At 35.5% G+C, this 57,671-nt stretch carries 54 protein-coding genes and 1 tRNA gene; 17 read left to right on the top strand and 38 right to left on the bottom strand.

The features are described from left to right. Window positions 1-200 precede the first annotated feature (200 nt). The 4 genes from F6K06_RS00265 to F6K06_RS00250 form a co-directional block, all read right to left on the bottom strand. The gene (locus tag F6K06_RS00265; RefSeq protein WP_287239361.1) at window positions 201-1,676 is read right to left on the bottom strand and encodes a family 10 glycosylhydrolase; all 1,476 of its coding nucleotides are present in this window, start codon (window positions 1,674-1,676) and stop codon (window positions 201-203) included. Between the two features lie 565 nt (window positions 1,677-2,241). Then, entirely contained in the window at window positions 2,242-2,844 is a 603-nt protein-coding gene (locus F6K06_RS00260) for a glutathione S-transferase family protein (RefSeq protein WP_124145467.1), read from the bottom strand. A gap of 360 nt (window positions 2,845-3,204) precedes the next feature. Next, window positions 3,205-3,870, bottom strand: coding sequence for a dTMP kinase (tmk, locus tag F6K06_RS00255; protein WP_124145466.1), 666 nt, complete (start codon window positions 3,868-3,870; stop codon window positions 3,205-3,207). Window positions 3,871-4,575: 705 nt separating this feature from the next. Then, window positions 4,576-4,737 (bottom strand): hypothetical protein, encoded by a 162-nt coding sequence (locus F6K06_RS00250; RefSeq protein WP_161565096.1) that lies wholly within the window; start codon window positions 4,735-4,737, stop codon window positions 4,576-4,578. Window positions 4,738-4,769: 32 nt separating this feature from the next. Here F6K06_RS00250 and F6K06_RS00245 point away from each other — a divergent pair, with 32 nt between their 5' ends. Further along, the gene (locus tag F6K06_RS00245; protein WP_124145465.1) at window positions 4,770-5,108 is read left to right on the top strand and encodes a hypothetical protein; all 339 of its coding nucleotides are present in this window, start codon (window positions 4,770-4,772) and stop codon (window positions 5,106-5,108) included. A 132-nt stretch (window positions 5,109-5,240) separates the two neighbouring features. On the opposite strand, the gene F6K06_RS00240 is transcribed toward F6K06_RS00245, so the two are convergent. The 7 genes from F6K06_RS00240 to F6K06_RS00210 all read right to left on the bottom strand — a co-directional run bounded on the left by F6K06_RS00240 (window position 5,241) and on the right by F6K06_RS00210 (window position 12,661). Further along, window positions 5,241-5,363, bottom strand: coding sequence for a hypothetical protein (locus tag F6K06_RS00240; protein WP_287239355.1), 123 nt, complete (start codon window positions 5,361-5,363; stop codon window positions 5,241-5,243). 328 nt (window positions 5,364-5,691) lie between these two features. After that, window positions 5,692-8,022 (bottom strand): cation-translocating P-type ATPase, encoded by a 2,331-nt coding sequence (locus tag F6K06_RS00235; protein WP_124146134.1) that lies wholly within the window; start codon window positions 8,020-8,022, stop codon window positions 5,692-5,694. Between the two features lie 245 nt (window positions 8,023-8,267). Beyond that, the gene (locus tag F6K06_RS00230; protein ID WP_287239352.1) at window positions 8,268-8,888 is read right to left on the bottom strand and encodes a Uma2 family endonuclease; all 621 of its coding nucleotides are present in this window, start codon (window positions 8,886-8,888) and stop codon (window positions 8,268-8,270) included. 741 nt (window positions 8,889-9,629) lie between these two features. Further along, window positions 9,630-10,406 carry an RDD family protein gene (locus tag F6K06_RS00225; RefSeq protein WP_287239350.1) on the bottom strand — a complete coding sequence of 259 codons (777 nt, stop codon included), beginning with the start codon at window positions 10,404-10,406 and terminating at the stop codon, window positions 9,630-9,632. Window positions 10,407-10,445: 39 nt separating this feature from the next. After that, entirely contained in the window at window positions 10,446-11,555 is a 1,110-nt protein-coding gene (locus F6K06_RS00220) for a hypothetical protein (protein WP_287239348.1), read from the bottom strand. 24 nt (window positions 11,556-11,579) lie between these two features. Next, window positions 11,580-11,801 carry a hypothetical protein gene (locus F6K06_RS00215; protein WP_287239347.1) on the bottom strand — a complete coding sequence of 74 codons (222 nt, stop codon included), beginning with the start codon at window positions 11,799-11,801 and terminating at the stop codon, window positions 11,580-11,582. Further along, window positions 11,777-12,661, bottom strand: a complete 885-nt coding sequence (locus F6K06_RS00210; RefSeq protein WP_287239345.1) for a hypothetical protein — start codon at window positions 12,659-12,661, stop codon at window positions 11,777-11,779. Before F6K06_RS00210 ends, F6K06_RS00215 begins: the two co-directional genes overlap by 25 nt. 81 nt (window positions 12,662-12,742) lie before the next feature. On the opposite strand from F6K06_RS00210, the gene F6K06_RS00205 reads away from it, so the two are divergent. After that, the gene (locus tag F6K06_RS00205; protein ID WP_124146137.1) at window positions 12,743-13,711 is read left to right on the top strand and encodes a stage II sporulation protein M; all 969 of its coding nucleotides are present in this window, start codon (window positions 12,743-12,745) and stop codon (window positions 13,709-13,711) included. 744 nt (window positions 13,712-14,455) lie between these two features. Here the strand turns inward: F6K06_RS00205 and F6K06_RS00200 are convergent. The 3 genes from F6K06_RS00200 to F6K06_RS00190 form a co-directional block, all read right to left on the bottom strand. Further along, window positions 14,456-14,725 carry a cupin domain-containing protein gene (locus F6K06_RS00200; protein ID WP_124146138.1) on the bottom strand — a complete coding sequence of 90 codons (270 nt, stop codon included), beginning with the start codon at window positions 14,723-14,725 and terminating at the stop codon, window positions 14,456-14,458. A 178-nt stretch (window positions 14,726-14,903) separates the two neighbouring features. Continuing rightward, window positions 14,904-15,524, bottom strand: coding sequence for a PAP/fibrillin family protein (locus F6K06_RS00195; RefSeq protein ID WP_124146139.1), 621 nt, complete (start codon window positions 15,522-15,524; stop codon window positions 14,904-14,906). A gap of 362 nt (window positions 15,525-15,886) precedes the next feature. Then, on the bottom strand, window positions 15,887-18,109 hold the full coding sequence (locus F6K06_RS00190) for a DHH family phosphoesterase (RefSeq protein WP_124146140.1): 2,223 nt from the start codon (window positions 18,107-18,109) through the stop codon (window positions 15,887-15,889). A gap of 879 nt (window positions 18,110-18,988) precedes the next feature. Here F6K06_RS00190 and F6K06_RS00185 point away from each other — a divergent pair. Next, window positions 18,989-19,219, top strand: a complete 231-nt coding sequence (locus F6K06_RS00185) for a hypothetical protein (RefSeq protein WP_124147420.1) — start codon at window positions 18,989-18,991, stop codon at window positions 19,217-19,219. A 161-nt stretch (window positions 19,220-19,380) separates the two neighbouring features. Here the strand turns inward: F6K06_RS00185 and F6K06_RS00180 are convergent, their stop codons facing one another. After that, window positions 19,381-19,971, bottom strand: coding sequence for a transposase family protein (locus tag F6K06_RS00180; protein ID WP_240039184.1), 591 nt, complete (start codon window positions 19,969-19,971; stop codon window positions 19,381-19,383). Then, window positions 19,881-20,276: a transposase family protein gene (locus tag F6K06_RS00175; RefSeq protein ID WP_287239336.1), complete on the bottom strand. Its 396-nt coding sequence runs from the start codon at window positions 20,274-20,276 to the stop codon at window positions 19,881-19,883. Before F6K06_RS00175 ends, F6K06_RS00180 begins: the two co-directional genes overlap by 91 nt. A gap of 61 nt (window positions 20,277-20,337) precedes the next feature. Between F6K06_RS00175 and F6K06_RS00170 the strand changes: the two genes are divergently transcribed. Together F6K06_RS00170 and F6K06_RS00165 are read left to right on the top strand one after the other, a co-directional pair. Next, the gene (locus F6K06_RS00170; protein ID WP_124147419.1) at window positions 20,338-20,730 is read left to right on the top strand and encodes a tetratricopeptide repeat protein; all 393 of its coding nucleotides are present in this window, start codon (window positions 20,338-20,340) and stop codon (window positions 20,728-20,730) included. Window positions 20,731-20,745: 15 nt separating this feature from the next. After that, window positions 20,746-21,537, top strand: a complete 792-nt coding sequence (locus tag F6K06_RS00165; protein ID WP_124147418.1) for a tetratricopeptide repeat protein — start codon at window positions 20,746-20,748, stop codon at window positions 21,535-21,537. A 178-nt stretch (window positions 21,538-21,715) separates the two neighbouring features. Here the strand turns inward: F6K06_RS00165 and cas6 are convergent, their stop codons facing one another. The 7 genes from cas6 to groES form a co-directional block, all read right to left on the bottom strand. Beyond that, a complete protein-coding gene (cas6, locus tag F6K06_RS00160; RefSeq protein ID WP_275670460.1) occupies window positions 21,716-21,847 on the bottom strand; it encodes a CRISPR system precrRNA processing endoribonuclease RAMP protein Cas6 in 132 nt (43 codons plus the stop codon). Window positions 21,848-21,910: 63 nt separating this feature from the next. After that, window positions 21,911-22,312 (bottom strand): hypothetical protein, encoded by a 402-nt coding sequence (locus tag F6K06_RS00155; RefSeq protein ID WP_240039183.1) that lies wholly within the window; start codon window positions 22,310-22,312, stop codon window positions 21,911-21,913. Window positions 22,313-22,890: 578 nt separating this feature from the next. Next, on the bottom strand, window positions 22,891-23,676 hold the full coding sequence (locus tag F6K06_RS00150) for a hypothetical protein (RefSeq protein WP_124147417.1): 786 nt from the start codon (window positions 23,674-23,676) through the stop codon (window positions 22,891-22,893). Next, a complete protein-coding gene (locus tag F6K06_RS00145) occupies window positions 23,630-23,956 on the bottom strand; it encodes a hypothetical protein (protein ID WP_124147416.1) in 327 nt (108 codons plus the stop codon). Before F6K06_RS00145 ends, F6K06_RS00150 begins: the two co-directional genes overlap by 47 nt. A gap of 165 nt (window positions 23,957-24,121) precedes the next feature. Continuing rightward, on the bottom strand, window positions 24,122-24,289 hold the full coding sequence (locus tag F6K06_RS00140) for a hypothetical protein (protein WP_161564727.1): 168 nt from the start codon (window positions 24,287-24,289) through the stop codon (window positions 24,122-24,124). Between the two features lie 270 nt (window positions 24,290-24,559). Beyond that, window positions 24,560-26,194: a chaperonin GroEL gene (gene groL, locus F6K06_RS00135; protein ID WP_124147415.1), complete on the bottom strand. Its 1,635-nt coding sequence runs from the start codon at window positions 26,192-26,194 to the stop codon at window positions 24,560-24,562. 317 nt (window positions 26,195-26,511) lie between these two features. Further along, a complete protein-coding gene (groES, locus tag F6K06_RS00130) occupies window positions 26,512-26,823 on the bottom strand; it encodes a co-chaperone GroES (RefSeq protein WP_124147414.1) in 312 nt (103 codons plus the stop codon). A gap of 495 nt (window positions 26,824-27,318) precedes the next feature. On the opposite strand from groES, the gene F6K06_RS00125 reads away from it, so the two are divergent. The 4 genes from F6K06_RS00125 to F6K06_RS00110 all read left to right on the top strand — a co-directional run bounded on the left by F6K06_RS00125 (window position 27,319) and on the right by F6K06_RS00110 (window position 32,113). Next, window positions 27,319-27,816 carry a ferredoxin gene (locus tag F6K06_RS00125; protein ID WP_124147413.1) on the top strand — a complete coding sequence of 166 codons (498 nt, stop codon included), beginning with the start codon at window positions 27,319-27,321 and terminating at the stop codon, window positions 27,814-27,816. Window positions 27,817-28,261: 445 nt separating this feature from the next. Next, complete coding sequence (locus tag F6K06_RS00120; RefSeq protein WP_124147412.1) at window positions 28,262-28,912, top strand: response regulator transcription factor; 651 nt, start codon at window positions 28,262-28,264, stop codon at window positions 28,910-28,912. A 599-nt stretch (window positions 28,913-29,511) separates the two neighbouring features. Further along, complete coding sequence (locus tag F6K06_RS00115; RefSeq protein ID WP_124147411.1) at window positions 29,512-30,027, top strand: NYN domain-containing protein; 516 nt, start codon at window positions 29,512-29,514, stop codon at window positions 30,025-30,027. Window positions 30,028-30,493: 466 nt separating this feature from the next. After that, on the top strand, window positions 30,494-32,113 hold the full coding sequence (locus F6K06_RS00110) for a 2-isopropylmalate synthase (RefSeq protein WP_287239324.1): 1,620 nt from the start codon (window positions 30,494-30,496) through the stop codon (window positions 32,111-32,113). Between the two features lie 347 nt (window positions 32,114-32,460). On the opposite strand, the gene F6K06_RS33660 is transcribed toward F6K06_RS00110, so the two are convergent. Continuing rightward, window positions 32,461-32,865: a hypothetical protein gene (locus F6K06_RS33660; protein ID WP_353734836.1), complete on the bottom strand. Its 405-nt coding sequence runs from the start codon at window positions 32,863-32,865 to the stop codon at window positions 32,461-32,463. Window positions 32,866-32,904: 39 nt separating this feature from the next. Further along, window positions 32,905-34,707, bottom strand: coding sequence for a mechanosensitive ion channel domain-containing protein (locus F6K06_RS33655; protein WP_353734835.1), 1,803 nt, complete (start codon window positions 34,705-34,707; stop codon window positions 32,905-32,907). Between the two features lie 368 nt (window positions 34,708-35,075). Here F6K06_RS33655 and F6K06_RS00100 point away from each other — a divergent pair, with 368 nt between their 5' ends. The 4 genes from F6K06_RS00100 (at window position 35,076) to F6K06_RS33650 (ending at window position 38,988) form a co-directional block, all read left to right on the top strand. Next, window positions 35,076-35,381, top strand: a complete 306-nt coding sequence (locus tag F6K06_RS00100) for a BMC domain-containing protein (protein WP_124143536.1) — start codon at window positions 35,076-35,078, stop codon at window positions 35,379-35,381. 141 nt (window positions 35,382-35,522) lie between these two features. Continuing rightward, complete coding sequence (locus tag F6K06_RS00095; RefSeq protein ID WP_124143537.1) at window positions 35,523-35,873, top strand: carbon dioxide-concentrating mechanism protein CcmK; 351 nt, start codon at window positions 35,523-35,525, stop codon at window positions 35,871-35,873. Between the two features lie 734 nt (window positions 35,874-36,607). Further along, complete coding sequence (locus tag F6K06_RS00090) at window positions 36,608-37,591, top strand: hypothetical protein (protein WP_124143538.1); 984 nt, start codon at window positions 36,608-36,610, stop codon at window positions 37,589-37,591. Between the two features lie 806 nt (window positions 37,592-38,397). Continuing rightward, the gene (locus tag F6K06_RS33650; RefSeq protein WP_205127248.1) at window positions 38,398-38,988 is read left to right on the top strand and encodes a type II CAAX prenyl endopeptidase Rce1 family protein; all 591 of its coding nucleotides are present in this window, start codon (window positions 38,398-38,400) and stop codon (window positions 38,986-38,988) included. Window positions 38,989-39,248: 260 nt separating this feature from the next. On the opposite strand, the gene F6K06_RS00080 is transcribed toward F6K06_RS33650, so the two are convergent. From F6K06_RS00080 to F6K06_RS33640, 9 genes are all read right to left on the bottom strand, one after another. Then, window positions 39,249-40,814, bottom strand: coding sequence for a mechanosensitive ion channel family protein (locus F6K06_RS00080; protein ID WP_240038791.1), 1,566 nt, complete (start codon window positions 40,812-40,814; stop codon window positions 39,249-39,251). 1,019 nt (window positions 40,815-41,833) lie between these two features. Then, window positions 41,834-42,784 carry a MoxR family ATPase gene (locus tag F6K06_RS00075; protein WP_124143539.1) on the bottom strand — a complete coding sequence of 317 codons (951 nt, stop codon included), beginning with the start codon at window positions 42,782-42,784 and terminating at the stop codon, window positions 41,834-41,836. A gap of 797 nt (window positions 42,785-43,581) precedes the next feature. Beyond that, window positions 43,582-43,728: a hypothetical protein gene (locus F6K06_RS00070; protein WP_192901048.1), complete on the bottom strand. Its 147-nt coding sequence runs from the start codon at window positions 43,726-43,728 to the stop codon at window positions 43,582-43,584. 70 nt (window positions 43,729-43,798) lie between these two features. Beyond that, a complete protein-coding gene (locus F6K06_RS00065; RefSeq protein ID WP_124143540.1) occupies window positions 43,799-44,923 on the bottom strand; it encodes a DUF4350 domain-containing protein in 1,125 nt (374 codons plus the stop codon). Continuing rightward, window positions 44,910-45,521, bottom strand: a complete 612-nt coding sequence (locus tag F6K06_RS00060; RefSeq protein ID WP_124143541.1) for a DUF4129 domain-containing protein — start codon at window positions 45,519-45,521, stop codon at window positions 44,910-44,912. Before F6K06_RS00060 ends, F6K06_RS00065 begins: the two co-directional genes overlap by 14 nt. A gap of 2 nt (window positions 45,522-45,523) precedes the next feature. Beyond that, window positions 45,524-45,790: an ATP-binding protein gene (locus F6K06_RS00055; RefSeq protein WP_287239314.1), complete on the bottom strand. Its 267-nt coding sequence runs from the start codon at window positions 45,788-45,790 to the stop codon at window positions 45,524-45,526. After that, window positions 45,759-45,926, bottom strand: a complete 168-nt coding sequence (locus F6K06_RS00050; RefSeq protein ID WP_124143543.1) for a response regulator — start codon at window positions 45,924-45,926, stop codon at window positions 45,759-45,761. The genes F6K06_RS00055 and F6K06_RS00050 overlap by 32 nt, the downstream gene beginning before the upstream one ends. A gap of 408 nt (window positions 45,927-46,334) precedes the next feature. Continuing rightward, window positions 46,335-46,817: a hypothetical protein gene (locus F6K06_RS33645; protein WP_353734937.1), complete on the bottom strand. Its 483-nt coding sequence runs from the start codon at window positions 46,815-46,817 to the stop codon at window positions 46,335-46,337. Between the two features lie 39 nt (window positions 46,818-46,856). Further along, a complete protein-coding gene (locus F6K06_RS33640; RefSeq protein WP_353734918.1) occupies window positions 46,857-47,225 on the bottom strand; it encodes a hypothetical protein in 369 nt (122 codons plus the stop codon). Between the two features lie 95 nt (window positions 47,226-47,320). Between F6K06_RS33640 and F6K06_RS00040 the strand changes: the two genes are divergently transcribed. After that, window positions 47,321-47,461, top strand: a complete 141-nt coding sequence (locus tag F6K06_RS00040; RefSeq protein WP_287286779.1) for a hypothetical protein — start codon at window positions 47,321-47,323, stop codon at window positions 47,459-47,461. A 405-nt stretch (window positions 47,462-47,866) separates the two neighbouring features. Here the strand turns inward: F6K06_RS00040 and F6K06_RS00035 are convergent, their stop codons facing one another. Then, window positions 47,867-48,751, bottom strand: coding sequence for an SDR family oxidoreductase (locus tag F6K06_RS00035; RefSeq protein ID WP_287239309.1), 885 nt, complete (start codon window positions 48,749-48,751; stop codon window positions 47,867-47,869). 781 nt (window positions 48,752-49,532) lie between these two features. Here F6K06_RS00035 and F6K06_RS00030 point away from each other — a divergent pair. Continuing rightward, a complete protein-coding gene (locus F6K06_RS00030) occupies window positions 49,533-51,431 on the top strand; it encodes a TonB family protein (RefSeq protein WP_124143545.1) in 1,899 nt (632 codons plus the stop codon). 827 nt (window positions 51,432-52,258) lie between these two features. Here F6K06_RS00030 and F6K06_RS00025 read toward each other — a convergent pair. Then, a tRNA-Arg gene (locus F6K06_RS00025) sits at window positions 52,259-52,331 on the bottom strand. Between the two features lie 225 nt (window positions 52,332-52,556). Further along, window positions 52,557-53,177, bottom strand: coding sequence for a DUF6940 family protein (locus tag F6K06_RS00020; RefSeq protein WP_124143546.1), 621 nt, complete (start codon window positions 53,175-53,177; stop codon window positions 52,557-52,559). Between the two features lie 978 nt (window positions 53,178-54,155). On the opposite strand from F6K06_RS00020, the gene F6K06_RS00015 reads away from it, so the two are divergent. Together F6K06_RS00015 and F6K06_RS00010 are read left to right on the top strand one after the other, a co-directional pair. After that, window positions 54,156-55,667 carry an FAD-dependent oxidoreductase gene (locus F6K06_RS00015; RefSeq protein WP_124143547.1) on the top strand — a complete coding sequence of 504 codons (1,512 nt, stop codon included), beginning with the start codon at window positions 54,156-54,158 and terminating at the stop codon, window positions 55,665-55,667. A 27-nt stretch (window positions 55,668-55,694) separates the two neighbouring features. Then, window positions 55,695-55,826, top strand: a complete 132-nt coding sequence (locus F6K06_RS00010; RefSeq protein ID WP_287286781.1) for a hypothetical protein — start codon at window positions 55,695-55,697, stop codon at window positions 55,824-55,826. Window positions 55,827-56,249: 423 nt separating this feature from the next. On the opposite strand, the gene F6K06_RS00005 is transcribed toward F6K06_RS00010, so the two are convergent. After that, on the bottom strand, window positions 56,250-57,338 hold the full coding sequence (locus F6K06_RS00005) for a YgcG family protein (protein ID WP_205127249.1): 1,089 nt from the start codon (window positions 57,336-57,338) through the stop codon (window positions 56,250-56,252). Between the last annotated feature and the right edge of the window lie 333 nt (window positions 57,339-57,671).

Here is a 57,671-nt window from a genome sequence, read left to right as displayed (position 1 = left end):
AGGGAACAAGGAGGAAGAGGAGAAGAAAGTTTTTCCTGAATGCTATGAAAAGGATCCAGGAGTCGTAGGGGCAATTTCCTACGGAATACTTTTCTACGGAATACTTCGTAAACGTAAACGCGTTTGCGGAGCATGACTTTAGGAAATTGTCCGTACAGGAGTCAGAATGAATATGTTGAATACCATTTTTAAAATTAAATCTAAAAAGATGATTTAACTCTGTTTGCTGTTTCTTCTGATTCTCCAGAAAGTGGGAAAACTAACACACTCTTAATATTGGAATTATTAACTAATTCGTCAAGGCGGTGTAATTGTTTATCGGTAATACCAATACCGTCATATTGTTTGGCATAATTCAATTCTTCCTGAAAGTTATCTTCATTATAAGCTTGAATAAAGACTCGATCTACTAACCATTTTTCCCAGTCTGCAGCAAAATATTTTTTCGCCCAATAAGGGTTATGATGACTAAGATCAAAACTAACTGAATTGTTGGCTTTTTTCATTTCTGTTACCATCTGTTTGGTAAAACTTGTTAATTTTGCTGTCCGGTCTACTTTTCCTGGCAATTCTGCATGATATCCGAGATAATCATCCCATTGAACGGCATCGATTTTTGGATATTTTTTGACAAATTCAACTAAAATATTAGTAAAAAAGTTAGCTACTTCTTCTACTTCTACATCTAAGACATAATGCTCAATTCCATCGTAGGTTTTATCTACTCCAGGAACTATCCATTTTTTAGCAATTGCTAAGTCAAAAATCGGACTATTTTTATCAATTTTAATGCCTTTCTCAAAGTAAGCATGAACTTCTATTCCTTGTTTATGTGCTTCATCAATTAACCAAACTAACCATTGTTCATTAAATTCATTAGGACAGCTATTTGCTCCTAGTATTTGTTGCATTACTTCACTTTTGTACATGGTACAACCATTTCCCCAAACTCCGTGAATTATGGTATTAAATCCTTGTTTTTTATAATAACGAACTCTTTCACGAATTGTTTTTTCATCCGCATTATTAGTTATATAATAACGACTTAAGTAAATTCCTCTAATTTCTTTTTTCTCCCAAGGAGTTAAAACTTTATCGTTGAGGGAATTATTATTAGGTTTAACTGGATTAACAATCTTTTTTTCGGCAGGAGTAGGTGATGGTGATTCTATTTTAGGTAAATTTGGTGAGTTTTTGACGATTTCTGATGAAGATGATTGAGATGATTCGGTTTGATTTGAGTCAATTTCTTTTGATTTTAAAACAGTTTCTTTTTCAAGGGAATTATGATTAGGCTTAACTGGATTAACAATCTTTTCTTCGGTAGTAATAGGTGATGGTGATTCTCTTTTAGGTAAATCTGGTGTATTTTTGACGGTTTCTGATGAAGATGATTGAGATGATTCGGTTGGAGTTGAGTCAGTTTCTTTTGATTTTAAAAAAGTTTCTTTTTCGGTTGATCTCTCTTCTGATTTTACAGTGGGAATAGGTAGATTTGGAAATTTATCTTGGAGCCAAGAAACCACTGAATTATTAGATACGAATTTAGACAAATCGATCTGATTTCTCTGAATAAACCACCAGTAACTTCCACCTAAAATCATCAAAAAAATTAGAATTTCTACCAAACAACCTGAATCAAAAAGACGAGAAGAATTATCCTTTTTTTTAGACATAGGTTCAATAATTGATAATTGATAATGGATAATTGATAATTACCTCTTCCTTTTACGGAGAGGATTGAATAAAAGGAAAATTTTTTCTCTCTTGGTCGATTGGATATGGCGAGGAGACCTTGCAATCCCTTGACCGCTTGTTTTTCCTTGAAAAGAGAGGCTTTAAACCTTAATTATTCTATAAAATTTTAATCAATTTAGATTAGATTTTTTGATTTAGTTAATCTCAATCTAATTTAATCTCCCAGAATAATTACGTTATTACTAAATACATACAACTTCTGATGGAAAAATTTCGGAAATTTATATTTAACTTAATATGTAAGCATTCAGCTATAGCATTCAGTGTTCAGCTTTTCCTGTAAAATGCACTCAAGTTCAGCTTTTTAATTAAGGAATTTCTCTTTGAACTTCTACTACATTTTTAACTCATAAATTGAAGCACTATAACTAGAAGTATGAGTTATTAATATAAGCAATTTTGTAGTAGGAAATATATTAGATATGACTTAAAGCTGATAGCTGATAGCTGACTGCTGTTTGCGCAGCATTCCGTAGGAAATGCTTACCTTAATATAGAACGATAAAGGGGCTGATTTTTTACTATTTCTATCCAATTTTGAATTGCTGGAAATTGGTTTAAATCAAATCCTCCTTCATGAGCAACATGAGTATAAGCAAATAAACAAATATCTGCAATACTGTACTGCTCCCCTACAAAAAATTGATAATTTTCTAAATGTTTTTCCATGACATTTAAAGCCGCATAACCTCCTACTTGTTTTTGCTTAATTTCTGCTTGATACTCTTCTGCTTTTCCTAAAATACTTATCCAATAACGAGAGGTAGCAATATAAGGTTCATGGCTATATTGTTCAAAAAATAACCATTGCATAACTTGAGCTTTTTCCCATTTATTGGTTGGTAAAAATTTTGTTCCTTCACTGAGATAAAAAAGAACTGCATTAGATTCAGATAAATATTTTCCTGGTTCTATTTCTAAGACAGGTATTTTACCATTAGGATTTTTTTGTAAAAATTCTGGGGTACGACTTTCTCCTTTTGTAATATCAATTTCAATTCTTTCAAAAGGGATTTCTAACTGAGTTAACAGTAGACGGATTTTATAGCAGTTACCAGAGGTAGAAAATTCGTATAATTTCAACATATAGCAATTCCAATGATTGTGAAGTAAAAAATTCCTTTTTTTTAGGGAGTAGGGATTAAGGAAGTCAGAAGTCAGAAGTCAGAAGTCAGAAGTTATTTTTGTAATGGGGATTTTGAGCAACTTTCCAAAAATATTTAGCCTTAAAAGGCGGGGTTGCGCGACCTATATTATTTTGATAAAAAATAAGAAAAACAACCATGCCTCAGTAACTTGAGAAACGCTATTTTAAGATCAATACTTAAAAAAATCTCTTTCCCTTTATGAGTTTAATACCTCACAATCTACAGGTTGTTGACAATTGGTTGGGGTTTGAGTCCTCATCCATTTTTTCTTCCTTCTTCCTTCTTCCTTCTTCCTTCTTCAAGTCCATTCTATTAATTTTTTCCTCATAACTTCTTGAATTTGTTCTTGAACTTTATCTATGGTTAGATTAGCATCTATTCGTACTATCGAAGGATTACTTTTAGCTAATTCTTGATAGCCTTTTTGTACCCTTTTATGAAATTGAATATCTGCTTGTTCCATCCTATCAATTTTCCCTCTATTTTTAGCTCTAGTTAAACCAATTTTAACATCAATATCTAACCAAAAAGTTAAGTCGCTTTTTAAGCCACCTGTAGCAATATGATTGAGTTTTTGAATTAAATCTAAATCTAAACCACGACCATATCCTTGATAAGCAATAGTCGAATCAGTAAAGCGATCGCACAATACTATAGCCCCTTTTTCTAAATAGGGTTTAATCAAGTTTTCAATATGTTGAGACCTATCTGCTGCATATAGTAACAATTCTGCTCTTTCTTGAATTTGTTCTCCAGATATATCTGTATTTAATAGTAATACTCGTAAAGCTTGACCTAATTTTGTTCCTCCTGGTTCTCGCGTGACAATTACTTCTAAATCTATAAATTTTGATAAAAGTTTGTTTGATTGTTTTTTATATAATAGCCAATTTTGTAACAGTTGAATTTGAGTGGTTTTACCCCCTCCTTCAACACCTTCAAAGACAATGAATTTACCTATCATTTTGCATTTATTTATCTATTTTTAACTGCTTTTTTAGAAGTTGCTAATAATTACTAATTTCTTGATAGCAATAATTTTATTTTAGCTGTGTTCCTAGACTTTTAGGGAATAAGAAATGGCAGACATCGAAGTAATAAAATTCTTTAAGCATTCAGCTATTAGCTGTCAGCTCTCAGCTCTTATAAGGGGGTTTAAATGAATATAGACTGTTTCAGCCAGCTTTTATAGTAATATCATGTCCGGATAATTAGTGATCAAAAAACTTTCTCCTTCTCCTCTTCTTTCTTCTTCTTTATTTCCTCCTAACTCCTCACTCCTGACTCCTGACTCCTCCGTAGTTTATTTATAACTGTTCAACCGGACATGATATAAGTATAAATTCTGGCTCAATTAGTAAAGCTTTTATCTCAAACTAAAAGCAATAGCTGATGGCTGAATGCTTACAAAATTCTTACTAATTATTTAGGATTCCTATTAATTAAATTATTCTATAATGTATTGTTGAATACTTATAAATAAATGAAAACTAGAACAGGAAAAATAGAGATATTTGCCGTTGAAGCGAGAGGATCTGTTTTTTTTACAGACAAAATATTATATTATTACCTATAGGGAGTATATAGAATATTAATTTATATTTTATCTTTTTCTTTTGGCTTTATAGCACTACGCAAATAGGGCGCGGACATTGATAAATTCTCAAACTCAGTCAGGGATTACTTCTGAGTTCCGACTTCTGACTTCTGACTTCTGATTTGCGCGTAGCGCTATAATACCTCGAACTTCATAAGCGGTGTTTACAAGCTTGTTGGGGTTTGAGTCCTCATCCACTTTTTCCTTCTTCCTTCTTCCTTCTTCCTTCTTCAATTCAAATAATTTTTCTATTATTGGAGTTTTTTATGGCTCGCTATACTGGTTTATTTACTGTAGCTGTCGATGTAGAAAATATACAGTTAATTTTGACAGATATTCTGAGTTATTGTGGTTTTGAAGTTGTCTATATTCGAGGCAATTATTTAATGGCTAGTGAAGTTCATGGTCAAGTAATTTTCTCTCAACTTATTACTATAGAAATCAATGTTGCCATAGCAACTAATACTGAAAAAACACGCATAAATATAGTTGTTAGAAATGAAGAAATTCCTTTAAAATCAGATAATCATTGCCGTCAAAAATTTGATTTGTTAAGTAAGTCGATAATAGAAAATCCTAATTGGGAATTTATAGACAGCATTTAATGGAGGAGTCAGGAGTCAGGAGTCAGGAGTCAGGAGGGAAGAAAGAAGAAGAAACAGGAAGAAAAGGAGAAAATTTTTTATCACTAATTATCCGGACACGATCGGGACTTACGCAAATTCACCTTGAAAACGTCATATGTAGGGGCGAATGGCATTCGCCCTCACTCGATTTAGTGTCCGTGCGTAAGTCCTGATGATATAACCAGTGGGAGCATCTTGCTCCCGTTCTAAGTGTTCCTTATCTCCACTTACCATTAATGCAACACTACCAAAAAATGTTTGATCTGAGTGCCAGAGCGCAAACCTTCCTAAATTCTCTTCACTTCTGGGTAGTCCTACATGGTCATTTCAGTTATCAGTTATCAGTTATCAGTACCTCCGACTAAAGTCAGAGGCTTGAAATACTGAATTGAATATTTTTTTCATCCCCTTAAAAGGGGAGACTTTGGACCTCATTTTTTGGTAATGGTGAGGATATATATTTTTTAATTTCTCCCACACTCTTCATCCCCCCATCTCCCCAAATTCCCCTCCTGGGAGGGGTTAGGGGTGGGTCCCCATCTGACTCCTAATTAACTATTGTTCAACGAAATGTGCTACGCAGTAATAAAGAGTTTGTCACAACACTCACGGAACTAAATGCCATAAAAGCACCCGCTGCAGCAGGGTTGAGAATAATACCAAAACTCGGCAACAACACCCCCGCAGCTACAGGAATGCCCACAATATTATAGGCAAAAGCCCAAAATAAGTTTTGACGAATTTTGTTGAAAGTAGTACGACTGAGTTTAATTGACTGCACCACATCCATCAATTTATCCTGCATCAATACAATATCAGCAGCTTCCACTGCCACATCTGTACCAGCTTGCATCCCAATACCCACATTTGCTTGAGCTAGAGCAGGAGCATCATTAATACCATCTCCTACCATTGCCACTTTTCCCGCATTTGACTGCAAAGAAGCGATCGCTTCTGCTTTTCCAGATGGTGCCACTTCTGCCAAAATATCTTTTGAATTTATATTTAACTGTTGGCCAATAGTTTCGGCAACAGAAGAGCGATCGCCTGTTAATAACATCACTCTTAAACCCATACTTTGTAAACGTTGCACTGTTGCTTTAGCGTCATCCCGAAGCACATCGCTAACTCCGATAACTCCAGCTAATATTCCATCCACAGCAATATAAACTGCGGTTTTGCCATTTAAAGAGGGGATATTTTCAGCATTGACAATAATTTCATGGCTTTTCAACCATTCCAAATTTCCCACTAAAGCAGGTTTACCATCTACAACAGCAGAGATTCCTAAACCAGCTTCGGTGTGAAAGTCTGTTGCTGTGAGTAATGAGACACCCTCTTGTTGAGCTTTTTGTAAAATTGCTTTTGCCAAGGGATGACTCGCACCACTTTCCACAGTCGCTGCAACTTGTAATAACCATTGCGGGTTATCTCCGATAATATCGGTAACGGTGGGATGACCTGTGGTTAATGTTCCAGTTTTGTCAAAGACAATAGTATCTAACTCATGTACTTTTTCCAGCACATCCCCACCTTTAATTAATAAACCTCTTTCTGCACCGACACCCGAACCTACTAATATTGCGGTGGGTGTTGCTAAACCTAATGCACAAGGACAAGCAATAACTAAGACGGCGATAGTTAATTTTAAACTTAATAATAGTGGGGAAGTAGAAGTGGAATGTGCCATCATCATCCCTTCATGGTCGGTCATCTGCAACACATTCGGCCAGATATTAGTACCTGCTAAATACCAAAAGAGGAAGGTTGCGGAAGCGATGGTCATTACGCCGTAGGTAAAATAACCTGCCACGGTATCTGCCAAATTTTGAATGGGTGCTTTGCGGGTTTGAGCGGTTTCGACTAATTTAACTATTTGAGCTAATGTAGTTTCCGAACCTGTGTGAGTTGCCTGAATAACTATAGCGCCTGAGTTATTAATAGTTCCGGCAGTAACTTTAGCACCACATTCTTTTGTTACAGGTATAGACTCCCCAGTCAGCATCGACTCATCTATTGTTGTTCTGCCATTACATATTTCTCCATCCACAGGAATTTTTTCTCCGGGCAATACTTGGAGATATTCTCCGACTTTGACTCGTGAAGCTGGAATTTCTACAGACTCAAAATTATTCTCCCCGTTTGGTGGTGGGACTAAATGTGCGGTGGCAGGTTGGAGTGCTATTAATGACTGGAGAGTAGATGCTGCTCGATATCTTGCTTGTTGTTCGAGGGTTTTGCCAAGAAGGATGAAACCAAGGATCATTACTGGTTCGTCAAAAAAGCATTCCCAACCTAATTCGGGAAATAGTAGAGCAACAACACTGGCAATGTAAGCGGTCATGGCGCCGAGACCAACTAAGGTGTTCATGTTGGGAGCGTTTCGCCAAAGACTTTGAATACCGTCGATGATAATTTCACGTCCTGGTAGTAATAAAGCTAAGGTTGCTAATGCTGCATGAAACCAAATATTGCCCAAAATGGGAATTTCTAGACCAATGAAGTGACCCAGATGTCCCATACCTGAGAGAATAATGAGGAAAGCAGCGATCGCTATCCGTCTAATTTGTTGTTTAATTTCTTGGTTATGGCGCTCGGTTTGTTTTTTGGTTGCGTCTATTTCGGAGGTATCGAGACGTGGTTGAGTAGGGAAACCGTTATTTGTAAGTTTTTCAGCGAGAGTGTTTGGATCGATCGCCCCTGTTTCGCATTGGACCGTTGCTACTTCGGTTGCGAGGTTGACTAGAGCGGAGATAACACCTGTTTGTTGGGTGAGTTGGCGTTCCACTGCTTTGACACATCCGGCGCATTTCATCCCACTAACATCAAGGGTGATGGTTTCTACTGGGGAGCGATCGATATTTGTTGTTTCTGGTTTGGAGGCAACTTGCATAAAATTTTCTCTACTAATTAATTAAACTATTGAATAAGGAGTCAGGAGGGAAGAAAGAAGAATAGAAAGTTTTGAGCGGATAAAATCTTACTTTTTACTTTTGCCTTTTGACTTTTAAAACTTTAAAATTTTGAGCGGATAAAATCTTACTTTTGCCTTTTTGCTTTTGCCTTTTTACTTTTAAAGTTTTGAGCGGATAAAATCTTACGTTTGACTTTTGACTTTTGACTTTTTAATTTTAATTTTTAACTTCCAAATATTTGTTCTGCGGTCAAATTGAGTTCTGGAAAAGTCGGGGAACCAAGTACATCTTGACCTCTAAATAAATTAATCGCATATTCACTTTCCACTAAATTACAAACCGAAATAGTTGGTTGTTTGGGGTCTCCAATATATCGGCGACCTCCTAAACCTAAATAGTCAACTATCCAATATTCGTTTATCCCTAATCTTTCATATTCTGCAAGTTTTATTAAATAATCATTTTGCCAATTAGTACTTACTACTTCTATGGCTAATTTAATACTTTTACCTTGAGTAATAGTCGATCGCTTATTCCACATTGGCTCATTTTCCATAGCATTATCATCTAATACCATTACATCAGGAATATAAGCCGATTTATCCGAATCTATGGCTTTAATTAGTCCCTGTCGAGGGATAAAAAAAGGTAAATTCAGGCGTTTAATTTCCACACCTAATTCCAAAGCTAGAAAACCAGCTACTTTTTCATGAGTTCCAGTAGGTTGTACTTGAAAAATCTCTCCATTATGTAGTTCAAATCGACCATAACAATCAGGATACCAGTCCCAAAACTCCTCTAAAGTCATTAACTTAATATCCGGTTTTTCTACTGAAATAAGCATCTTAAATACTCCTAAAAATTTTAGTTATAAATCTATTTGGTTGTTAGGAAAAATTCACGGAGGAAAAGCAGCAAGAAAGTTAGATAATTTCTGTGGCTTTAACTGGCTTTATTTAAGTTATTTCCCCATAACTCTAATATAGGAAAAAAAATAGCGATCGCTCCATAGTTAACTGATTTTTTTAACATTTTCTTCAGGTAACTTTTATTATATTAATTCAAACCCAATTACAGCACTTCCCGCTGCCCATGAGGTATCTGTAGCGGGCAAGATGCCCACACCACAAGAGTTTTACTATTCACACCATATAAATCATTTGTCCTAAATATCTTGAATATCTTGTAATATCATGTCCGGTTGAATAGTTATAAATAAGCAGGGAGGAGTCAGGAGTCAGCATTCAGGAGTGAAGAGAAGAGAAAGTTTTTTTTATCACTGATTATCTGGACTGGACATGATATAAGATTTAATCTACTACCTACTACCTAAAACTTATTGAATAATTAAGGTTTAAAGCCTCTCCTTTAAAGGAGAAACAGGAAAAAATTTCACTTTTAGTCAGTCCTCTTCTTTTTAAGGAGAAGTCATTGTTAATTATTAATTATTAATGATTAAACACCTTATAGCAATTCCCATACTTATGAGGTACAAAATTTTAGGTTTGAGGGAACAGGGAACAGGGAATAGAAGACAAAAAGACAAAAAGATAACTGTACCTCACGACCTTGGGAAACGTTATATTCATTTTTGCTGATAAGCTAAATAAACAGCTTCTAAAAATTCTGTAGCAGTAACTTTTTGTGGAGTTTGTGTCAAACCAATAATTTCTTTTGCTTGAGTTGCTAATTTTTTACTCAACTCTATTTTTGCTTGTTTAGTCATTAACTTAGAACGTTGTAGATATTCTCGAATGACAGCAAAATCTTCAGGCAATAATTGAGAAATATCTGCTTCTTCTAGTAAATAATTTGCTAATTTTTTTGCTGTTTCGGAAGTCGAAATTAGATCGGCAACTGCCTTAACTTCTTGAATAACAATTGTACCTGCCACCCAGTCTCCTAAACGTTTTTCTTTTTTACTAAATAAAATTAATAACATTCCAATAAATAAAGTATCATCTACCGGACGGAATAAGGCTCTCAGAGTTGTTTGTTGTAATCTAACTGGTCTACCATCATCACGAATAACCCTAATTTTTACATAACGTTTTCCCGGTGTTTGCCCTTGCCAGATAGTTTCAAAAATTACAAAATATCCGACATAAATAACAAATAAAATTAATAACTGAATTGAAATTATCCACAACGACGCCTGCTCATCATCACCTCCAAAATTTTGCCATATATCTAAAAATTGAATATAAAAAAAGATGCCAAAGATTAGGGCAAAAAGTAAAATCAGACTCCAGATAATGTAATCAATTAACAAAGCATAAGCACGGTTGCCTACTCCAGCTAAATTAAAATCTAATTCCACACTCTCTGGAGTTTGTAGAGAGATTTGATTAAAAAATTTCATTGTTAATATTGATGAGATTTTCTGCTTACTTCTTTGCTGCTAAGAAGATTGAATATTTTGTTTTCTTAACTGTAAATCTATACCTTCTCTACGAGTTAGGATATCATAATAAACTACAGCTTTTATTGCTTGCCAAAATGGTAATATAAGTACATTGCTTACAGAAAAAATGATATAAAAAAATAGCAAGTATAGCAGTAGAGAAGTTGGATTGTTTAGTTCAATATATAGCATAACTCCTACAGGAACTAAGATTAGCCCCAAAGTCATACCAAATGGCAATATTAATATAGTTGCTGTTATCAATATGTCAAAAACTATCTCCAAACTGAAATTAATTTCTGATCTAGAAAATATAGGTGGTTTTAGTCTAAAAATTTCATAGAGTATTTTGAAAATATCATAGAATATTTCAGAATAAATATACAATATTACACCAACAGGTAATGCAACTAAAGTTGCTACTAGCAATATCACAAAAATCCGCCTTATATATCCTTTAGTTAATGCCCAACTGCGTCCTAAACTTCGAGTTGCAGTCATATTTTCTTCAACAACCAAAGGCATTTCAAAAAAAATAAAGCGATTCAATAATGTCATAAACAAAATCAAATAAATAGCCCAAAAAGTAATTCCTACAGCTAAATAAGTTAGATCGTTATCTACCGGAAAATTTGTAAAAATACTGATAATAGCAAAAACAAATGCTATGAAAACAAAAACTACAAATGCAACTCCAATCCCAATTAAAATCCCAATTAAAAATAATCCCAAAAATGCCCATAAAAAAATCCACAGTTTCGGGGCTAAAGTCCGTCGAGTTTCACGAATAGTTTCTAGTTTATTTGCTAATACTCCAAATACTAATTTACCAATTATCGCACGATTAACAATTGATTTTGTAGTACAAAAAGCAAATAATAATAACCAAACAGGAATTAACAATAAAAAACTTGAGTTATTGGCTCGGTCGTCAACCAAAATTAGAGGTATGGGAATGATAGCTAAAAATGGCAACAAAAACCATAAAGTTGCTCTAATAGCTACACCACAATAAGACTTAAAATTATCTCGATAAATTCGGATACTTGCACTAACAACATTCCCCACGCTTAACAGTTTAGTTACTGTTATTAGATTTTGAGACATGACTAAATTTACCTTGCTACAAAATTAAATATCTTGTTTTCTTAACTGTAAATCTATACCTTCTCTACGAGTTCTGAGGTCATAGTAGACGACAGCTTTTATAGCTTGCCAGAATGGTAATAAAAAGACATTACCTAATAATCCAATCGCATATCCAAGTAGAAATGATAGAAACTGAATATTTGGATTTGTTGCATCTATTGGTTGAGTGGGAGAAATAGCTAATAGTAGAATACCTTGAAGCATTGTGGTAAAAATAAGAAGACATTACTTAATAATCCAATACTATATCCCATGAGAAATAATAGTAATTGAAAGCTGGCATCTGTTGGGTTAGCAGGAATAGTTGCTTTCAGAATATTTTCGAGTATTCCAGCAATAATTTGTACAATTATCCCAATTGGTAATGTCACTAAACTTGCGATGAACAATACAACAAAAATTCGCCCTACATATCCTTTTGTTAATTCCCAGCTACGTCCTAAAGTTTGAGTCGCTGTTATATTTTCTTCTACAGCTAAAGGCATATCAAAAACAAAAAAACGAATTAATAATCTAACTATAAAAATTAAGGCAATAATAAAAATAACAATTCCAATTAAAACTAAAACTACTATAGTTCCCACATTTGGCTGACTAGCATTTGCCATTCCAGCAATAATACCAGCCAAAATTCCAATAACCACAGAAAGAATCAGCCAAATTCCAATTCCAATTAAAAAAAATAGAAAAAATGCTAGGAAAAAAATCCACATTTTAGGTTTTAAAATACGCCTAGCTTCACGAACAGTTTCTGGTTGATTAGCTAACTCTCCGAATACTAACCTAGCAATTATGGCATTATTAATAATTGACTTTGCCGAAGAATAAATAAACAATAATAACCATACAGGAATTAATAATAAAAAACTTGAACTATTGGCTTGATTATAAATCAAAATTAAAGGTATGGGAATCAAAGCTAAAAATGGCAAAAAAGACCATAAAGTTGCTCGAATCGCTACACCCAAATAAGGCTTAAAATGGTCTCGATAAATTCTCATCCCAGCACTAACAATATTCCCAGCACTTAGGGGTGCAATTGGTATTGTTGAATTTTCAGACATAACTAAATTTATCTCAATTATTTGCAGTGAAAATTTTATATTTATCTTAAACTAATCAAAGGTAACTATTAGGAAAACTTAATGAATATTAACCGTTGGATTAGACGTAGAGAAAAAAATTGGCAGCATTTAGACTCTTTATTAAGGCAAGTAGAAAAAAAGGGATTAAAATCATTGCCAGCAGCTCAAATCAGGGAAATGGCCAGTTTGTATCGTTCTGTATCGGCAGATTTTGCCCGTGCTAAAACTCACCAAGTGGGTAATATTCTGGAGCAAGATTTGCAGAGGTTGACTACTCGTGGTTACACTCAAATTTATCAGGGAAACCAGAAGCAGGAATGGCAAGCAGTCTGGGAGTTCTTTCGTTGGGGGTTTCCAGCAGTGGTGCAAAAAACTTGGGCTTATACGGCAGTGGCGACGGCGTTTTTTTTGGTTGGTGGGTTGGTGGCCTGGTGGTATAGTTGGCAAGACCCAGTGTTTATGTCGTTGATAGTGCCAGAATCTTTGATTTCTCAAGTACGAGACCGTCAAGAATTATGGACGGGGTCAATAGTAGGAGTTGAACCTCTGGCTTCTAGTAATATTATGATTAATAATTTACGGGTTTCTTTTTCTGCAGTAGCTGGTGGTATTAGTGGTGGTATTTATACAGTTTATTTGTTGGTATTTAATGGATTATTAATTGGGGCAATTGGCGCTCTAGTTAGTCAACATAATTTGGCTGTTCCTTTTTGGGCTTTTGTATTTCCTCATGGTGCTTTAGAATTACCTGCAATATTTTTGGCTGGTGGAGCTGGTTTATTAATAGCAAGAGCTATTTTATTTCCGGGTAAATATGGTCGAGTTGATGCTTTAAAGTTTTATGGTTTTCAAGCTGCACAGTTGGTTTTTGGTGTTGTAATGTTGTTAGTTATTGCTGGAATTATTGAGGGATTTTTCTCGCCTAGTCCGTTAGTGCCTGATATTTTTAAGTATATTGTGGGAATGGGGTTATTTTTGTTTTTATGTATTTATTTTAGTCAAAAGAAGGGAACAGGGAACAGGGAATAGAATAGAATAGAAATAAAGATAGGTGTACCTTATTAGTTTGAGAAACGCTATCAAAAGAAGAGAACAGGGAACAGGGAATAGAATAGAATAGAAATAAAAGATAGGTGTACCTTATTAGTTTGAGAAACGCTATAATATATTCTTGGGAGTAGGGGTTAGGGAGGAGGGAAATATAGCATATTTCTCCCATAAGAAGTATAAAGTATTAACAATTAAATATTTGTAGTGCGGGCATCTTGCCCGCGATAGGTATATCTCACCCTTGGTGGAATCTGCTGTAATGAATAAGATATCTTTATTTCATGGAAATAAATTGCTAAAAATATTCTTACTTATTACTTAATCACTGAAATGTTCAATAAGTATCGCATTATTTTTAGGAATTACTATCAGTCAGAAAAAATGCAGAATAACTCAATTATTCAATTATGAAGTACAAATAACTCCTCCATTACTTCCGAGTAAAGTGTGAAAAATTTTTTTTTTAGAGTTTAATTAAACATAGCATTTTTTTGAGAATAGGTATTATATTCTGTCTGGATAATTAGCGATATAACTAAGTTCCGCACTCTGCAAACAAAAAACTTATCCAGAGCAAAATCCCCTATTCTCTCTACTCCCTTATTTATCAGAGATAATATTAGAAATATAGCAGTCCAAGGAAAGGTTAAGACATATCAAAAGCTTAAAACTCAGACAACGAAAATTTTTCCTTATTTCGATTCTTCTTCCTTCTTCCTTCTGCTAATAAATATGAATAGCAAGCCAAATTGTTTCTATCTTTGGATCGGTTGAAATAATTTTATGTGGGGTTTTAGCTGGTATAAAAATATGACTATCTTTGACTAATTTTGTTGTTTTTTGATTGATTTCTAATATGGCGGAACCTTCAAGCAATGTTACCCATTCATCTTCATCTTGAATAAATTCTTTACTGACGAAATTAGGGGGTGAAATTATTTTATTAATTTTGACATTTTTATGTGATAGTAAATTTTTTAATATCTCTTCCATGATTTTTGATTAAAATGGTAGGTTTTAGGTTTTAGGTAGTATAGCAGTTGCCATTACTGTTAGGAAATATCATCAAGTTGAAAACTCAGACAACACCATATTTTTCCTTCTCTCCAAGATAACTAAACACCTTCTTCCTTTTTCTCTCTTCCCTCTTCCTTCTTCCTTCTTTCTTCCCCTATACAACTTTATTCAAAATAAATAAACTTTCATCCCCTCCACGTCCAATTCTTAAAGTTTCGTCTAAATAAGTAATATCTAATGTAGCAACTCTACCTTGAGGATTATTAGCTGCTACAACTTTAAAAGGATTTAGTTTGGGAGTATTAATACCCACAATTTTCTCAATTGCCAAATAACGTTTATCAAAATAAACATTGATGCGTTTATCTGCTAAACCAGATTTATCTATAGCTAGTTCAAAACTAGCAGTTACTTTTACATTTCCTGAGATTAACTTCAGAGGATGTTGTACTTCAGCTTGATTAAAAAATACTTTATTAGTAACATCAATTACTTGATAAACTTTACCTACTTGTAAACCCAATGGTAGGGAATCTAAAGAACGAATTTCTCTAGCTGTAGAGTATTGCAATTGCCAAGTTCCATCTAATAAATTAGTAGCATTTCGGAGAGGTTGAGGATGAGGATTAAGATTTTCTAAGTTTATTGTTAACTGTTCAATTTCTGCAACTAAAGTTTTATCTAACTTCAAGTTCGTTACAGGAGAACCATCATTCTTAGTTTGAATATTTTTGATTGTTGCTTGTAATTTTTCTTTCAATAGTTGATTATTCATTTGATTAAATAGTTGTAAAATTTCAGGAGTCAGGAGTCATATCAAATTCTGTTGAACACTTATTATATAGTTCGGGGGAGTAGGGGAGTCGGGGAGTAGGGGAGTAGGGGAGATTTAAGGCTTAAAGTATAGTTATAAACATATACTATATAACCGGATTATATATCAGGAGTCAGGAGAAAGGAAGAATGATAGTGGAAATTACAGCGGGTTCGAGTTCCACCTTGGTGAGGTACAACCCGAAGCGAGCAAGATGCTCGCACTGGGAAAATTTAATTTTTCATATTTGTATTTCATATACTTGGAATTTGCTGTATCTAGTTTCTTCCTTCTTCCTTCTTCCCTCTTCCGTCTTCCTTCTTTTATAACTTTAAAGCACTCATAGCTGCTTTAATTAAATTAAAAAAACGGGCATCTGAAACATCTACTTGTTTAGCATTATTACGAGTTTTACCTAACAAACCTATTTTTTGTCCCTGTTGAATTGCTAATACTTCTCCACGGGAATTTCTAATTCTTAATTCCTTCACATCTCCTATTTGATAAAGACTGCAAGTGTAAGGGCGACTACTGTAATAAAATTCTGCTTTTTGAGGAAAATTTTGAGGCGAAGTCTGTGAATTCCTAGAAATTTCCATCGGTAAACGTACTCCTAATAATTCCAACTCAATATTACTCTGACCATTCCAAGTATTTTCCCGCATTTTATAAGCAATATCTACCACCGAAGGTAAAGGAAAATAATCGCCCCAACGCCAAGCGATCGCCTGAATTATTTCTCCTTTAATTAAAGTTAATTTAATATGCCCCTTACCCACAATTCTTTGTTCAGAAATTCTCACATTTCGACTCCAAAACACAGGGTCCTTATTTTCAATTCCGCAGGGATGAAGTAAATCTATTTGACGATATAAATCAAAATTTAATTCCTGAATTTCTGCCTCAGCATCAATACTAACTAACGGTTTTAGATGCTTAATTTCTAAACATTGATGAGCAAACTCACTCAGACGAGAACGAAATTTATCCAAATTTTCTGCCGAAAAAGAAAAACCACCAGCCGCTCTATGACCTCCATACTTTCCTAATAGCTCATCACAAAATTGTAACGCCTCAAAAACATCAAACTCAGGAATGCCACGAGCAGAACCACGAATTATTTCTTCCCCCTCCTCCTCATAAGTGCCAATAAAAACAGGCACACCATAACGTTCCACCAACCGAGAAGCAACAATACCAATAACACCATGATGCCATCCCGGTTGCACCACCACTAAAACCCTTTCCTCCCGTAAATTTATCTGACTCGACTCACACCAAGCGATCGCCTCTTGTTCAATTTCCTCACATAACTGTTGTCGTTGCTGGTTAATTTCTTCACATTGCATCGCCCTTTCCAAAGCTATTCCCATATCATCAGTAGTCAAAAGCTCAATCACAATTTGTGGGTCAGCAATACGCCCAACTGCATTGATGCGCGGGCCCAGGCGAAAACCAATATCATCAGGTTTAAGAGATTTTTGATTATCTTTTGATTTTGGGTTTAATACCCCGCTATCTACAGACTGTTGAAAATTTTTTGGCGTTTGAGTTCCCTCTTCCTCCCCCCTTTCAAAGGGGGGCAAGGGGGGATACCCTCTTCCCTCTTCCTTCTTCCCTCTTCCTTCTTGACAAGTTCCCTCTTCCTCCTTCCCTCTTCCCTCTTCCTTCTTCCTTCTTCCTTCTTCCTTAGCTTGAACACCAGATACCTGAATTAATGCTTGTACTCCTGCTAACTGGGAGTGAGGCAAATATTGTAACCCCCGTTTCACCAAGCGACGGTTTACTCCAGTTAGAGGCGCCAAGTCAGCAATAGTACCCAAGGTGAATAATTCTAAAAGTGGCTTAATTAAACCTTGGTGTTTTCCCAAACGTTGCGCTAGAGATACTGCCAAAATGTAAGCAACCCCCACTCCTGCCACACCCCGATAAGGAGAAGTTTCTGAAATAAGCTTGGGGTTGAGGATAGCGTGAGCTGGTGGTAGTTTTGGTGGAATGTCGTGGTGGTCTGTAATAATAACATTTACACCTAATTCCCTTGCCCTAGCAATAGGTTCATAAGCAGCAATACCATTGTCTACAGTGATGATGAGACTTACTCCTTCCTGATGAAACTCCTTAACAATACGTTGGTTAATGCCATAACCTTCCTGCATTCGACTAGGAATAGCATAGTCAACTTTTGCCCCTAGATATTTGAGAGCGCGCAACAATAAAGCAGTGCTAGTCATTCCATCTGCATCATAGTCACCACAAATAGCAATTTTTTGTTCTTGAGAAATTGTAGTTTGTAATAAGTTGAGACTAATATCTAAGTCGGGAAATTCTTCTATTGGTAGAGGTAGTTTTATTGACTCAGGATCTAAAAATTCTTGTGCTTGTTCTATAGTAGAAATATCCCGGTTAATTAATGTCTGGGCAATTAGGGGTGATATTTCTAGAGTTTTGGCTAGTTGTTTAGTTATTTCTGGTTGCTCTGGATATATTAACCACCTTTGGTTAGGTAAGTTTTGCTGCTTTGGTGAAAGGGGGAAATTATTTTGCATATTGAATAAGGAAGAGGGAAGAAGGAAGAAGGAAGAAGGAAAGGGGCAAGCGAATACGGGAGCAAGATGCTCCCACTACCGTGTCTCGTAACAAATATAATTACAATGCACTACCACTTTAATTGTTTATATTCAGAATCATATTATACCAAGCGTGAAAAAAGAATACAGAACTTACCCAAATTGACTTTTAAAACACCATCTGTAGGGGCGCCATTCGGAGCTTTGCGGAACGCAAATGGCATTCGCCCTCATTCGATTTAGTGTCCGTGCGTAAGTCCTGAATACTTAACTTAAGTGAAACTTCAATTATCAAGTAATTAAGATGCTAAGTAAATAACTTTTTTGATAATTAGCACGCCAGTTATTGTTAATTATCCTTATATTTACTTCTCTGTACGGACGCCCTTATGCAACGTCCCTACTACTCTTTAAATGTAAACCATAATTATAGGAGGAAAAATGTTCAAAAGCTTAATCAGACAAAAATATTTAGGAGCAATACTGTTCCGGAACACTTATAACGAATGCTTGCTTCATTCATTAAAAAGCTGAAAAGCTCAAATGCTGAAATACTGATAGCTTATTATTAGGAGGAAAAATGTTCAAAAGCTTAATCAGACAAAAATATTTAGGAGCAATACTGTTCCGGAACACTTATAACGAATGCTTGCTTCATTCATTAAAAAGCTGAAAAGCTCAAATGCTGAAATACTGATAGCTTATTATTAGGAGGAAAAATGTTCAAAAGCTTAATCAGACAAAAATATTTAGGAGCAATACTGTTCCGGAACACTTATAACGAATGCTTGCTTCATTCATTAAAAAGCTGAAAAGCTCAAATGCTGAAATACTGATAGCTTATTATTAGGAGGAAAAATGTTCAAAAGCTTAATCAGACAAAAATATTTAGGAGCAATACTGTTCCGGAACACTTATGCGGTTAAAATACGTCTGGCTTATATCTTTGCTTTAATTGCAATAATTTTCCCTCATCATTATGTTTTAGCTCAAACCACTACAGAATATTATGCTGCTTTGAGTGAGGATAAAATTATTAATAATGACTCGGAAAATCAAGATGCTTCTATTAGACTTCTCCGAAAATAGTCAAACCAATACTGTAACTATCTTTTAAGGAGCGATCGCTATTTTACCAAGATAGTTGATTTTTACAGTCTCATAGGTATTAGAGATAGTTAGTATTAATATATAGCCCTAATTATAGTATCTTAAGTCAAGAACTTTTTAAGATATTTTCGGCTAATTTATTAATACAAAATAACCGTCCCTATTCCCAGTATTACAAGTCCACAAATAGTCATTATTATTTGCGTATATTTATCAGAATTTAGCCTGAATCTTTCCTGGGCTACTCGAAATATTTTTACCAATCTAATTATATGTTCTATAAAGATTCTTTCAGCAGCCAGTTCTTGATTTTGAGACTTTTGCTGACTGGTTAATTCTTGATTCTTTGGCTTTTTTTTCGGTGTTCTTATTGCTGATTCTCCAATGTAAGCTTTATCACCAGCAAATTTTTGTTCTTGAGCGAATTTTTCTTGTGTTTCACGAAAAAAACTTATGTCACTTTTTTTTCCTGGTTTTCCAGCTTCTACATCGACAATATCTTTACCTAATGGTAACACAATCACCTGACTTTTTCTAGTATGACTTTTTTTCTTTCCTGAGTAATATTCTTTTTGTTTTGCATATTCTTCTGGCCTTTCTATACCCTGTTCATAGCTATCTATAATTAACTCATACTCTGTTAAAATTTCTTTAACAATTTCTTTGTCACTGGAGTTTTTTTTACCTGTTCTAGTAGACTTGGTGGTAACAATTCTCCAATTATTGGGCACCAATAATTAAATGTATCATTGGCAGTAGTTTCACTCACTCCAAATTGAATTCCTAGTAATTGAAATGTTGTTAAATGTCTTAAATAAGTTAATGTTAAAATAATTTGTTCTGAGATAGATAATTTAGGTAGCCTACCACCACCATAAGCCATTATTATCACTTTTTTAGCTGTAGCTATTTCTCGCTTATTATTGTGGAGTTTTTCTGCTTGTTTTAATAACTTTTCTAACTGTTCATACTTCATACCTAATAAACGTTCTGATTCTTGTGGGTGATTGTGAATATAATCGAGTATATTAGTCATAATTTGCCTAGCAAAAATTACATTTTTTATTACTTTATCACAATTTATTTATTTTTCGGAGATGTCTATTTATTTTAATCGGGGTGTCGATAAATATAATGATGGAAATTTTCCCGGAGCTTTGAATGATTTTAGTAAAGCTATTGAGCTGATACCGGATTTTATTGAAGCTTATTATAATCGTGGTATTTTACGAATTGAATTAGCAGAATATCAAGGAGTAATTGAGGATTTTACTAATGTAATTAATCTCGATCCTAGTCGCATTGAAGCTTATTATAATCGAGGAAATATTAATAGTATTATTGGTAATTATCAAGTAGCAATTGCGGATTTAAATAAAGTAATTGAATTAGAGCAAAACTTATTTTATGTCTATAGTAATCGTGGTGTTGCTCGTTCTGGAATAGGAGACGCACAAGGTGCAATTGCCGATTTTTATAAAGTAATATAATTAGAGTAAAATGCTGTGGATGCTTATAATAATCGGGGAATTATTCGGCGGAAATTAGGAGATTATCCAGGAGCTATTGCTGATTATTCTAAAGTAATTGAACTGAAACCTAATGATGCTAAAACTTATTTTAATCTGGGAGTTGCTAGGACTGAATTTGGAGATAAACAGGGGGCAATAGAGGATTATAATTGGGCAATTAAACTTAACCCCAATTATGCTAAAACTTATCTAAATCGAGGTAATATTTGGCAAAATTTGGGGAATTATCAGCAAGCAATAGCAGATTTTTCTCAAGCAATTAAATCAAATCCTGAGTTGGCAGATGCTTATAATAATCGGGGTAATATCCGCCGTTTATTGGGAGACGAGTGGGGAGCAATTATTGATTACAACCGGGCGTTAGGAATTGAATCAAATTTACCAGATGCTTACAATAATCGAGGGAATGCTTATAGTTCTTTGGGAAATTATCGGGAGGCAATTTCTAATTACGACCGGGCTTTAAAACTTAATCCAGAACTATTTTTGACTTATCATAATCGGGGTGCTGCTTATTTAGAATTAGGAGATTATGAAGCGGCTTTAGCAGACCTTAATCGAGCCATTGAATTGCAGCCTAATTTTGCTAATGCTTATGAAAGTCGTGGAATTGTATATGAGCAGTTAGGAAATTTGCCAAAAGCTCTGGAAGATTTACAGAAAGCTGCTGAATTGTTTGTAGAAGAAGAGAAAAATTTAGAGTATGAAAGGGTTAAAGAAGTTATTGATAAAATTGAGCGGAATGCTGATATTAAATCAATTTAATAGGGATTTGGGTAAGTTTAACTTTAAAAGCATTTATTTGTTTAATTTTATCTGGTTCAACATCTCCAAAAAATCGATAAGTAACCTCACCAACAACTCCAATAAACTTACTTCGAGAATCAGCAACAATTTCTGTATTAATATCGAAATAACTAGGATATATCGAGTCAAGCGGAATTTAAAAAAATTCCATCCCACTATATTGATCCCAACGATTCAATAAAGAATTAAACACACAATCTTTAGTAGGCATCGGCGTATCATAACTCCCTTGTCGAAAACAAGTAGGAGTAGCAAAATTTAGGGTAATAATTCTCTGAGAATCAGAAGCATTTTCATAGATTTATTGATAAGAAAAAGAGCCTACCCAAGGTCAATCGGGTTTCGGCGTACTAAGAATATTAATAATGTTTAAATTTGCCAGACCTAAATGCCAAGGTTTTTCAGGATTAATATTCAACCAAAGTTGAGTTAATTCGCTGAATAAATTGTCATCTAAAAGAGATACACGCCACCAACAATTAGTACCTGGTGGAATAAATTTTTTATGTTGCCATTGGAGAGTATGGTCGCGACTTTTTGAGGAGCGTTTTTGAGTTTGTAAATGACTAACAGTAAAAGGTTTATTACCAGTAGATTCATGGAGGCGATCGCCTAAATTTCTATCGACGGAACTAACTAAAGTTAAGAACAAAGCATGGAGATGTCTGCCTGTTAGATATTTGGTAGGAATGGGAGATTTAGGGGTTAGGTTGAGGACGAGACTATAGGGCATGGGAAATTAAAAGTCAAAAGTTAAAAGTCAAAAGTTAAAAGTAAGATTTTAGGTACTGGTGTACAAGTAGTAGTATCCTAAAAAAAATCAAGTAGTCAAATGCTATAAATGTCCCGTTTAGCAAAAGTTTTTTTCATAAATAATTTTCCCATCTCGTGCCACATAAAAACCTAATGGTGGAGAACATTTGTTGAGTTATACCACATCAATAATATCGCTGTTAATTTGAAAAATATTTCCCAATCCTATCGGAACTTCAAACCAAGCAAAAGTATTATCTCTCATCATATTTTTGCAAATTTATTCATCATCATATGGTGCAGCAAAATCCCAGTCACTTTTGGCGTGAGTATCCCCTCTAACGCGAGACACAAATAATACCAATATTTTCAGGTAAGGGATTTTTTGGGTAGTTGGGGAGAGAGTTTTTTTAAGTCGGAAAATGATTGTGTTTTCATCTTTAATATGTTCTGAGAAATTGCAAATTTTGACAAAAATGGTTCTACAGGTTCTTGCACAAAGCAACAAAGCCCTTAAGAACCCTAGTATGGATTAATTATCTATATCTTGATACTAATTTAGATTGCCCGCTTCACATTTTTACAGTGATAACTAATTGCTTGTACTGTTACCTCAAAACGTTCGGCAAGTTCTTTAAGAGATACTCCTATAGCATAATCATTTTGAATTTTTTTGATTTGCTGTGGGTTAAGTTTTCGAGTTTTTGACTCAAACAACCGATCAATATTTACATCTTCTGGCTCAGGTAATTCGTATTTGCGTTTAGCAGCATTGATAGAGATGTCGTGCGCTTCAGACAAATTACCTGTATAAAGCTCAGTTGTCATACGCTCAACAAAACCTACAGCTTCAAGTCCCAAAGCTTCAGGAATATGATTACGAGCAATGCGTGGAGTACCATCTATTGTCTCCCATTCTAGGCGCATTTCAGATGCAAGTTTGCCAAATAGTTTGATATAGGTATAGTCAGTCCAGTAGGCAGGTGACTCTCGAATTTCAGCAATAAAGCGAGCATAGGGCAACCGTTCATGTTTATTCCTCAAACGAGCCTCTAACCACTGATGTAGCGCTTCACTGTCAGCTTTTGTGTAAACTCCTTGGATCGCAGTGTATGCCTGGGCATAAAAACCTTCGGTGGCAAACCACTTAAGAAAGTCTTTGATCTTGTCTTGCGTTCCATTGGGTAGCCTTCTTTCTGTGAGAAGTTCAAAAGCAAGATCAATAAACTCTGATACCTCTAGAACTTTATGATAGGGGCTTGTAAGATTACCATAACCCTGTTTTTTATCGTCTTCATCAAATGGTAAGTGATATACTGCAAATCGCTTTTTGTTCTTTTTCATCAAATGGTAAGTGATATACTGCAAATCGCTTTTTATTCTTTGGTAATTCAAAATACTCAATTATGTCGGTGCTATGAAAGTCACCAGGATTTTCATTACGGGTCTGGCGTGTCCACTTCGCTAACTGCTTATAAGTAATGCCAGCATATTCATTTGACATTCGGAAGTTCAAACCTATGTTGGGTTTATTATGCCCAAAAGCATGAGGATTGATAATAATAGCCTCAAACTTCCGGTTTTTGTATCTCAGATTTAGACGTTGCCCTGGTCTTAAGTCCATGTTTGTTTTTTCCTTCTAAATTGATTAAGTAGCAGGGAAAGCTCTTGCATTAAATATTGAGGTTTATGTAAAGCTTTTCGCATCAGTCGTACAGCGACCAAACCAATACCTTTAGCTACTAACTTAGTAATTCCAGAGTAGGGCTAGGATTACGTGTTCATGAACTCACTTGCGATCGCTACTCTCTTGAGACTTTTCCCACACCTTATTACGATAGACAATTCTTGAAAAAACGTCAACTTTATAATTGGGTTCATAGTATTTAACCGCTTTAAATGCTAAATGACCAATAAAAATAACATCTATAACCAATAATTTTGAGACCAAATTCACTTTTTTTTACTTCTGACTTCTGACTTCCGTAAGACGTTCCATGGAACGTCCCTACAGTAGTCTACCCAAATGAAAGCCTCTGTAAAACTAAGACAACGCAATATTCTTCCTTCTGCTATAAAAAAAACCACCCCCAATCAATGGAGGTGGCCCAAACACAATACACACTATTTACAGCAGTCAAAGGAAAGGAGGCAGATAGATCGAGAGCTGAAAACTAAGACAACACAATATTTTCCTTCTTCCTTCTTCCTTCTTCCTTCTTCAAACCTAGTAATCGAAATCTCCACCGCCCATACCAGCGCCAGCAGGAGCACCTTCCTTGGGTTCAGGTTTGTCAACAACAATACACTCAGTTGTCAACACCATACCAGCAATAGAAGCAGCGTTTTGTAGAGCAGAACGAGTTACCTTAGCAGGGTCAACAATACCAGCTTCAAACAAATCTATAAAGTCGTTAGTAGCAGCATTGTAACCAGTATTAAAATCTTTCTCTCTCACGCGCTCGGCAATCACAGCACCATTCTGGCCGGCATTTTCAGCAATGCGCTTTAGAGGAGCTAACAAAGCACGACTCACAATTAAAGCACCAGTTAACTCTTCTGCTTGCAAATTCTCATTTGCCCAATTTTCTAGATCGGGAGCTAGGTGAGCTAGAGTTGTACCGCCACCAGGAACAATACCTTCTTCTACAGCAGCTTTAGTTGCGTTGATAGCGTCTTCCAAGCGTAATTTGCGGTCTTTCATTTCTGTTTCAGTAGCAGCACCAACTTTGATTACAGCTACCCCACCAGCTAACTTAGCTAAACGCTCTTGTAACTTCTCTTTGTCGTAGGAAGATTCAGTTTCTTCCATCTGACGGCGAATTTGGTCGCAACGAGATTTAACTTCTTTTTCGTTACCTTCAGCAACGATGGTAGTGTTGTCCTTGGTGATGTTGATGCGACGAGCTTTACCAAGCATATCTAGTTTGGTGCTTTCTAGTTTCAAACCAGCATCTTCAGTAATAACTTGACCGCCAGTTAATACAGCAATATCTTCTAACATTGCTTTACGGCGATCGCCAAAACCAGGAGCTTTCACAGCAGCTACATTCAACACACCCCGCAAACGGTTAACAACCAGAGTAGCTAAAGCTTCTTTCTCAATATCTTCAGCTAAGATTAATAAAGGTTTGCCAGAACGAGCTACTTGTTCTAATACTGGTACTAAATCTTGTACTAAAGCAATTTTCTTATCAGTAATTAGAATCATTGGTTCTTCGAGTACCGCTTCCATCCGCTCCATATCTGTTGCAAAGTAGGGAGAGATGTAGCCTTTGTCGAAGCGCATACCTTCAGTAATTTCTAGTTCGGTCTGCATTGACTTCCCTTCTTCTAGGGAAATTACGCCTTCCTTGCCCACTTTATCCATTGCTTGGGCAATCATATTACCCACTTCTTCATCGTTACCAGCAGAGATGGAACCAACTTGAGCGATCGCCTTAGAATCTTCAATTTGACGAGCGTGAGATGCAATTTTTTCTACCAAGAAACCTGCTGCTTTATCAACACCGCGCTTGATGGCAATGGGGTTAGCACCTGCAGCTACGTTCCTTAGACCCTCTTTTACAATTGCGTGAGCTAAAACGGTGGCTGTAGTAGTACCGTCACCTGCTGCGTCATTGGTTTTGGAAGCTGCTTGACGAATTAGAGCAACTCCTGTATTTTCAATATGGTCTTCTAGTTCGATTTCTTTAGCGATTGTCACACCATCGTTAACGATTTGAGGAGCGCCAAATTTTTTCTCTAGAACTACGTTCCTACCTTTTGGACCGAGTGTTACTGCTACAGACTCAGCTAGAATATCCATACCTCTTTCGAGGGCGCGACGAGCATTTTCGTTGTAGATAATACGTTTAGCCATAGTTGTAATTCTTATTGATTAGTAATTGTGGATTTGACATCTCCAGGGGTTGAAACACCCTGAATTCTGTGTAAAAAAACACCACAAAAGGGATAAATCCACTTTTGCTTCCAGCCTGTCAACAGACTTCTAGACTCCTCGGGATAGACAAAAATCTATACTGTGAGCTTGCTTTGAGAGTGGTTTCACTCAAGGTATTGGAGCAATCTTCTCGCTGCTCTATTTGTTATTTTATTGATAATTGTTGTTTTAGCACTTTGGCAAACATCAAATAGGTCGAAGAAGTTTGCTAGTGCTATGGAACAACTTGATAATTCTTAGTTAACAATTGCGAGAATATCTTTTTCTGCAAGTAGCACATACTCATCGCCACCGAGTTTGATATCTGTTCCGGCGTATTTGGAGTACAGCACTTTGTCTCCGACTTTAACTTCCATTTCTGCGCGGGAACCATCGTCATTGCGCTTACCAGGACCAGCAGCAGCAACTTCTCCTACTTGGGGTTTTTCTTTTGCATTGTCAGGTAGAAGAATACCACCTGCTGTTTTTTCTTCAGCTGCACTAACTTTGACAAATACGCGATCGCCTAAAGGCTTAACAGTAGAAACACTCAATGTTACGGCTGCCATTGTTTTCCCTCCAGATAAATTTGATTTTTCCTGAGAGGCTAGAATCTGAAGCTAAATTACCCGCTTCGTTTTCTTTTTTAGCACTCTCACTACCTGAGTGCTAATTTAGCTGAATAGGAGTTGCCATTGCAACTGATGAAACTGTACGGGTTCCCGAACTGAGGGATTTGGTTTTTGGTGGTGGTGCATAGTAATGGTAAAGGAAGCACCGGGAGTGTGGGGGAATGGGAGATGAGGAGTGTGGGAGAAATTAAAAAATATGTATTCTACAATTACCATGCAAGACTATCGGTTTTTTCTGTCAAAAGTCTAAATTAAATCGACAAAACAATATTCCTCTCAATTGAATTGAGCTTTTTAAATTAGGACAGTAGACTAAAATTATCTGAGTAAATCGAGAATTTCACCGTCAAAGTCATTTATTATTAAAAATAGGACATTTGACCAAAAAGACAATATCCCAAGAAGTTCGTTGGAAGGTGTGTCGAAAATTTTATGACAGATAATATATCATCTCAAAAAACCGATAAATCTGATGGGACTAACTTCCAGATAGCTGAATGCCAGGAAAATTATCAACTGGACGATATTGACCAAGATATTTGCCAGGAATCCCTTGGTGTTTGTATCCAATCTCTGGGACTAAGTAAAATTCAGCGACATATTTTTATTTGTGCTGACCAAACAAAGCCTAAATGTTGTTCAACAGAGACTGGTTTAGAGGCGTGGAATTATCTCAAAAAACGGCTCAAAGAGTTAAAACTTGATCGGGTTAACACTGATTTACCTGGCTATATATTTCGCACTAAAGCTAACTGTTTACGAGTTTGTTGTCAAGGTCCAATCATGGTTGTTTATCCTGAAGGAGTATGGTATCATTCCGCAACTCCTCCTGTAATTGAAAGAATTATTCAAGAGCATATAATGGGCGATAAACTTGTAGAGGAATATGTTTTTCTAACTCATCCTTTGCCCGAATCAATGATTATTTGATCAAATAGCCTTAGTTGATTCATTCGCTAATACTCATAAATCATGGACATTTACTTGACTGCCAAACTCAAAAGTTCAAAGTTAACAATTAGTAACTAATATTTATCAATATAAATTATGATAATATTAGTAGTCAATACTGTCAAATTTTCATATATTATTAAAAGTAGTGGAAGTTATTTTTCACAAATACAAAACTATTATCTAGTTATATATATCTAATATTGTAGAACTATTGATTGAGTCTAAAATCTATAATCAATAATACGGGGCATAATTTCTTTAGATCATTAGGTGCAGTCCAAGCCCTGTGGCTAAGGATATATATTAATTTAAAAGAAAGTAGCAAACTCGCCCTACTTCCTTAATCTTTTATGAAAGATGTGGTTTATACCTGTCTTTGAAGTTAATGTTTGCGGGAATTAAACAAAGTGAGTTCTTCATTATGAAGGAAATTAATACTACAGACCAAAGACGGTTAATGTTGGTTGATGATGACCCTAATTTAATCTTATTAGTCAAGGATTATTTAGAATTTCGTGGGTATCAAGTAACAACGGCAGAAAATGGCCGAGAAGCACTAGAAAAGCTGGAAAATGAAATTCCTGAGCTAATTATATGTGATGTGATGATGCCAGAAATGGATGGCTATACTCTGGTGCAACACATCAGAGAAAACCCATCTACAGAATGGGTTCCAGTTCTATTTCTATCTGCCAAGGGTCAAAGTCAAGACCGAGTCAAAGGTTTAAATACCGGAGCTGATGTCTACATTGTCAAACCATTTGAGCCAGAAGAACTCGTAGCTCAAGTAGAATCTTCCCTGAAGCAAGCTTCTCGCCTAATTAAACATCAAAATTCTGCCATGGTTAGTAATGGGCCAAAAATCAAGGTGCGCAGAAACGTAGAATTAACTCCCACAGAGTTAAAGGTAGTCCAACTTGTAGCCCAGGGGATGGCAAATCGTGACATTGCACAATTGATGGAAGTTAGTCAAAGAACGATTGAGAGTCATGTAAGCAATATGCTTGGTAAAACTGGTCTACACAATCGGACAGAATTAGCTCGTTGGGCGATAGAAAGTAAAAAGGCTTAGGTATAATCACCCAGGAATTGATCGGGGTGTAAGTCTTTATCTTGATGTAATTTGTATATTTGAGGGCTGTAATTTTGTACTGCCCCAGTTTTTCTATATTCCGAATTTTATATATAGCAGTCGAAGGAAAGGGCGCGGACATATCAAAAGTTTAAAACTCAGACAACGCCAGATTTTTCCTGATTACTTCTTCCTTCTGCTATACATAGTTTTTATTAAGTCAATTGTTTTTGATTTGACTGAATTATTAGAATATTGGACGAATCAAATCTTCAAAATATGGCCTTAATGAAAAATTATTGTCTTATATTGAAGATCTGGAAGGGGATCAATTAATTTAATAAGTATAAAAAGTATTTTTTTACAGAAAAAAGACTAAAATAGATAGTATATAACTACTAAAATTATTAAAATTATTAGTAGAGAAAAATATTATCGGTTTATGATATAAGGGTGATTTTTTGCAGTTTAAATCTGAAAAATACAAGTAATAATATTAGTTTATCTAAATTAAAAATAATTGCATTGATGATAGGAATATTACTAAAATAATAGATTTAGACTGAATTATCTAAAATTAATATTAAACTTAAGTTTCTATGAATAATTCCAATAACCGTCTTTCTATATTTGTTGACGGGAATAATATGTTCTACGCTCAACAAAAAAATGGTTGGTTTTTTGACCCTAGAAGAGTATTAGAACATTTCAACAAACCAGAAGTCAAACTAATAAATGCTTTTTGGTACACAGGCTTAAAAGACCCACAAGATCAAAGGGGATTCCGAGATGCTTTAATTAGTTTGGGTTATACAGTACGCACTAAAATTCTTAAAGAATATTATGATGATGTTTCGGGTCGCTATTCTCAAAAAGCTAACTTAGATATTGAAATTGTAGTAGATATGTTTAATACAGTAGACCAATATGACCAAGTAGTTTTATTTAGTGGAGATGGGGATTTTGAAAGAGCTATTGAGCTACTGCGTTCTAAAAATACTCATATAACAGTTGTATCAACAGAAGGAATGATTGCTAGAGAATTGCGAAATGCCACAGATCAATATGTAGATTTAAATGATATTCGCGACCAAATAGAAAAGGCAGAATATTAATTAAGAAGGAAGAGGGAAGAAGGAAGAAAGAAGAAGGAAAAAAATCTCAATTTCTTTGAGAATGCACCAAGTCAGAAGGCAGGAAGCATCAAAGAAAAAATCTATGCTTGAAGACTTAAATATCTTCCTAGAAAACTCACAAAAATTAGACTAAATTTACGTTTAATTTAATTAAAAAACGTTTCGGTCCGGAATGCTCCGCAAATAGTATTTCAGCCTTTAGCAGTTAGCTTTTGATCAGGGGATACGCGACCCCTACTAAAATGAAATGACAACCTAGAAGTCGGGGATTTAAACCAAAGCTTTTAGTACGCTGAAAGCTGAGTGCTGTTTGCAGAGCATTCCGGTACGGAAAATGCTGATAGCTAGTTAATTTAAACTATATTCACTAGTTTGTAAGACAAGGTAAGATCGAAAAAAGCTCAAGGCTAATTGCTGTAAAATATTAAACTATAAGGGAAAAATAATGACAAGTAATCAAGACCGAATTATTATTTTTGATACGACTCTCCGGGATGGGGAACAATCTCCTGGAGCAGCTCTCAATATAGATGAAAAATTGACTATTGCTCGGCAACTATCTCGCCTGGGAGTAGATGTGATTGAAGCTGGTTTTCCCTACTCTAGTCCTGGAGATTTTGAAGCAGTACAAAAAATTGCCGAGACAGTGGGTGTAGAAGGAGGCCCAACAATCTGTGGTTTGGCAAGAACAACCCGTGCAGATATTGAAGCTGCAGGTAAAGCTCTTAAACCCGCAGCTAATGCTCGTATTCATACTTTTATTGCTACTTCCGATATTCACTTAGCTTATAAACTTAAGAAAACTAGAGAAGAAGTATTGGCGATCGCTCCAGAAATGGTGGCCTATGCTAAAACTTTCGTAGATGATGTAGAATTTTCCCCTGAAGATGCAGGTCGCTCTGAGCCAGAATTTCTCTATCAAGTATTGGAGGCGGCGATCGCTGCTGGAGCGACTACGGTTAATATTCCCGATACTGTTGGTTATACGACACCTGCTGAATTTGGGGCACTTATCCGAGGTATTAAGGAAAATGTACCCAATATTGACCAAGCTATTATTTCTGTTCATGGTCACAACGACCTCGGTTTAGCAGTCGCTAACTTCCTTGAAGCTGTGAAAAACGGCGCTCGTCAACTGGAATGTACTATTAACGGTATCGGTGAGCGAGCTGGTAATGCTGCTTTGGAAGAGTTAGTTATGGCATTGCACGTTCGGCGACAATATTTTAATCCCTTCCTTGGTCGCGCACCAGAGTCAGAAGCACCACTTACTAATATTGATACTCGCCATATTTATAAAACATCTCGTCTGGTTTCTAACTTGACAGGAATGTTTGTGCAACCAAACAAAGCTATTGTCGGCGCTAATGCTTTTGCTCATGAGTCAGGTATTCATCAAGATGGGGTACTCAAGAATAAGCTTACTTATGAAATCATGGATGCTGAGTCCATCGGGTTGACAGATAACCAAATAGTTTTGGGTAAACTTTCCGGTCGTCATGCTTTCCAAACTCGTCTCAAAGAACTTGGGTTTGATATTTCTGATGAAGAGGTGAATAAAGCTTTCCTCAGATTTAAAGATTTGGCAGACAAAAAGAAAGAAATTACAGATTGGGATTTAGAATCTATTGTTAACAGTGAGATTCAACAACCACCAGAACTCTTCCGTATAGAGTTGGTACAGGTTTCCTGTGGCGATCGCTCTCGTCCCACCGCCACAGTTAGTATCCGGACTCCTAATGGGGAGGAATTGACTGATGCTGCCATTGGTACTGGACCTGTGGATGCTGTATACAAGGCAATTAACCGGGTGGTGAATGTGCCTAATGATTTAATTGAGTTTTCTGTGCAGTCGGTAACTGCTGGTATTGATGCTATTGGGGAGGTGACTATTCGTTTGCGTCATGAAGGACGGGTGTATTCTGGTCATGCTGCTAATACTGATATTATTGTGGCATCAGCTCAAGCTTATATAAATGCTTTAAATCGTTTGTATGCAGCTTTGCAAAGTGATGTGAAGAAAATACATCCGCAAAAGAGCGATCGAGCGGTGGAAGTGGTATAGCGCTTCGCGCAAGTCAGAAGTCAGATTGGGAGGATGGGGAGATGGGGAGATGAGGTGATGGGGTGATGGGGTGATGGGGTGATGGGGTGATGGGGGGATATAACAAGGAACAAGTTGCTGTTTGACTTATGTTGATGATGAACCGTAAGACATAGAAATACTGTTCCCTGTTCCCTGTTCCCTGTTCCCTGTTCACTGCTATAAAGAAAGATTTGGCAATGGCGCTCAGATTGAACATTTATTGATACCGAACCCGAGCGGATTTGATATCAATTATTTCCCCCCACTCCCCTACTCCCCTACTCCCCTACTCCCCCACTCCCCCACTCCCTTACTCCCCTACTCCCTTACTCCCCTACTCCTAGAGCGGAAAGATATGAATTGTCTCCTTTGTTGCGATCGCCACTACCATTCTTAGGATAATTTTGAAAATTTACAGAATGTTGCGGTACACCAATAGCAATACCTTCTTGGTCAAATGCTTGTTTAATTCTGAGGCGGAATTCACGTCCCACAGCAAACTGTTGTATTGGTGCAGTCTTAATCCAAATTTGAATTAAAATACCCGTGTGCGAGATATTATCAACTCCGAGAATTATTGCAGGTTCGAGAATTTTATCTTGCCATTCAGGTTCACTCCGCATTTGCTCTAACACTTCTGCCATCATATTTAGTGCTTTCCTAGCATCTGCACTGTAGGCAATTTCAACTCGAAAGTCTACCCGAGACCAATCTTTTGTCAAGTTTTGCACAACCTCAAAACTACCATTAGGAATAGTAATGAGTCGCCCTTATGCTCCCCTCAGTTGAGTTAAATAAAGATTTATATGTTCTACAATACCTGTTACATCGCCTATTTGAACTACGTCTCCAACAGCATACTGATCCGTCCATAAAATCAAGCAACCGTTAATCATATTATCTACTTTAGCTTTGAAAACGTAAGTTAATGCTATGCCAAGAATTCCTATTCCGGCAAGGGAAACACCTATTGCTTGTATAGTATATAAAATGGCAATTGAGTATATAACAACACTTGTCGCTTGTTTGAGTGCGCCTGAATAAGTATTGACTCGCTTGGTATATCTTTCAGGTACTAGGGAACCTTGTTGTGCTTGTGTTGCCCACTTATCTAACCAAAAGTCGATTAAGAAGTAAGTAGCTTTATCTGTAATGCTGGCAATTACCCATATTAGTAAAAATTGTACATATTGTGTTAAGAGAAAAGAATATAAAGCCCGAGTTTGTGGGAACATCGCAACAATTAAACTAATTCCTCCCACCCAGATAAATACTTGTGCCCACATTAAAATTTGTTCTAGTAAAACAGTAATATTTTTTTGTTTCTTTAAAAGAAACTGTCGTTTTAGAGAAACTTTTGGCAATGCTGACCAGATGTATTCTAACTGATTCAAAAATGCTAAAGGTGCATTTTCAACCATTGCTAGTAATATACTGAGAGATGTAATTTCTAGGTTTGAATGTAGTAAAGATTCTTTGTTGAAATTAATTGATGATTCTGCTGCTTGAGTATTGGCTGTATTTGCAGTAGATTGATAATTTTCTATAGATTTTTCTTCGGGATTTACTTGTAGAGATTGCTCTAATTCTTTGATTTTTTGTTTGAGCAATTCAATTTTAGCTTTCAAGCGTTTTTGTATCCACTTTAATACCGAGCTAATAATTATCATACTAGCAATAATTATAGAAACTTGAGCGATGATAATATATAGTTTTTTGTTGTAGTATTCTCTTTCTTTTAAAGCATTACTCAATTCTTGAATAATGCGATTTTGCCAGATCTTTGCTAGCTGCAATTCACTATTAGCAAAGTTGGCAACTACGTCATATTTTGTAACTGTGAGTATAGTTTGTTTTGTTAATCCTGGTTGTTCTGGCGCATAAATAACTGTTAAATTATTCAGAGTTCCTACTTCAATTTTGGGTGTTTGAGGATGAAGATTTAGGCTTTGATTTGTGCCTTGACTATTAATATTATCTTTGCGGATAATATCAATATTTGGTGTGATATTTTGGATTCTTGTCTGAAGTTCTTTTACCTTGGGAGTTAATGTCGGTTTTGCAAGCAATGGTTGGTCAAAATCAGATGGTTTTTCTGGTAATTGATTATTAGATGTAGGGGTTGAATTTGGAGGTGATGGGTTTGGTATTTTACTATTTTTTGACTGTAGTACTATCTTTAAAACTTGTTGAAGATTAATTTCTACAGTTTTTGCTCTTTGCTTGGCAGTAGAAATAGCACTTTGATTCTCTTCTGTATTAGCTGATGGTGCAGCGACAGTAATTAAAGGTCTGCCATTAAACCAGACTTTACTACACATTAAATTACCACATTGATATGGTCGATTAAACCAATCAAAAATTGGTCCTTGATTATCCGTTTGTTGTATATTTGGCAGGAATGGTATTTGTGCCCAAGCTACAGATGACCAAGTAATTGTTATGCCAAAAGTTAATAGGGTAACCAGAATAAATTTGACTGCTGAATGAATTTTACTATGGTTTTTACCCGCAATCACTCTCATATTATTCTGAAAATTTTTGATGAATTGATATTTGATTATATTGTGCATAAATTAATTAAATAACAACAACCTTAAAAGCAATAATATCTGACAACTTTAAATTAAGTTAGTGGCTGAAAATTTATGTTCAATAGCCTCCCTTTTTAAGGGAAAAAAGAGAATATTCCAGATTTCAAGGCTCCTTATTGCAGAGGTACTGATAACTGTTAACGCAGTTCCTCCGGAGGAGGCTAACTGATAACTGAAATGACACTATATTCTACATTTTTCAGGAAAATTTAAAAGAGATCGAATATAGATAAAAATCCTTATAGTCCAGTATAATTGATTGCTTTTTTATCAATTTATATATACAGCATCAGCCATTAGGATTACAATTATATTGATTTATTTTTGCAGAGTACAGGAGTATTTCTATGCCAGAAGCAGTAGGTCTCATAGAAACTATTGGTTTTCCCAGTATATTAGCTGCTGCAGATGCTATGGTCAAAGCTGCGCGAGTTACCTTAGTTTACTACGGTATAGCTGAAAGAGGCCACTTTGTCGTGGTAGTTCGGGGACCAACTTCTGAAGTTTATCCTTCAGTCCAAGCTGGCATTGAAGCAGCAGAAAAAGTCTATGGTGGTATTGTGGACAGTCACTATATTGTTCCTAATCCCCCGGAGAATGTAGAATCTGTATTACCACTAAGTTATACAGAAATTAGTGAACAATTTAGATGAATATTGTCCTAAACTTATTGATAGCTCAAATTAATATTATTGATAATTTGGCTGAATATATAGTTTAGTTATGATAGACATCTAAAATTTTTACAATTAATTGCAGAGATTAATTCTTAACTTAAATTTAGGAGAAATATAATGGCACAACAAGCTGTTGGAGCACTGGAAACTAAGGGTTTTCCTGGTATTTTAGCTGCCTCAGATGCAATGGTAAAAGCAGGTCGAGTCACTTTAGTGGGTTATATTAGGGTTGGTAGTGCTCGGTTTACTGTTCAAATTCGAGGTGATGTTTCGGAAGTAAAAACTGCTATGGATGCAGGAATTGCTGCTGTTGAAAAAGCTTATGGTGCTACTTTGGAATCTTGGGTAATTATTCCTCGTCCTCATGATAATATTGTGGCTGTTTTACCAATAGATTTTAATCCAGGTGTTGAAGAATTCCGCCAACGAGTAGAAGGAATAACTGTACCAAGATTGCCTAATAGGTAGATGAATTTTGACTAATTAAATATCTACATAATTCTATTTTAAGCCGTCCATAAGACTATAGTATTACCAAGATTTACAATTTTGGTTAGTATTAAAAAATATAGACAGTGGACGGTACTATGGAAGCATGATTTGAGTAGCTAGTTTGGATTAAATATTAGATTTTAGGTATTCAATAATTAATAATTATCTGTATAAAAAAAGATTGGTGAATATTTTTTTTGATTTATTTATTCAAATAATAAGAGGCTTTAAACCTTAATGATTAGATAATTATAAAAAATCAATAACCAGAACACATAAAACTATCACAATTAATTAGGAAACTATATATTCTGTAAAAATAATCCCAAAATTGGTGAGATTTTAATAGTGAAAATTGAAAAAGTAATAAGTGAACATTTTCATTCAATATGCTATTGTTAAAATAAGCACAATTGAATCTCTGTAAAAAATATTGAATTTATCTATTGTTGACAATTAAAAACAAATCGAATGGAATTTTGATTGAGAATAGCTACAATGAGTAAAGACTATGACAGCAGGATAGTCTTTATTTATTGTAGCTAATTTCCTATTGAATTTTGTGTAGGTAGTGCGAGTACATAGCAAAAAAACTAAAATACAGATAATAAAGTCTGAAACTATTACTACTGTTACCTACTTTCTAATTCCAAAAGATTTTCTACACAACCCTGTCGAGGACTGCTATATATTGAATCTTATCTGAAGCTATGGATACTTGGATTATACAATTACACCGCTCTACTAATGAAATCACTTTTTTGGCAATTAGTGCCTTGGCAGCAATAATTTTTTGCTTTTGGTTTATCCCTATTGCTACAGATACTATGGTAAATTCTGCAGCAGGTTTAGCTGAAAAATATTTAGGTAAAAATCAACGCACAATAGTAATCAATTCTAGTACAAATAATCCTGAATTATTTTTGATGTTGCTATCATTGAGTCTCGGTAGGTTAGGAGGTATAGCAACTCCTCTAGGTTCAAATTTTGCCAATATTTATCTAATGTTTATTGTGGCACCAATAATTGTTATAGGTAAATGGGTATTTTTAGGAAAAATATCTAATATCAAAAATTTTATCGAAATTCTTAATAAAGAAAAAATGCTATTTTTATGGCATTTTTCCATGTCATTATCAATGTTTGCCTTTGCTACTACAGCTTATTGGTTTATTACTGGTGAATCGGAATTTGCACCTTTGCCAGAAGTCATAGATTCCCGAACTTTACCTTGGGTAATTGTTGGTGGTATAACTTGTTTAGCAGGTATATTTGTCTTTTTTCTTTATGAAAAACAGTTTAAGCAAAAAAGACCTGAATTATTTGAAGATATTAATGCAGATGATTATGAAGCAAGTTGGTGGAAGTTTATTGTAGGCACGGCTTTATTGATATTATTATGTTATATTTTAAATACATTATTTATAGCTTGGACTGAAATTTATGATGATTTACTGACTAAATTGTTTGGTGATTCAATTTTTGCAGGATTGCATTATTTTTTGGGAAGTTTAATATCATCTTTACCAGAAACAATTGTAGCTGTGAAAAATTATGAGCGTTTAACTTCACCAGATTTAAACACAGCAATGGCATCAGCTAGTCAGTCAAATATGACTAATTTGGGAATAGGTTTTTTAGGTAGTGTTTTAGCAAGTTTACTATTGGCTATAGGTATTAATTATCAGTTATAAAATCAAGCTATCGGCTGTGTTGAAAAATAATTTTGAAGAAGGAATAAGAAAAAAGTGGATGGGGTTTGTAGACAGGAAGTGGCAGGTCGTTGACTATCCCCAACCAATTGTAGACGGTGGGGTATTAAACCCTTGAAGAAGGAGACAGGAGACAGGAGACAGGAGACAGGAGGAAAATTACATGGGGATAGTCAACGAAGGGCCGCTCCGCGTCTACGCTCCCCCAAGTAATTTTGAACACCCCCGTTGACGGTGGGGTATTAAACCCACAAAGAAAATGATAAAGAAAAAGATAATTACCGAATAATTAAGGTTTAAATCCTCTTCTTTGAAGAATAAAGAAAGACAAAAAATTCTTTTCGCCAATCCGATAATTTTCAGGAGAGGTAATTATTAATTGTTATACTAATTTTATGTGAGGCTGCACAGAATTAGGTGTTAGGTTTTAGGTCGTAGGTCGTAGGTCTTAGGTCTCATAGCAATTTTATCTGAGATTACATAGAATTATGAAACTTATTAACTTTTCTATCTAGAGCTACAGTCAACTCCGATTAAAATATTATTCTATGCAAGTTAGAAATGAATTTGGTATTAATTATTAATTATCGAATATAGTTATAACTGAATTTAATATATTTAAATGGAATTGATTGAAGAAGGAAGGACTGAAGTTGTAAAAAGTTTATGGGGATACTGAAAAAAGTTGATCCACCCCTACAAAGTTCAACGAATTCACTCTGTAGACAGTGAGGTATTAAACTCATCAGAAAAAAGATAATATTAGACTCATCAAAAATCACAGATTTATGAGCTACAAAAATAAATTATTTTGGGTTTTGTGGGTAATAGGTATGATCGGAATATTATCTTTATTGTTGCTCGATATACCTCTACCAGAAGATAATAAATTACCTCCTTTATGGATAATTAAACTGTTGACTTTATTCCAGCAAACTGTGTTGTTATCTATAGCAGTAATTATTAAAGTTGCTTTAGCTGAAAAAGTTAAATTATCAGCACCTTTAGCAGAAGCGATCGCTAAGAAAAATCCACTTATGCCAGTAATTAAACCGCAAATATTACCAGGTATGATTGGAGATTTCATCGGAGATTTAGCTTTAGTCTTCATTGCTTTATTATGGCAACCGTTTTTACCTTCAGACTTTGTAACTAAAAGTTCGGAAATATCCAACAATTTACCATTTATAACTCGCATTTTATTTGGAGGTATTACCGAAGAATTATTAATTAGATGGGGGTTAATGACACTCCTAGTTTGGATAGGATGGAAAATTTTTCAAAGAGGAAAAGGTCAACCCCAAGGGCGATACTTTGTTATGGCAATTTTGTTGTCATCTTTATTATTTGGGGTCGGACATTTACCAATAGCTTTTTGATTTCAAACTAAGGTAAATGCGATATTTATTTCCTATATTATTACGATTAATTCATTATTTGGTTTAATTCTCGGATATCTGTATTGGCAAAAAGGTTTAGAGTCTGCAATACTAGCTCATGGAATAGCTCATATAGTGTCAGTAATATTTAATCAGTTATAGGTGGTAGGTGTTAGGTAAATTATTAATTGTTAGTTATTAAGAGAAATATTCACTGTTGCCTGTTGCCTGTTGCCTGTTGCCTAGCGCTACGCACTATATTAATTCCGCTGCTCCTTACCAGTCAAATTAACTTTTTTCCCATTGCTTTCCTGCTGGAAAAACTGCATCAACATCGCTTCCATTCGTGGGGATAAATCAATTGGTAAATTCCCAGACCGCAAATGCAAATCCTGTTGCGGAAACGGAATCTCTATTTGACGCTCTCGCAATATTGCCTCAATCTTAAAATACAACTCACTCCTAATAATTACCTGTTTGCTCGGTTCCGCTGTCCATACCCGCAACTCAAAATTTAGAGAACTATCTCCAAACTCAATAAACAAAACCTGGGGTTCTGGCATCGATAACACATCGGGGTAAACTGCTGCTGCTGCATCTAATAAAGCTTGACATACCCCCTCTACATTAGATCCGTAAGCAACTCCTACTGGTAACCGCAACGCCGAAACTGGGTGGTCATGATCCCAATTTATTAGCTCCGCCTCCAAAAACCGGGAGTTAGGTACAATAATAGACACATGGTCGAAAGTTTTAATCATTGTACTGCGGGCGCCAATGCGTTCAACAGTTCCTTGATATTCTCCAATTTCTACAAAGTCGCCCACCTGTATCGGTCGCTCAAACAATAATACCAAACCACTGCCAAAATTTTTAGCAATATCCTGGAAACCTAAACCAATACCAACGCCAAACGCACTTGCTAACAAGGTAATAGAACTCAAATCTAAACCCCATACTTGCAATAATACCATCACACCAATAGTGATTAAACTGTATTTGGTCATAGTGGCGATCGCTTCTTGAGCGCCTCGGTTAATTCCGGTTACTCGTAAAATGCGCGATCTTAAAATATTAGTTATTCCACCAACACCAATTATTAATGCCCAGACTAAACCTACTAAAATTAATAGATCGGGTACAGAATATGTTTGATTTCCCAAATGAATTACCGGAGAAGTAAAGGTGGAAATTAAGGTATCGGTAAACTGATAACTAAACTGTCGAGTTAGGGGAAACTTATTAGTAATATACAGAATTGTTCCTATCCATAAAGCTATTCTCGTAACTAGCAAACTTAAACTAATTAATATAGATAAACTTTTGCTCTCTTCAGGATGAGCAATGCCATGATTTCCCAAAAAAAACAATATAACTTGATATAAATATTTTCGCCATACTAACTTTAATAGCCAGTTTATTGCTATAGCTCCATTAATAATTAATCCTACTTTAATTAATGTGTTTCCCATAAATTTTAAAGAGCGTTCTTTTTGAGCTATTTTTACTGAATCCTCAATTTTTTCTGCCCAAATGTCTGTTTGCTCTTTGAGATTACTTCCTGGAAAAACATCTTTTTGAGTAACAGTTAATAGATAGGCATCGTTTAACCAAATTGTTGGTAGTTTTTCATCTGTTTTAACTTTTAAATGTATAGGTTTTGATGATGAAACTACAGTTGATAACTTTTGTTCAATTAATTCGGCTCTTTTCTGGGCAGTATATTCCCCTGCACTGCTAATTTTGAGTATTGGTCGCCCATCTAAAACTACTGGAGCTGTAGAATTTTTAAATTCTACTAATGCTGCTCCTGGAGTAAATATCATTAAGCTACTGAGGATGAGCGCGATTATGCTAAATATAATAAATTGAAGTATTCCTGATTGACGAGATTTATAATTATAGTTATAGTTATTTTTTACAATCACTCTTTTTTCCATCCTTTCGTATTTTAATATACAATAATATAAAATATCAATAAATTTTGAATTAATTGTAACACAATGTAGGACAAGTTGATAGAAGTTTGGTTTTCCATCAAAATTATTAATTTCTACACTGCTTTACTAATTGAATTGGATACATATATAGTGGAACAAGAGTATTGGGTATAGTTCCGGAAAAAAGTAATATTTTTTTATTATTAATAATTGGTAAATGGTAAGTTTTGAGCTATAAATTATTAGTCAATATAGTAGAAGAAAGAGAAGAAAGAGGGAAGAAGAAAAAATATTACATGATCTGAGTTTTAAGCTGGCAATCTGTCTTAAGCTTTCCTTCGACTGCTATATCTTAAGATTAAAATTTTAATTATCAGTTTTTTCGATGGAATATCAAAACTATGATAGTATATTTTTTTTGTTCAATAATTAATAATTAGAGGATTGAATAAAAGGGAAAATTATGTTTGTAGGACAACATCCTATGGTGTAGCTAGGGAGATATTTTTGGTCTTAATTATTCGGTTTAATTAAGATTGAAATATAACTTTGAAATTCATGGCGATCGCCAATCAACTTAATTTAAAATTATCACTTCTAAGCTTCTAATACCAAGGGTAATATCATGTCCGGATAAGAGCGCGATAGAACTCCGTTCCGCTTACACATTAACGCAGTTGTGCGCCAGCAAACAAAAAACTTTCTCTTTCTTCTTCTTTTTTCCCTCCTGACTCCTGACTCCTTTGTCATTTATTTATAACTTTTCAACCGGACATGATATAAAAAAGAATGCTAAAAAAGAGCTGCTCTAATTCATTATTAGACAGCTATCTCTATCATTTTCCCCTTTTTTTTTTCAAAATTTACTCCTTCTTCCCTCTTCCTTTTTCCCTCTTCCTTACTTATTACCTTGGTACTGAAACTTGTTTCAATATAGAATTAATTATACTATCAATTATTATTCCATCTAACTGCGCTTCAGGTTTCAAAATTAACCGATGACGTAATAGAGGTAATGCCACTGTTTTAATATCATCTGGAGTTACATAATTTCTATTATTTAACCAAGCTTGTGTTTTACTGGTTTGTAACCATGCTACTGTCGCTCGTGGAGAAGCACCTAAAGCTACATCCGGATGTTTTCTGGTTTGCTTAACTAACCCTAATAAATAATCTAATATTTTTTCTTGAACGTTAATTGCTTCTATTTCTTGACGAGTAATAATTATTTGTTCGACCGTTGCTATAGGTTGAATTTGATTTAATTGAATACTTTTTGCAGCAAAACCTTGTTGAACATTGAGCAACATTTGTTTTTCTGCTGCTATGTCTGGGTAATCAATAATAATCTTGAATAAAAATCTATCTAATTGTGCTTCTGGTAATGGATATGTACCTTCAAATTCTAGGGAATTTTGAGTAGCAATTACCCAAAATAAATTTGGTAATGGCAAAGTTTCTCCATCTAATGTTACCTGTTGTTCTGCCATAGCTTCGAGTAAAGCTGCTTGGGTTTTTGGTGGAGTACGATTAATTTCATCTGCTAATAATATTTCTGTAAAAATTGGACCTTTTTTTAGGGTAAAGTTGCGACTATTGAGGTCAAATACATTAGTTCCTAAGATATCTGATGGTAGAATATCTGGTGTTAGTTGAACTCTGCTAAATTCGGCTTGAATTAATCTAGCTAATGCTTTGACTGTGAGAGTTTTTCCTGTGCCTGGAACTCCTTCAATTATTACATGACCTCCAGTCAACAGGGCGATTAATAATTGTTGAATAGGTATATTTTGACCGACAATTATTTGATTGAGAGTCTGATATAGTTGAGTAAATATTGAGTTAGTTTGTTTCATATTAATTCAGTTATTAGTATATATATAATGATAGGTAGTTCCAAATTCATCTGATCTTGTACCATTTGCCAAAAGTAATGTTATTGCAGAAGGAATAACTAAGAAGGAAGAAGCAAGAAGAAAGAAGAAAGAAGAAAGAAGAAAGAAGTTTTATTATTTATCTGATTTTAAACCATTTGCCAAAAGTAATCTTATTGCAGAAGAAAGAAGTTTTATTATTTATCTTCTGTATTTATCTGATTTTAAACCATTTGCCAAAAGTAATCTTATTGCAGAAGAAAGAAGGAAGAAGTTTTATTATTTATCTTCCGTATTTATCTGATTTTAAACCATTTGCTAAAAGTAATCTTATCGCAGAAGGAACAAGGAATAACCGAAGCTGGAAGAGGAAAGAAGTTTTATTATTTATCTTCCGTATTTATCTGATTTTAAACCATTTGCCAAAAGTAATCTTATCGTAGAAGGAACAAGGAAGAAGTTTTATGGTTTATCTTTCGTTGTTTCTGCTGCGGAGTGCTACACAAACAGTTACTTCATCAGTTCTAATTATCAAGACTGTTGCTATATAAATCAATTTTTGTATCAATAATTTGTAGGGGTAAATTACCATTTAGCAATGGATAATTGATAATTGATAATGAATCGCGCTTTAGGTTGAAAGTCTCTCCTTTTAAGGATAAAAAGAAATAAGATTTCCGCACTAGGTTCAATCCTCTCAGTTTTAACCAGAGGTAATTATCCATTATCAATTAATGATATCAAATCCGTTTAATTCGGTATAAAAAAATGTTCCATCTTCAACCATTACCAAATATTTCTCGATCTCCCCATCCCCCCACATTCCCCTCCTGGGAGGGGGAGGGGCGAGGGGTGGGTCCCATCTCCCCACCTCCCCACCTAATTACACTGATACTACTGGATTTGATATCAATCCCTACTCCCATTAACCATCAACAGAAGATCGACCGCTTTTTATACCATTAAAAGAGAATGCTTGAGACCAAAAAAAATCGGTCAAAAATTCCTTTTTGCTTTGTTTTCAACTTGAAATATTTTCTCCCACTTATCTAACCAATTTAATAACTCTGATTCAGTAATTTTTCGTTTTTGAGATTGAATTTTTAGGACTTTTTCTAATTCTATTGATCGCTCTCCAGTTTGCTGTATCCAAGCATCTATCAAAGATTTATCTTCAACTATATTTTCTCCTAGTCCTAATTTCTTTTGCAGTTGAATTTTTTGCTCTTTCCCTGTAGTTTCTAAAATAAATTCCCGACTTTCTGCTTTTTGTAATACTCCTGCTAAAGCTTGAATATAAGCTTGACTATTATCAATTATTGGTGCTGATAATTTTATCGGTTTAGCAAAACGACGATTTTGAGTAAAAATTAGGATAACTAAAATAATTAAACCCTGAATAAAAATTGGAAATAAAGGAGTTTCAACCAAATAATTCACTAAACTTTCTCCCAACTCCTCCTTAATTACTTCTTGGTCTTTATAACCATGAATATATTCATCTACTAAAATTCGTTGTTGACCTTGAGTAACAAGTTGAGCTAAAAATTCATAATTTCCAGGTATATCTTGATAAGCATTCGCAGCTAAATATTGAGTAGTAGCTAAGATAATTTTTCCTTTACCAAACTGTTTTTGCCAAACTATAGCACCGTAGCGATCACCTAATAACTTCTCTTCTTTTTGTTGCTCAATTTTTATTGCCCTGCGACTTGTTTCTATTTCAACTTTTCCTACTTCCGTATCATGGATAGTAGTAAAATCTGCCTTTGTTACCTGTTTTTTAATGCCTAAAATTACCAAAATATTCCCAGATTTTACCCAATTTTTTATCTGAGCATTAATTACTCGATTTTCTAGTTGACTATTAACCTGCAATAGAGTAACTGATGAGTTGATATCTTGAGTATTTTCTAAATCTATAAATGGTTTTTCCCAGCGTTGAATATCCGCGCCTTTTTCTAACATAAACTTGTACCAAGCACCATATCCATCTGGGGCACGACTATAAGTAGAACCGCTATTTAATTGATTACTTACTGGGGCAAAAAAAACAGTCATTATCATAATTGAAATTAGAGCTATCGCTCCAAATACCCAAAATTTATTAGTTTTTTTCATCTCTGATTTGTTGATAAGCTTCCTGGCATTCTGCAAATACAGCAGCAGAAACTTCTAAGTTACCAAATAATAACTGCTGATGAGTAATGAATAATTTTTGATATGGTTTAGGTAGAGATAACTGCTGAATTAATTCTAAATATTCTCCATCAGTGCGACTAGGTAGATCGGAAATAATACCCCGGTCATTTAATCCTTGTAACATTGCCATATATAAACAACGACAAGCCTCTCGATAATTGCCTATTTCTTGGCATTTTTGTGATTTATTTAACCAAGCTGTTACTGATAATTCTAGTTGAGATTCTGCTCTAATTTCTGTTGTTAAGTTGATTTTATTACGGATACCATAAATATAAGAATTTAACAGTCTAATTATTTGTATAGCTACCCAGCTCAACAGAAAAGCAAAAAATAGCCAAGCCATCGCTTTAGCAATCATTAATATTATGGGATTATCCCACCAATAAGGCAAATCTACCCCTGGTAATTTAGCTGCTGTTTGAGAAGTTTGAACTTCCCACCATTCGCCAAATTTTTGTTGTAACTTTTGGAATTGCCAACCTAAACTATCTTTTTCAAATGAATTTTCAGACATACTTAACTTTCATCTCGCTCTGGTAGAAAAGTTGTAGAATTAGCCATAGGAATTTCAATAATAAATTCAGTATATTTTCCCGCTTGAGTTTCAACTTTAATACTGCCATGATGTTGTCCAACAATAATTTTATTAACTAGAGATAAACCCAAACCTACTCCTTCTCCAGAAGGTTTAGTAGTGAAAAAAGGGTTGAAAATTTTATCTTTAATTTTTGAGTTTATTCCTATACCATTTTTATCTTGCTTGTTTAAAACAATTTTCACCATCAACAGATACTAATACCTTAAAGTTATAGCTCTCCAGAACAGTAATTGCTAATTTCAAATCGATTGGATTATCATCCACAATTAAAATAGTAGTATTTTTCTCCCGATAATCAATACAATTAGCGACTTGATCCATTTTATTTATACCTATTTTGCATTTGATAAATTTGGCGATTAATTTGATTAAATTATCAAACTATAGCAATATGATTTTAGTTGTGAGATGTTGGAGACTTTTAGGGAAAAGGAGATAGAGAACATGGAGATAGGGAAGAAGAAAAAACGAATATATCAGGACTTACGCACGGATACTAAATCGAGTGAGGGCGCCATTCGGAGCTTTGCGGAACGCAAATGCCATTTGCTTCGCATAACTATCGTTAACGCCCCTACATATGGCGTTTTCAAGGTGAAGCATGCGTAAGTCCTGTATATGTGAATAAGATAACTGCTATATTCTATACTTTAAAGAAACACCTCAATTCTTGCATCTAACTCCTGATTGCTATATTAACGTAAGCATTTCCTGCGGAATGCTTACACATTAACTAATCTTTTGTACAAAATTACTAACAGCTTTAATAAACTCTTCTGTTGACTCATAAGGTAAAACATTTCGCCCTGATATTTGACAACCTTCTCCTTGAGGCAACAACTTTAAATAACTATTAATTCTTTGCTCTGGCCCTTCAGTTTGCTCAGTTTTACTAATAGTTGATGCTTGCTTTCCTACTAGTACTAAAGTAGGTTGATTAATTCGAGAAATATCTTGACTAAAATCCTGTCTCCAAAACCCTGCTAAAAAAGAAAAAACAGCATATTGACTTTGGAGATTTTTTGCTCCTTTTTCTAAAGTATCTAACCATTCTTTATCTACTAGATATTCATCAGCAAATAATTGTTTTTTAGAAAAAGAATCTAAAAATTTTCGACTGCGTGCATAGCGATAAAAAACTTTACCAATAGGTGAATAAAAAAGATTCCATCTTAATTTTTGACTCACAAATGAATCAGCTTTTGTCATCAATTCCAACTGAGGCGGACCCGATAATATTAAACCATCAATTCAACTTGATTCTTGCTGTAGTTTGACCAGAGATACAGCCACAGGAAACAAAGCACCTTGTACAACTAAAATTACTGGTCTTTGTACAACCTTCTCTAAAAAATATTGTAATTGTTCAGCCCAGTCCATAGGATAGTAAGCCACAGATGGCATATCACTTTCACCACACCCTAATAAATCTGGACTATAGATAGGATTTAGTAAACTTTGCTCCTGCCATAAAGAACAAAATCGATGCCAGAAATTTTTAGATAAACCTACTCCAATAGGATGCAGTAATAGTAAAGGTATAGTAGAACAATTTCCTTCTTTCTGAGGATAAAATTCGTAAGCACAGCGGTATTTTTTCCAGGTATAAAATTCTTTCATCTGTCAGATAATGAAATATTTTTTGCATATATTCATAACATAAATATATAATAATTCTGACACATAAAGGAGAATTTTGTCCAGGAATAAAACCATTGGTTATGAGCCTGTACGATGAAGGAAACATGACCTCAGGTAAACTTCGAGAATTTTTATCAGATATTGGTATTTCAATGTCAGCAGAATACCTATCAAATTTATTAATCAAAAATCAATCAGGTTTTGAAGTTGAATAGCTTCTAGATTCCTGAACAGAATCAGTATCAAAACTTACAGCGCTTTTCAAATTGATGAACCACATCTTCACAAGCAAAACCTTGTAGGGACCTTCCATGGAACGTCCTTACTGTGGTCTATCCAAATGAAAACCACTGTAACACAGTTCCTCTTTCTAACGGTGTCGGAACTTTTACTGAAATTTCGCTGGATTTTGATGCTAAAAAGGCATCTAAACTTGCTGAAAATAGATAAATTCTATATCCAAAACCAAAATCGGAACTTTATCACTTCAGTTGGCATTTCCTGACACCTCCTCTATCATTGCGCCAATTTCGGGAGAGGTCTAATCAGAAACGAAGAGATGGCGATTTGAAGTCCTTGCCAAATGATGATGGCGTTGACTAAAAAATGTCTAAGTACCGTTATGATCCCTCATGTGGCATTTGTCCACGAGCTACAATATTGACGGAAGTGATATGCCCATCTGAAGACAAAATATTGACGATTGCTTTTCCAACACTAGAAGGAGGCATTAAACGAATATCATCAGGATCGCTCCCAAAACCAAACGACTCTCTTATTTTAGCGATCCGACTCTTTACTATATTCTCATCATATAAACCCGTATCACACCCACCAGGGCGGATATTTGATACATAGATTTTTTCAGGAGCAAGTTCTAAAGAAATTGCATTGGCAAATCTACTTATTGCACCTTTTGCAGAATTATGGACTGAACCTGATACAAACGATCTTATTCCGCTCATTGAAGAGACAATACAAATACGGGTTTCAGCTTGCTTACGAAATCTTGGCAATAACGCTTGAAGCGTCATGTATGTGCTTTTCAATACAGATAATTCAGCATCAATAAATTCTTCCGAAACTTCATCAATTTTTAAATATGGATTATTGTCCCTGATTTTAACTGTACCAGCACCTAAACCAAGGGACTGTACCCAATAAAGAGGAATGTCATTTGAAACACTTGCAAGTTTGATTTCAGTTTCTTGTTTGTCTAAAAGATCAATAGTAGATATTTCGACTTTAGCTCTCGGAATACTTCTCGTAATCCAATCTTTGACAATTTTCAAATTTTTTCCGGATCTAGCCACTAAATGTACTATAGCTCCAGCTTCGGCACATGAAAAAGCCGTACTGGCACCTAGATTTGCTTTATACTCATCACCATTATGTATAACTGGAGTATGGGAAGATTCGTTGGTTACAATATCACGAAAAATATGCCTTACAGGTTTAATCCCTACACCAGTAATTAATACTCTGATGTTTTCTAATTTCTGCATACATGTATTTCCTTTAGTTCACTAAACTCTAACTTGATCATGACTTACGCAGAACCACCATATCTAGTAGGGGCACTTTCCGCAAGGAAAGCATTCCGGAGGAAAGCGCCCCTACAGGTGGCGTATAAATTGATATTTTGCGTAAGTCCTGGAAGCATTTCAACCACAGGATTTTGGTATAGACGAAATTACTGATTTTTCCCAAACACCAGGAGACATAATTCTTCTAGACCGCGATAATTTTACCGCTATCAACAGTGACTCAGGAAAAGGTTTCAGCATACCAGGTGAGTCATTGTCTACAACAGTAACAATGGTAACTTATTCTATAATCCTCTAATGGTAGTGCAACAGGTTTCAGTAGTGGTGTTCAATTTGCAACTTTAACAGGTAGTCCATTGTTAGAAGCAGAAGATTTCTCAATCAGAAATTAGCGATCGCTCTTTGGTAAGAGTCAGACATTAGATATCTCCAAAAATTATAGCGCTGCGCGCAGGCAACAGGCAACAGTTCCGGAAGGCAATAGGGGGAATAAAAAGCTGATCATATAAGACTTTTAGCGATTGGAAAATTCCTGCAATTTGTAAATATGCCAGCGCACATTGCTATAATACTTTTTCAAGTAACCTTTGTAGAGACCTTCCATAGAAGGTCTCTATATTCTTTTTCAATATTTCAATAATGGGACTTAAAGATTTTATGGCCGAAAAATGGCTGAATGTTAAAATGCAAATTGCAACGATATTATTTATTTTATCGATCATTATAGGAGTTTCCTTATATGTCTGACTTTTCTTCCCTAGACCTAAATCAACCTATAGAACAACCTTCCATCATAGACACCCTCCGTCAACCAATATGGATAGCACTCTTCACCTCTGTGGGCATCCATGCTATATTAGGAATTAACCTACCAAAATTATCCCTATTCTCTGAGAAAGCCAAATTACCACCAACAGTAGGATTAGTAGAATTAACACCAGAACAACTTGAACTCCTCCCTCAACCAGAAGAACCAGAAATTACATTCTCAACCATACCAACACCATCCAACCTTTCCCCTATTTCACCACCATCTCCGAGTGAACTACCTGTTGTCCCCGAATCATCATCCTCAGAATTACCAACAATACCTGTAGACCCTTCAGATTACAACTTACCAGAATTACCACCAGAAGATTCTACTACCTCATCCTCTTCTACCCGCTCAAGATCCACTCCTTCCGTCTCTAGGTTGCCCAGAAATCCATCCCCAAGCGAATTTTCCTACAATTATCCATCTATTATACCAGGTAGGTCGTCATTACCAACAACACCAATATCTCCACCCCCACTACCTAGTACAAATAGTCAACCAGCAGAGATATTTCGAGTTGACCCACAACAACAATCAAATCAAAATCAAATAGATGAATATCAACTCAGAAAAAACTTGAACTTGACAGATAAAGTCTTTGACTCAGGTTTATCACGTCGTCCAACTCTGGAGATCGACCCTCAAGAGCAAACTTCTATAGTTGAAAACTCAACTGGGGAGTCATACTCAGCTAATTTAAAATTGCCTCCACGACGTTACCAAGATAAAGTTGAAAATCAAATTGCTATTGCTCCAAATAAAAATGATACCGATACTCAAACTCAAACAGAGAAAAAACCTATAGCAACAGCAACTCCTCAAACTCCTCCAACACCTCCAACACCAGACCCTACAAAAAAAGGTAGACTGCCAGAAGCACCAATAGTTAGGCAATTACGAGAAGGAAAGACTATTCAGGATATAGCAGAAGAAACAAAACAACAACAAAAGGTAGCTGTTGTCACTCCCCCACCAACTGAAACTAATAAATCTCAACTAGAAATTGAGGTTCAGGAAACTCCTGCTTTTGCTCCAACTCCTAAACCATCTCCCACACCAAAAGAGTTTAAAGGTTCATTATTAGAACAATTTGAACAACAAAAGCAACAAAAAGTTACTGCGACTACTCCCGTCCCTCAATCATCTCCAACACCTGAAGAAAATGTAGCTGCTACTACTATCGAAGAAACAAAACCACCAACACCTGTAATAACACCTGCTGTTGAACCATCCCCACCAGTACAGCAGGAACCTGAACAATCTCCAACAGTACAGCAACAAGCAGAATTTCAAGGTTCACTGTTAGCAAAACTACAGCAACAAAAGCAAGAATATGCTGCTGTCAATGAAGAATCACAATCAAGGGATATCGCTTTAGGTGCTGTGGGTGCTTATCTACAGTGGGCAATAGAATTGGGATTAGAAGAAGATAATTTGACTGAACCTACAACTATTGCTGATACTTATCCAGAAGCAGCTTGTGGGCAAAAGTTAGAAGGTAAAGCTGCTGTGGGAGTATTAGTTAGTCCAGATGGCGGTATTACCGATGGACCAAAGTTATTGCTAGAAAGTGGTCATTCAGTGCTAGATGAAGCAGCTATAGATGCAGTTAATAATCAATCATTTTCCAGTAGCGATCGCTCAAAACTTTATCAATATGAATTTAATTTTGATAGTTCTAACTGTAGTACAGCAAAGTCAACAGAAACAGAAGCGGAAAATACATCTGTTGGAGAAACATTACCAAATCAGGATGGGCAAGAGGAGGAAGGTATACCTATTGAAGTGATGCCACCAGAAGCTGAAACAGCACCAATAGAATAAGGATATAGTAATCTTATAGCAGTTTTCACCCTTAGTAGACCCTTGTAGGGAGTTCCATGGAACTCCCTACAAGGGTTTTTATTCTTAGGAGTGTATTCTATCTTTCTGAAAACCGCCATAATATAATTTTAGGATAATTATAGCGCTGTGCGCAGGCAACAGCTCATCTGGCAACAGCTCCGGAAGGGGGAATAAAAAACCGATAATATAAGGCTTTTAGCTATTGGACACCTCTTGTAATTTGTAAATATGCCAGCGTACATTGCTATACTTATAATGAAGTTTTTGTTTGTAGTTGGGCTTTAGCTCTTACAATACTTATGTATTAGGGATAGAGCAAAACTACGAAGCCCTATTATAACTATTATACCGTAAGCGTAGCTCCCCTGAAGGGGGCACATGATATAAAATACAGCGCTTTTCAAATTGATGAACCACATCTTCACAAACAAAACTTTGTAGGGACGTTCCATGGAACGTCCCTACTGTGGTCTACCCAAATGAAAACCGCTGATCAACAAAAATATTTCTACCTCTAGGTAATATTAGGCCCTCTTTTCAAAACAAGAGAAAATTTTTTATTATCAAAAAACTATATACCTATAAAAAATGCTCATGTAAACTCAGTGCATTTTCATTTGATTTCTTTAATTTCTGGGTCTGGGTGAAAATTAAGTAAAAAATGTCAGAGCTAGACCAAATAGTTTAATTGTTGAACAATAATTTGATCGGAAAATAATAAAACCTAAAAGGCTTACTAAAAAAGCTTTTGAATTGAATATAGCCATACCATAAAATAGCTCAAATACTATATATATAGTTCAAAACGAGCACGGAGGGATTCGAACCCCCGACACCCAGAACCGGAATCTGGTGCTCTATCCACTGAGCTACGCGCCCTCATACTGATATTAACAATAGCATCTTAAGTCTCAAATTGGCAATAGGAAAAGCTATTATTTTTCTATGATATCATGTCCGTTTAATAGCGTGATAAAAAACTTTCTTCTTCCCTCCTGACTCCTGAGGAGGTCTTCCTGACTCCTTCATGGTTATTTATAAGTATTCAACCGGACATGATATGATTCCTATTTTTGTTGTTCTAACATTCAGCAACTATCAAATCTAGACTCGATCTGATAAACTGTACATTTTGTATCCGTAATATTTTGGTCGAGAATCTAATCTAACATGAAGCCAAGCCACTCCGCCACCTGCTGTACTGACCCAAAGCGGGTGGTCTGAAATCTTTTGTTGCACAGTTTGTCCCACAATTCGCCACAATGCCTGTTTTTGACCATCTGGCGCACCGCGAATGAAGGCTGCTAGATGGGAATAAGCTGAAAACGCAGTTCCTCCCCAGGAGGGTTCTGAATCCCTAGGAGATGGAGCTACAAGTATTGCATCTTTGCCTAAATTTTCAAATACAACAATTCCATTGTTAAGATTGTCGGTTCTGAAATAATCACTAAATGTCCTTTTGTCTGGGTTGCGTGCTAACCCTGGAGAGTTCAGCAACACAAATTCAAATTGACGCTTTGAGGTATCTTTTGTAATGGATGGTGTTTCCCATCGATAGGCAGAAAAGGGAGACTTAGATAAAAGTGAAATGAAGAAAGAGCGAAAGTTTGACTCATACTGCCATAAGTTTAAAACCTCACTATATGGTATTGGTTGCCCATTTTGAGTCACTGTGTATTTATGAACACGACCATCATTCAAAATTTCATGGGTGGCATCAAACATTTTTATCGGAAGTATTTTCTAGAGTAATTCCCTAGAAAGTTCGGAACAAATTCTAGCTAGGGAATTTTGGCCACCAATGATTTAGGCGATCGCTTAAATAGCTCAATTGCTTTACAAATTAAAATATTTTCTTGATGGCCAATAAAGTTTTTAATTTGGAGTAGCGATCGCCAGTATAGCTTTCAAACAATCTTTATAATTCTATCACCTATTGCTGTTGTAGCAGTTCCTGTGCCCGCATCAGGAGTCGCTATAGACTGTCGCCCAAACGGCATACTTCCACTTCTTGTCCTTTTTTTGTAGTATTGTCGAGTTGATAATTAAGATGTGGTTTGTTGTCCGGTGTCATTTATCCCTGCAAGAGTGAACGACGGATAACCTGTTTCCCATTCTTCAAACCACTCTTCAAGGGAATGACCAAAATCCAGTCACAACGACAGCTCATCATGCAATGCCTTAATGGCAGAAGTCTGCACAGCTACAAGTTGAGCCGTGCCTAACAAATATCTAGGATGATTGCCGTAGGGTTAGTCAAGGCGATCGCTACTACTGTACCTCCAAACCTCAAAATTAGGTAGTTCCTTAGGATTATCGTCCCTTAACAATCCTTGCTGTAATTTTAGTTTTGCCTTACTCTCCTGCATCTTCTGATTTGAGCTGTAGAACGTCTCCAATCCGCTCCCCTGTTAACGGCAAATTTGCCAGATTAACTTATTGGCGTTGCTGAATGGTAATGATTTTTAGATTAAGTATCAACGCAAAACATAAGTTTTTCAATTTTACCTTCAGCTACTTACCATTACATTTCAGCAACGCCAAATTAAAAGCAAGCTTTTCATCCGTTTACTTAAAGTAGTATGGTAACTATTACTACTATGACTTATATTATGTCCGTTTGAATAGTTAGAAATAACGATGGGGGAGTCATCAGAGAAAGTTTTTTTTCGCTAATTATCCAGACATAATATTACTACTACTATGACAAAAATTCAAGCTTCTCAAATCGAATATGTCGATGCAATAATTATCGGTGGTGGCATTGCCGGAATTTCTATTGCTGAATTTCTTGCCCGCCATAGTCGTCTTTCCATCAAAGTATTAGAAAGCGCCTCACAATTAGGAACATTTGCTTCGGGTAAACTCGAAGGTTGGTTTCATACTGGCGCACTTTACTCAGGACATGACGATGCTCAGACTTTTATCAATTGTGTAAATAGTTTAGAGGATGCAATTAATCTATATAGTTCCTACTTTACCGAACAATGTAATATTGCGCTGACAGAAACAAAACCCAATTTTTTCACTCCCGCAGTTATCCCTAAACTAAACGGTTGGTTTAACGATCGCCCTGTATATTTAATTCATCCTGGAACAAATTCTCCCGAAATTAGTCTATCTGGTCTCAAGAGCGACTCGGTACAAATGGAAATTCAGCGTAACCGAGTCTTAGGCAGATTAGAAACTGCTTATGGTCAACAACATAATTGGTATCAGAATGGAAATTGTCTAGCACCAATTTATGCACAAGTCGAAGCTTATGAAGGTTTAAATTGTTCGTTGTGTCACTCAACGGAAACTATAGATAACCTTTGTCATAAATTCGATCAATCTTATGGTCTAAAAAAGTCAAACTATGAAATTATCAAAACATTAGATTCTTCCATGAATACCAGTGCTATAATTAAAGACTTGGTTGCCAGCGCTCTGAGTCAAGGAGTGACATTTGAGACTGGAGTAGTTATTGATAAACTATTAATAGACCGCTACGGTCCAATTCAAATCAAAAGTCTTTTGTGTCAGACACAACAAGGTTTTCCTAAACGTCTAAAAGCAAAGTTGTTTATCTTTGCAGTAGGAAAAGGTTTTGAGCCATTTTTGTCTGATTTACAAGTACGGGCAAAACTCAAACGTAGTCGTAGTGCTATGGTAGTAGCTCAACCTGCCCTAACTGATACAAATTTTGTGCGGATGTCTACTAAGAAAAAATTTCATTTCAATCATTTTGTGCATAGCTGTGAAATTGAGGACGAAAAATTTGTTTACTCAATGTTAGCTGATTCTAGTTATACTAACGACGACCTAATAAATCAAGGAGATGAAGATGAAGTTGATATTGAGCCAATTTTGGAGTCCGCAGAACGATATTTTGGCAAAGATCGACTTTATAACCGTAACCTCTTTAGTTATGAATGTGTGAAAACAGAATTTATTAGTCAGGAAGAGCAAAAACGCCGTTATAGTTATTGGATCGAATCAAATCCTCACAGTAATTATTTGTGTGTGTTGCCTGGCAAATTTTCGTTTTTCCCAACTGTGGCATTCCAGGTCTATCAACGTATTAAAACTTTAATTAATTTTGATGAGTCTGTACCAAAATCAACCTTTACACCAGATATTAAAGTAATTGAAGAGGCAAACAAGTTAGTAGCTGACTCCTATCCAATGAAAATTATTACTGAAGCTAGAAACTGTTCAACAATTAATAATTAATAATTAGGGTTTGCGCTCATAAGTCTTATGGGTGAGGGTAGGAGACAGCTATACTGGAGACAGGAGACAGGAGGAACGGGGAATGAACGAGGAGGTAGGAGTAAGAATTGTTCCTTGATTTTTCTGCCCAACTATGCGCCAAAATACGCTCCTTTTTGAGCGTGAAGAGCTGAAAACCAGGCACTTTTTAAAGACCCCAAAAAGGCTAAAACCTTTATCTGTAAATACTTTTAGATTTAATCAGCAAACCCTAATTAATAATTAATATCATGTCCGATTGAATAGTTATACTTAGGATGAAGGCAGAAGGCAGAAGGGAAAGCAAGGTTTCAAGGGATAAGGTTTTTGGCGTTGCTGATGTGTGGGTATGATTTGTATTTGTTGGCAATCACTAAACTATTGAATGACAAAACAATCAAAACCTTGTAAGGACGTTCCATGGAACTTCCCTACTGTGGTCTATCCAAATGAAATCAATTATCGTACAGAAATCATCAGTTCTTCCCCCTCCTGGGAGGGGGAGGGGCGAGGGGTGGGTTCCCTATTCCCTATTCCCTATTCCCTCTTTTCTGGAGATGTCTATTAGTAATCACAACCTCCACTATCACTACTATCACTTCCAGAACTGCTACTACTATAACTATCATAACTACCACTGGAACTGCTACTACTGCTACTACTACTATAGCTTCCAGAACTGCTGCTGCTAGTCACACTATAATTACTGGAACTACTACTACTGCCACCACCACTACTACTGCCACCACCAAAGTTTTCAGGACTACTGCTGCTAGCGGTTTCAGACCAATTAGCTCCCGAACCCCCACCATCGCTACTACCTCCACCAAAGCTAGCATCATCATCACTACTACTATCATTGTCACTATCATTCGTATCTGTGGAGCTATAACTACTTCTTTGAGTATGGTTGTCACTACCATGATTTCTACTTCCTCCACTATAGCTACTGTAACTACTATAACTACGAGGAGTATAACTGCTTCTCTGCCTATTTCTGGTATTCATGTAAATCAGAATTGTCAGAAGAATTGTCAGAAACACCAATACCAGTAAAATAGTAATTATGATGCCCATAATAAGTGTGTCATTTTGAGAAACTGAAGTTTCAGCTAGACTATATTTCCCAGTTTTTAGGGATGTTACTAATGCTGTTGTACCTACAACTACACCACTTTCAAATAATCCTAACTTAAATTTCGGGATAATGTTGGTATCGAGCAAGTGGCTAACTTTAGCATCTGGCAAAATTTCCTGTACTCCTTTCCCTGTTTCAATTTCCACACGGCGATCGCCCTGAGAAACCAAAAACAACACCCCATTGTCTTTATCTTTCTTACCTATTCCCCAATAGTTAAATAACTCAGTAGCAAACTTTTTTGGAGTTGCAGCAGGTTGGGTTTCTGAGACAGTAACAACTGCAATTTCTGAACCATTGCTTGCTTCCAGGTCTGAAATCATTTTGTTGAGTTTAGCTTCTGTGTCAGTACTGAGTATTTCAGCCATATCTGTCACCCAACCACCATAATTTTGTCGGGGGTTGGGCACGTCCTGGACAGTTAAGGCCAAACTTGGCAAAGAATATAGCATTAATGCTAGAGATAGAGAAATTTTCCAAAAAGCACTTTTAAAGATGACTACAGAAAATTTCATGTTTTTGACCTCCAGAGAGAAACATTAAATTAATGGACGAGTCAGAAAGTAACCAGTTTTGGTTATACAATTCAATATATTTCTTGAAGTTGAGGGGTTATGCAATTTAGATCAAATCCGGTAGCATCGGTGTAATTAGATTCTTATGGCAGGGAGATGGGGAGATCGAGAAATATTTGGTAATGGTTGAAGATGGAAGATTTTTTGGCGTTGCACAGTGACGAATGATTTGATATTTTTGAAGGAGACAGGAGACAGCTATACTGGAGACAGGAGGAAAATTACTTGGGGTGAGAATCCCCATGTAATGCGTGAACACCCCCGTTGACGGTG

Source organism: Okeania sp. SIO1H4 (genome assembly GCF_010672695.1).
Taxonomy (GTDB): Bacteria; Cyanobacteriota; Cyanobacteriia; order Cyanobacteriales; family Microcoleaceae; genus Okeania; species Okeania hirsuta.
Note: the sequence above shows the minus strand (reverse complement) of the source record. Positions and strands in the feature narration are given on the sequence as shown.

Bases quoted from the DNA above. Each gene is read 5' to 3' on its own strand.
- F6K06_RS00265 (WP_287239361.1), bottom strand. From the start codon at position 1,676: ATGTCTAAAAAAAAGGATAATTCTTCTCGTCTTTTTGATTCAGGTTGT.
- F6K06_RS00260 (WP_124145467.1), bottom strand. From the start codon at position 2,844: ATGTTGAAATTATACGAATTTTCTACCTCTGGTAACTGCTATAAAATC.
- tmk (WP_124145466.1), bottom strand. From the start codon at position 3,870: ATGATAGGTAAATTCATTGTCTTTGAAGGTGTTGAAGGAGGGGGTAAA.
- F6K06_RS00245 (WP_124145465.1), top strand. From the start codon at position 4,770: ATGGCTCGCTATACTGGTTTATTTACTGTAGCTGTCGATGTAGAAAAT.
- F6K06_RS00240 (WP_287239355.1), bottom strand. From the start codon at position 5,363: ATGGTAAGTGGAGATAAGGAACACTTAGAACGGGAGCAAGATGCTCCC.
- F6K06_RS00235 (WP_124146134.1), bottom strand. From the start codon at position 8,022: ATGCAAGTTGCCTCCAAACCAGAAACAACAAATATCGATCGCTCCCCA.
- F6K06_RS00230 (WP_287239352.1), bottom strand. From the start codon at position 8,888: ATGCTTATTTCAGTAGAAAAACCGGATATTAAGTTAATGACTTTAGAG.
- F6K06_RS00225 (WP_287239350.1), bottom strand. From the start codon at position 10,406: ATGAAATTTTTTAATCAAATCTCTCTACAAACTCCAGAGAGTGTGGAA.
- F6K06_RS00220 (WP_287239348.1), bottom strand. From the start codon at position 11,555: ATGTCTCAAAATCTAATAACAGTAACTAAACTGTTAAGCGTGGGGAAT.
- F6K06_RS00215 (WP_287239347.1), bottom strand. From the start codon at position 11,801: ATGCTTCAAGGTATTCTACTATTAGCTATTTCTCCCACTCAACCAATA.
- F6K06_RS00210 (WP_287239345.1), bottom strand. From the start codon at position 12,661: ATGTCTGAAAATTCAACAATACCAATTGCACCCCTAAGTGCTGGGAAT.
- F6K06_RS00205 (WP_124146137.1), top strand. From the start codon at position 12,743: ATGAATATTAACCGTTGGATTAGACGTAGAGAAAAAAATTGGCAGCAT.
- F6K06_RS00200 (WP_124146138.1), bottom strand. From the start codon at position 14,725: ATGGAAGAGATATTAAAAAATTTACTATCACATAAAAATGTCAAAATT.
- F6K06_RS00195 (WP_124146139.1), bottom strand. From the start codon at position 15,524: ATGAATAATCAACTATTGAAAGAAAAATTACAAGCAACAATCAAAAAT.
- F6K06_RS00190 (WP_124146140.1), bottom strand. From the start codon at position 18,109: ATGCAAAATAATTTCCCCCTTTCACCAAAGCAGCAAAACTTACCTAAC.
- F6K06_RS00185 (WP_124147420.1), top strand. From the start codon at position 18,989: ATGTTCAAAAGCTTAATCAGACAAAAATATTTAGGAGCAATACTGTTC.
- F6K06_RS00175 (WP_287239336.1), bottom strand. From the start codon at position 20,276: ATGACTAATATACTCGATTATATTCACAATCACCCACAAGAATCAGAA.
- F6K06_RS00170 (WP_124147419.1), top strand. From the start codon at position 20,338: ATGTCTATTTATTTTAATCGGGGTGTCGATAAATATAATGATGGAAAT.
- F6K06_RS00155 (WP_240039183.1), bottom strand. From the start codon at position 22,312: ATGCCCTATAGTCTCGTCCTCAACCTAACCCCTAAATCTCCCATTCCT.
- F6K06_RS00150 (WP_124147417.1), bottom strand. From the start codon at position 23,676: ATGAAAAAGAACAAAAAGCGATTTGCAGTATATCACTTACCATTTGAT.
- F6K06_RS00145 (WP_124147416.1), bottom strand. From the start codon at position 23,956: ATGGACTTAAGACCAGGGCAACGTCTAAATCTGAGATACAAAAACCGG.
- groL (WP_124147415.1), bottom strand. From the start codon at position 26,194: ATGGCTAAACGTATTATCTACAACGAAAATGCTCGTCGCGCCCTCGAA.
- groES (WP_124147414.1), bottom strand. From the start codon at position 26,823: ATGGCAGCCGTAACATTGAGTGTTTCTACTGTTAAGCCTTTAGGCGAT.
- F6K06_RS00125 (WP_124147413.1), top strand. From the start codon at position 27,319: ATGACAGATAATATATCATCTCAAAAAACCGATAAATCTGATGGGACT.
- F6K06_RS00120 (WP_124147412.1), top strand. From the start codon at position 28,262: ATGAAGGAAATTAATACTACAGACCAAAGACGGTTAATGTTGGTTGAT.
- F6K06_RS00115 (WP_124147411.1), top strand. From the start codon at position 29,512: ATGAATAATTCCAATAACCGTCTTTCTATATTTGTTGACGGGAATAAT.
- F6K06_RS00110 (WP_287239324.1), top strand. From the start codon at position 30,494: ATGACAAGTAATCAAGACCGAATTATTATTTTTGATACGACTCTCCGG.
- F6K06_RS33655 (WP_353734835.1), bottom strand. From the start codon at position 34,707: ATGCACAATATAATCAAATATCAATTCATCAAAAATTTTCAGAATAAT.
- F6K06_RS00100 (WP_124143536.1), top strand. From the start codon at position 35,076: ATGCCAGAAGCAGTAGGTCTCATAGAAACTATTGGTTTTCCCAGTATA.
- F6K06_RS00095 (WP_124143537.1), top strand. From the start codon at position 35,523: ATGGCACAACAAGCTGTTGGAGCACTGGAAACTAAGGGTTTTCCTGGT.
- F6K06_RS00090 (WP_124143538.1), top strand. From the start codon at position 36,608: ATGGATACTTGGATTATACAATTACACCGCTCTACTAATGAAATCACT.
- F6K06_RS33650 (WP_205127248.1), top strand. From the start codon at position 38,398: ATGAGCTACAAAAATAAATTATTTTGGGTTTTGTGGGTAATAGGTATG.
- F6K06_RS00080 (WP_240038791.1), bottom strand. From the start codon at position 40,814: ATGATATTTACTCCAGGAGCAGCATTAGTAGAATTTAAAAATTCTACA.
- F6K06_RS00075 (WP_124143539.1), bottom strand. From the start codon at position 42,784: ATGAAACAAACTAACTCAATATTTACTCAACTATATCAGACTCTCAAT.
- F6K06_RS00070 (WP_192901048.1), bottom strand. From the start codon at position 43,728: ATGGGAGTAGGGATTGATATCAAATCCAGTAGTATCAGTGTAATTAGG.
- F6K06_RS00065 (WP_124143540.1), bottom strand. From the start codon at position 44,923: ATGAAAAAAACTAATAAATTTTGGGTATTTGGAGCGATAGCTCTAATT.
- F6K06_RS00060 (WP_124143541.1), bottom strand. From the start codon at position 45,521: ATGTCTGAAAATTCATTTGAAAAAGATAGTTTAGGTTGGCAATTCCAA.
- F6K06_RS00055 (WP_287239314.1), bottom strand. From the start codon at position 45,790: ATGGTGAAAATTGTTTTAAACAAGCAAGATAAAAATGGTATAGGAATA.
- F6K06_RS00050 (WP_124143543.1), bottom strand. From the start codon at position 45,926: ATGGATCAAGTCGCTAATTGTATTGATTATCGGGAGAAAAATACTACT.
- F6K06_RS33640 (WP_353734918.1), bottom strand. From the start codon at position 47,225: ATGAAAGAATTTTATACCTGGAAAAAATACCGCTGTGCTTACGAATTT.
- F6K06_RS00035 (WP_287239309.1), bottom strand. From the start codon at position 48,751: ATGCAGAAATTAGAAAACATCAGAGTATTAATTACTGGTGTAGGGATT.
- F6K06_RS00030 (WP_124143545.1), top strand. From the start codon at position 49,533: ATGTCTGACTTTTCTTCCCTAGACCTAAATCAACCTATAGAACAACCT.
- F6K06_RS00020 (WP_124143546.1), bottom strand. From the start codon at position 53,177: ATGTTTGATGCCACCCATGAAATTTTGAATGATGGTCGTGTTCATAAA.
- F6K06_RS00015 (WP_124143547.1), top strand. From the start codon at position 54,156: ATGACAAAAATTCAAGCTTCTCAAATCGAATATGTCGATGCAATAATT.
- F6K06_RS00010 (WP_287286781.1), top strand. From the start codon at position 55,695: ATGGGTGAGGGTAGGAGACAGCTATACTGGAGACAGGAGACAGGAGGA.
- F6K06_RS00005 (WP_205127249.1), bottom strand. From the start codon at position 57,338: ATGAAATTTTCTGTAGTCATCTTTAAAAGTGCTTTTTGGAAAATTTCT.